We start from the raw sequence: 57,671 nt of genomic DNA on the forward strand, positions 1-57,671 counted from the left end.
AAAGCCTTGGCTATGCAATATGATGCTCCTGCGTCAATTCAATAACCGTGTTGCACTCAGCTCCTGCAACCGCCATGCTTGTAACGTTTCTGATGCCTGATCTTCGGGTTATACATTTTGTCTAGATGTGTATTGAGCGTGACGACATCAGGCAGGTCTAGGCCGATTATTTCTGGCGCCTGACGTGTCATTGACTACGCTGCACTGGATCGAAAGTGCAGGCGCGCTCCGTATCGAAGCTCTTCATTTCGTTACGGTTGGTTTATCAAAGATGTTCAGGAGGCCCCCCGGGTTTGTCCAATTTCAAAGCAGTCATTGTGTTCTTCCTACTGTTGCTCTCGGGCAACGGCATGCTTGAAGCGGCACCCACCCTGGCCTCTGTTATCAAAGCTGAAGAGACCGACGGCAAGCCTCCGGTGTTGGTCGATGGTGGGCTGCTGGGTGCTTTGGGTGCCGGCATGGATGAGGTACAGGGCAAACTGGGCTTGAGCGTGGACCTGCTGGATACCTGGAGTGTACGCAGCCAGAAAGCGGCTGATGAGGCCGGGGCGTTGGTCGAGCAGGCATTTAGGCAGCCGTCCTGGAGCAGCATGGGTGACTTCGTACTGTTGTCGGCGATCGGGCTGGGTGTTTTTTTCGGGTTGATGCTGGCAGGTCGATTACTGGCCCGCTACATCGATAACCATCGACTGATCGAAACCCGGCCGCGTATACAGGCGCTTGTGAGTTATGCCGTGCCGTACCTGTTTCCAGCGCTACTGACCTTGATGCTGACGCTGTATGCCAGTCGTTTTGTGCAAGACACCCTGGGTCGTTCGCTTGGCCTGATCCTGGCGTATGCCGGCAGTGGTGGGGTGTTTTGTGCGGCGCTGGTGCTGTCACTCAGCACCTTGTTTGACGTTGGGCACAAGCGGCGTGCCGTCCAGATTATTCGCCAATATTCGGCACGCTCGCTGTTTCTGATCGGTTTTTTTGCAGCGCTGAGTGACGCAATGAGCAGTCCGCTGATGGCGCAGCAGATCGGTCGCGACCTGGCGAGCTGTCTCTCGGTGCTTACCGGGTTGCTGGCCTGTGGTTTTTTTGCCTACCTTGCAATCAAACTGAGGCGGCCCGTGGCCCACCTGATTCGCAACCGTGCGCTGGCGCAGCGTCTCGGGCAACCCGCTTTGCAGGAGTCCTTACGGATTTTTTCGGTTTTGTGGTATTGGCCGATTTTGCTGATGCTGTTGGTCAGTGCGCTCAATTTGCTGGGGGTCGGCGAAGGCAGTGAGCGTGCGCTGCGCAATGCCTTGCTGACCTCGGGTCTGCTGATCGGTACGGTGTTTATGAGTACGATTCTGCACCACTGGTTTCGTACCCGGGCGCAGCGTTCGGGCGCCTATAAAGAGCGTTTTGTGAGTGTGATCTACGCCTTGTTGCGGGTGGCGCTGGCGGTGACCTTTATCGAGTTGCTGGCGCAAATATGGGGTTTTTCCTTGCTGGCTTTTGCTTCAGACAGCAGTACCGGGAAAGTCATCAGCGATTCACTCGGGCATATCCTGCTGATTCTGTTGGTGACCTGGTTGGCCTGGGTGGTGCTTGATACGGCCATCCAGCAAGCACTGGAGCCTGCGAACCCGCGACGCGGCTCTCATGCGCCCAGCACGCGGATCAAAACCATCCTGCCGTTGATGCGTAACGCGATCAAAGTGATTCTGGTGGTGGTCTGCACCATCACCACCATGGCCAATCTGGGTGTCAATGTGGCGCCTTTTCTGGCCGGTGCCGGCGTCATCGGCTTAGCCATAGGCTTCGGTTCACAGCAACTGGTGCAGGACGTGATTACGGGTCTTTTCATTATTATTGAAGACACCATCTCGGTCGGTGACTGGGTGGTGGTCGATTCCAGCCATGCTGGCACGGTGGAAGGGCTGACCATTCGGACCCTGCGTCTGCGCGACTCTCGGGGGTTTGTTCATTCAGTACCCTTTGGACAGATCAAGGCCGTCATTAACCATTCCCGGCAATTTGCATACGCTTATTTTTCCGTACAGTTTACCTATGACACCGACATGGATAAGGCCACAGAGCTGATCCGCGAAGCAGGACAGCAGATCAGCAATGACCCTTTATTAAGCCTCAGTTTGCAAGGCACGCTGACCATCTTCGGGGTCGACAGCATGACCCTCGACGGCGTGACCATTACGGCGCAATTTCGAACCGTGTCCGGCGCGCAAAACAGCGTGAGCCGTGCATTCAATGACCGAGTCAAAAAGCTTGTGGATAAATCGAGTGAAGTGCATTTTGCGCAACATTATCCACAGGGCTTTTTGCTTCCTGTTCGCGAGGCGGGGGAGGGCACGGCACCCGTGGCTCAACAAGCGCGGTCTACAGTGCTACTGACAGACATGCCCGGCAGCCGGAGCGAGGGTCAATGAGCCAATGCGCAGTTTGTCAGTGACGACAGGCGGATAAACCCGCAAAATGCGCAATTGTTGATCACGGCCAACGGTTTTCAAGGTTGGTTTCTGGTATATATCACCGTTTGAATAGACTGAGCCTGCACACTCTATGCGAATGCGCCTTATGTTACTGGGCGGCGGAAATGCTCTCGGGCAGGCGCTGATCCGTCAGGGTGCCGAGGAAGACATTAATTTCCTCGCCCCGCGTCCGCCGCAAGACGGCTGGGACGCTGCAAGCCTCACCCAACTGCTTGATGACACCCGTCCAGATGCGGTAATTAACCTCGCTTACTACTTCGACTGGTTCCAGGCGCAGACCGTGGACGAGACTCGTCTCGCGGCTCAAGAGCGCTCTGTCGAGCGGTTGGCTGAGTTGTGCCAGCATCACAACATCATTTTGTTGCAACCCTCCAGCTATCGCGTGTTCGATGGTTCGCGGGCAACGGCCTATAGCGAAAAGGACGAACCTGTTCCGCTCGGGTTGCGCGGTCAGGCCTTGTGGCGTATTGAGCAAAGCGTAAGGGCCATTTGCCCGCAACACGTTTTGCTGCGTTTTGGCTGGCTGCTGGATGACAGTCCCGATGGCACGCTGGGGCGCTTTCTTGCCCAGGCTGAAAAGCCGGGCGAAGTGTTTCTGGCCGATGATCGGCGCGGTAATCCTACGCCAGTAGATGACGCTGCCAGGGTGATTATCTCTGTGCTCAAACAGCTCGATTGTGCGGCGCCGCTTTGGGGCACCTATCACTACGCCGGGCATGAGGCGACAACCCCGCTGGCGTTGGGGCAAGCGATCTTGACCGAAGCACGCAATTTGCATCCACTGGCCATCGAAAGCCCAACGCCGCAGGCTCACGCAGCGTGCCCGGACGCGGCTCAAGAGCCGCAACATGCCGTGCTGGCCTGCAAAAAAATTCTACACACCTTCGGAATCAAGCCCCGCGCCTGGCGTGCGGCGCTTCCGACTTTACTTGACAGGTTTTATCGTCATGGTTAATGCACCCGTTTTAGTCACTGGCGGCGCCGGATTTATTGGTTCCAATCTGGTTGATGCATTGTTGGCCAAAGGCTACGCCGTTCGAATTCTCGATGATTTATCCACAGGCAAACGAAGCAACCTGCCGCTGGATAATCCCAAGGTCGAGCTGATCGAAGGTGACGTGGCGGACGCAGCATTGGTCCACAAGGCCATGAACGGTTGCAGCGCAGTGGTTCATCTGGCGGCAGTCGCTTCGGTACAAGCCTCGGTAGACGACCCTGTGCGTACCCATCAAAGTAATTTCATTGGCACCTTGAATGTCTGCGAAGCCATGCGCCAGACCGGGGTCAAACGGGTTGTTTTTGCCTCCAGTGCGGCGGTTTATGGCAATAACGGTGAGGGTGAGTCGATCGCTGAAGACACGCCCAAAGCCCCGCTGACACCTTACGCATCGGACAAACTGGCCAGTGAGTACTACTTGAATTTCTACCGTCGTCAGCACGGTCTGGAACCGGTGATTTTTCGCCTGTTCAACATCTTCGGCCCGCGTCAGGATCCGTCATCGCCTTACTCGGGCGTGATCAGTATTTTCAGTGAGCGCGCGGTGAAGGGCTTGCCCATCACCATTTTTGGCGACGGCGAGCAAACGCGTGACTTCTTGTACGTGGGTGACCTGGTCAACATTCTGATGCAAGCCATCGAGGCCACAGACGTTGAGGAAGGTGCGGTGAACGTGGGTTTGAACAAAGCCACTACGCTCAACCAAATGCTTAAAGCGTTGGGCGAGGTGGTGGGAGCGTTGCCACCGATCAGCTATGGCCCGGCCCGTTCGGGTGACATCCGGCATTCCCGGGCTGACAACAGCCGTCTGTTGCAGCGTTTTACACTGGGTGAAACGACGCCCATGAGTGAAGGGCTGGCCCGATTGCTTGGTCGATAAACCACCCGCCCATTAAAAAAGCGCCTGTCACCGGCGCTTTTTTTTACGGCTAATTTAGAACTTGTAACCGATGCCTACCATGTACACGAACGGGTCCACGTCTACGTTGACCTTGGCACGGGTGCCTGGGGCAACGGCGTTGTTTTCTACCGTCGCGCGGGTATCGATATCGATATAACGCGCCTGGGCGTTGATCATGATGTTATCGGTCAGCATATAGTCCGCACCGATCTGCCAGGCCAGGCCCCACGAGTTTTTCGCCTTGAAGTTGTCAAAGCCTGCTGCGCTGGCGCTGCTGCCGACGTGTTCGTCGTAGATCCAGGTGTAGTTGATGCCGGCGCCGACGTAAGGCTGGAAGACGGATTTAGGGTCCAGCGGGTAATACACAACGCTCAGTGTTGGAGGCAAGTGCTTGAGGCTGCCCAGCTTGCCGTTGGCCGCCGCGAGGCCTGTACCTTTGAGTTTGACGTCGTGTTCAAACGGGGTAGCTGCCAGCAATTCAATACCCACATGGTCAGTGATCATGTAAGCAAAGTTGAGACCCAATTGGGTGTCGCTGCTCATGGTCGCCTTACCGCCCAAATCGGCACCCGCCAACGGGCCTTGATCAACCTTGACGCTGGAGCTGTCGGCTTTCGGGTTAACCGTGATAGCACCGGCACGCAAGATGATGTCGCCTTCCGTGTGTGCTTGAGCCAGAGGCGCGACAACAGCGAGCGCTAGGGCAGCGACGCTGAGCAAGGACTTGTGCATTGGAGCTCCATTGGGATATTTAAAATTTATATAACCAATGGTAATGAGCGAAAGGTGCACTTAAGTTGACTTGGCTCATGAAAAGGTAAAGTTGTGAAAAATTCGTTAAAAGTTAAATGCCAGGGAGAGGGGACTAAAGTCAAAAGCAGATTAGCGCCACACCTTCGATCTAGCCCCCTCTCCCTCTGGGAGAGGGTTGGGGTGAGGGTTATTCAGGCAACTCATACACAACGATTTTCTGTGCATCCATCTGATACCCCGCGTCTGCCAGCTCGCTGCTGCTGGCCTTGACCTGCAAAGCCCCGACAATCCAGTACGGTTGATACAGCTCATCCACCTGAACCCCGGCCTTGCTGGTCACATGTACGATCTGATTGGAGGGCGGCGGTGGCACGTGAATGCAGGCGCCAAAGTATGGCACCAGCAAAAACTCGGTCGTACGGCCCGCCTCATTGACTTCCAACGGCACGATATAGCCCGGCAACCGAATCAGTTGGCCGTCCAGCGACGTGACCACCGGCGCATTGGGCAAGTCCTGTTTGGCCGCCGGAGCGGACTCCATATCGCCCATCTGTGACAGGTCATGCATCGGCGCCATGTCTGGCACTTCGGGCGCTGCGTCCGGCGGGATCATTTCCGACCAGGTCAGCTCCTTCGGCTCAGCCGCCCACACAGGCGTGGCGATCAACAGCAGCAGGGCAAGCAGCGCGCGGGACAGGGCGGGCATCTTCATAAATCCAGGCTCATAAACGAATGGACAGACCATCGGCCAGCGATTGTCGGTAGGCGCGCCATGCGGGCACGCAGCCCATCAACAGGGCGGCCGCCAGAATACCGCCGAGCAGGGTCCATTCATATTCAGTTGGCCAGGACAGCGGCAAATATATCCCGTAGTTCGATTGCACATAGCCTTGTGCCACCGCGATGCACAGGTAGAGCAAGCCAACACCTGCCACGACTCCAGCCAACGCCAAGGCCAAGGCTTCGAACACTAATAAAGTGGCGATATGCCAAGGCCGGGCGCCGACGGAGCGCAAAATGGCCATCTCCCGGCGACGCTCGTTGAGGCTGGTCAAAATCGCGGTGAGCATGCCAATCAAGCCGGTCAACACCACAAACAGTGACACCACGAACAACGCCTTTTCAGCGGTGCTCATCAGGCTCCACAGCTCTTGCAGGGCTACACCGGGCAAAATGGCCATCATCGGCTCGCCGCGGAAGTCGTTGATTTCACGCTGCAAGGCAAAGGTCGAAATCTTGCTGTTCAAACCCAGCATAAACGCGGTGATGGCTTGTGGCGTCAGGTCCATGTTGCGTGCCTGATCCGCCGTGACACGTCCCGCGCCGCGGGCTGGCACGCCGTTGTGCCAGTCGATATGAATCGCTTCCATACCGCCCAGACTGATATGCAGCGTGCGGTCGACCGGCGTGCCGGTACGTTTGAGAATCCCGACCACGGTGAACGGCTTGTCATCATGTTTGACCAGGCTGATGGCCGCCACGCCGTGGGCCAGTACCAGCTTGTCGCCCAGTTTGTAATGCAGGGCCTCAGCTACTTCGGCCCCCAACACCACCTCAAAGGGGTCAGTGGCAAAGGGCCGTCCCGTGGCCAGTTCGAGGTTTTGCCGATGGCCGTACTGATAGTGCTCGAAATAAGCCTCGCTGGTGCCCATCACCCGATAGCCACGGTGCGAATCGCCCAGTGACATGGGGATTGCCCATTTCACTTTCGGGTTATTGGCGAAGTGTTCAAAGCTATCCCAGCGAATGTTGTTGGTGGCATTGCCGATGCGGAACACCGAATACAGCAGCAAATTCACTGAGCCGGAACGCGCACCCACGATCAGGTCGGTGCCGCTGATGGTGCTGGCAAAGCTGGCGCGGGCTTCGGTTCGCACCCGCTCCACGGCCAGCAGCAGGCAGACCGACAGGGCAATGGCGAACGCGGTCAGCAGCGCGGTAAAACGTCGATTGGCCAGACTGGCCATCGCAAGACGAAACAAATACATCTCAGACCTCTGCCGGTGTGGCGGCGCGATTGAGTTCAGACAACGACAGGTTGCGGTCGAACAGCGGCGCCAGACTTTGATCGTGGCTGACAAACAGCAAGCTGGCGCCTGCGTCGCGGCACTCGGCAAACAGCAGCTGGATAAACGCTTCACGGGCGTCGGCGTCGAGGGCTGAGGTGGGTTCGTCAGCAATAACCAGTTCAGGTTGGCCAATCAACGCGCGGGCGGCGGCCACTCGTTGTTGCTGGCCGATAGACAGGGAATCGGCGCGACGCTCCAGCAGGTTTGGATCTTTAAGGCCCAAATGCGCCAACAGGGTTTGCGCAGCCTTATCCACACTGCCATGCCGTTGCTGGGCGCGGCTGGCGCGCAGTTTGGAAAAGTGGCAAGGCAGTTCGACGTTTTCGCGCACCGATAAAAACGGCAGCAAATTGAATTGCTGAAAGATATAGCCCGTGTGGTCGACCCGGAAACGATCACGAGCACCAGAGCCGAGTTCACTCAACTCCTGACCCAGTAAACGAATGGTTCCGCTGTTGGCTTTTTGCACGCCGCCCAGCAAACCCAGCAAGGTGGTCTTGCCGCTGCCGCTAGGGCCTTTGAGAAACAGGGTTTCACCCGGTTCCAGGCGAAAGGACGGAATATCCAGCAACACGGGGTGTCCCGGCCAGCTGAAACTCAAGTTGGCGAGTTCGATAAGCGCTTGGGTCATGGGTAAAGACTGTCGCCTGCAATGGGGTAAACATTAGGCCGTCGCAGCCTGTGGCCACGACGACACCTGCGCTTTTGCTTAAAACTTCAATGTCGGCGCTTTCGGTGTTGCTTCTACCGATTGCTGCCCGGTGCTGCCGATCAGTTGTACCTTGATTGTGTGAGTGCCGGGGAACGTCTTGAAGAATTGAGTCAGATCCAGCGTCTTTAAAGCGTCCGGCTGGCTGCAGGTGAAGGCGTAATGCGCTTCGATATCGCTGTGGTGGTGTTCGCCTTTGGCCGCGCCTTCTTCAGGTGCAGGATCAAAAAGCGGGCTCTTCAATTCTTGAGCATCGGCTGTGCAGCCAGCGGCTTTTGGAAGGCTGAACAGCACAAGTGGATTTTCCAGTTGCTGGCGCGCTGAAGCAACTTTGGCTTTATCCGCATCAGTGGTCGCGACGTGCTCGAATCCCACCAGATTCATCGAAGGGCCGTCGAGGTCCAGTTCCAGGGTTTGACCGTCCAGAGCGACGTTCAGACTACCGACGCCATGTTCATGAGGTGGCAAGCTGCCGTGTTCGTGGTCGTGATCATGCGCGTCGGCGGCATGCGCCATGGCCAGTGGTAACAAGGCAAAAGGCAAGGCAAGAAGCAAACGGCGCATAGCAAGACTCCAGCGAAAGGATGAATAAATTGTTATGTGATCTTATAACAGCATTGGCGGGGAGTTTGCCTGCGTGCTTGGCGTTACGCAAGACGCGTGGGAGCATGGCTTCATGAAACTTTTGGAGTGGCAGTGATGGTGCGCATTCGCGGCATGATCGGCGATTGGCCGGTGGATTTGACGGTGGAGCTGGATGACAGCGATTGGGCGAAGTTGGGCTCGCAGTTGCAGGTCAGCGAAGCGCCGACCAGCCCGGCGCCCGCCAAGCCGGTGAGTCAGGACGATGCGGTCTGGGAAACTACCAAGGACTTGCTGCGTAAAGCCGGGCAACTGAGCGGGCCAGAATTGCTTGGGCAGCTTGAAGCCCTGACCGGCAGCACCGGCGCCGGCAAGCGCTTGTTGGTGCGCTTGCGCCACTGCGCCGAGGTGAAGGTGGTCAGTGGTGCCGATTCACCGATTTATAGCTGGATTGACCGGCAACCCTAATCTTTGTAGCCGCTGAGGAGCGTAGCGAGGCTGCGTTCGAGCGCGAAGCGGTCGTAAACCCGGATTGCTTGATTTACCAGACACGCAGCAGGTGTCTGGTTTTGCGACGGCTGCGCCGCCGGACGCAGCCTCGCTTCGCTCCTCAGCTGCTACGTGGCGGTGGGTTTAGTACAGCGCTGCGAACAACTTGCGGCGGTAAGTGGTGACCAGCGGGTGATCGTTGCCCAGCAGGTCAAACACTTGCAGCAAGGTCTTGTGGGGGATGCCTTCGTTGTAGCTACGGTTGCGGGTAAACAGTTTCAGCAAACCGTCCAGAGCGGCCTCATATTGCTGGCGCGCCAGTTGCTGAATCGCCAGTTGATACGCGGCTTCGTCATCCTGTGGGTTTTGCGCAATGCGGGCTTTCAAGTCAGCCACATCCGGCAAGTCGGCTGCCTGGCGCAGGAAGGTGACTTGCGCCTTGGCACCCGCCAGCTCAGCTTTGTGCTCGTCACTTTTAACCGCGTCCAGCACGGCTTGTGCTTCAGCCAGTTCGCCACGCTCGGCCAGGCAGCGACCATAAAAAATCAGCGCTTTGGCGTTGGTGTTGTCTTCAGTCAGGATGTTTTTAAGCACCGCCTCGGCGTCAGCAAACCGGCTTTCGGCAAATAACGCTTCAGCCTGCACCATCGGGTCTTCTGCGGCGGGTTCGGGCATCACGACATGGGGGGCGAGCATGGCGCGAATCGCGGATTCCGGCTGTGCTTCCTGAAACCCGTCGACCACCTTGCCGTCTTTAAACAGCACCACGGTCGGCAGGGTTTGAATCCCGATACGGCCGACAATGTCTTGCTCGACGTCGCAATTAACCTTGGCCAGCAGCAACTCGCCCTGATAGTCCTCGGCAATCTGTTCCAGAATCGGCAGCATCACCTTGCACGGTGCGCACCATTCAGCCCAGAAATCCACCAGAACCGGTTGGTCGAATGACGCCTGGACAACCTGTTTGTCAAAGTCTGCAGAAGTCACGTCGAAGCTGTAAGCAGGTGTTGGCTGATTCATGTTGTGTCTCGAAGCAGGTAAAAATTAAGGCAACTATAAACCCAAGGCCGGGTTGGTGTGTTCAGGGGGCTTTGACGAAGGCCAACGTGCCCATGGCCTGGGTCGAGGGCTGGCTGATAATCCGCGAAGGCAGGTGCAGGATCAATTGCCCTGACTGGCTGGCGCGCCCGCGCAGTTCAACCCGTGCTCCCGCCGGGAAGGCTTGAGGGTTGAAACGCAGTTTGAACGGCAGCGCCTGATTATTGCCGGTGATCTTGCTGCTGGCCATCAAGCCTTGTGGGCGCCCGCGATCATCAACGATCAGCATGGCCAGTTCGACCTCTGCACCGGCCGGTACGCCGGTCAGTACGCCGCTGATCTCACGCTGATAAGCCGGAAGCGGGCCCAGGTCTTTCGGCGCATCGGTTTCGGGTTCCGCCAGCACTTGAGGCTGCACGGGTTTTGGCGGTTCACTGCTACACGCGACCAGCAAACTGGCGAGGCACAGCAAAACAAGCGTTCGTAGCGGCATAGAAGGCTCCAGCGGCAAGTCAGTCGGCGTAACTGATGGGGTGAAACATAGTCGGCGGACTGTATACCGTAAAGCCTATGACTTGTCTTGCCAGTGGGATGCGCTAACATGGCGCTCCCCATTTTTGTTGGCTGCCACCATGCACTGTCCCTTCTGCGGTGCCAACGACACTAAAGTCATCGACTCGCGTCTGGTTGCCGAGGGCGATCAGGTGCGTCGCCGGCGTGAATGCCTGGCCTGTGGTGAGCGCTTCACCACCTTTGAAACAGCTGAGTTGGTATTACCCCGCCTGATCAAGCAAGACGGCAGCCGTCAGCCGTTCGATGAAGAAAAACTGCGCGCTGGCATGCAGCGTGCGCTGGAAAAGCGCCCGGTCAGTGTCGAGCGTCTTGAAGCCGCGCTGGCTCATATCAAAAGCAAGCTGCGCGCCACCGGTGAGCGTGAGGTCAAATCCCTTGTCGTCGGTGAGTTGGTCATGGCTGAGCTGCAAAAGCTCGACGAAGTGGCCTATATCCGTTTCGCCTCTGTGTATCGACGCTTCCAGGACCTTAACGAGTTCCGCGAAGAGATCGACCGCCTTGCCCGAGAGCCTTCCGCCAAATGACTGTATCCACTGAACAAGCCGTCCTGGACGGCCATTACATGGCCCGCGCAATCGAATTGGCGCGCAATGGCCTGTACACCACTCACCCTAACCCGCGTGTCGGGTGCGTGATTGTGCGCGACGGGCAGATTGTCGGCGAAGGCTGGCACGTGCGCACCGGCGAGCCCCATGCCGAGGTGCACGCCTTGCGGGCGGCGGGCGCGCTGGCCCGTGGGGCCACGGCTTATGTCACGCTTGAACCGTGCAGCCATCACGGTCATACACCGCCGTGTGCCGATGGATTGGTCAATGCGGGCGTGGCGCGGGTCGTTGCGGCGATGCAAGACCCCAACCCGGAAGTCGCCGGGCGTGGCCTGAAACGTCTGTCAGACGCGGGCATCGACGTGCGCTGCGGCGTATTGGAGAACGAAGCTCGGGCATTGAACCCTGGCTTCCTCAAGCGCATGGAACACGGACTGCCGTTTGTACGGGTCAAGATGGCGATGAGCCTTGATGGCCGTACAGCGATGGCCAATGGTGAAAGCCAATGGATCACCGGCCCGGCTGCGCGCTCGGCGGTTCAGCGTTTGCGCGCGCAAGCCAGCGTGGTGCTGACCGGTGCAGACACCGTGTTGGCCGATGGCGCCCGCTTGACGGTGCGCGGCCCCGAGCTGGGCTTGAGCCCGGAACTGACCGCCCTGGCCCTCAGCCGTCCGCCGTTGCGGGTGTTGATTGACGGGCGATTGCGGGTGCCGCTGGATGCTCCGTTCTTCAAGGCCGGGCCGGCGCTGGTCGCCACCTGCGTGCCGCCCGCCGAGCAGTACCGTACGGGGCCGGAATGCCTGGTGATTCACGGCGCCAACGGCCAGGTCGACCTGCGCAAGCTGTTGGAAGCGCTGGCCGCCCGGGGTGTCAACGAAGTGCTGGTCGAGGCTGGGCCAAGCCTGGCGGGAGCGTTTGCCGAGCAAGGTCTGGTGGATGAATACCAGATTTTTGTCGCGGCCAAGTTCCTGGGCTCTACCGCCCGACCATTGCTTGAGCTGCCGCTGAACCATATGAGTGAAGCACCGTTGCTTAAAATTACCGATATGCGCGCAGTAGGCGATGACTGGCGAGTCACTGCCATACCTGTGCCATCAGCGAGCGTATAATTCTCAGCCTCCGTTTAACGCAGGCTTGGTTCTCAAGGGGGAACGCCATGTTTACCGGCATCATCGAATCCATCGGCACCATCCGCGCATTGACCCCTAAAGGCGGTGATGTGCGTGTTTCTGTAGACACAGGCAAGCTCGACCTGAGCGACGTCAAACTCGGTGACAGCATCGCGATCAACGGCGTGTGCCTGACGGCCGTTGAACTGCCGGGTAACGGTTTTGCCGCAGATGTCAGTCGCGAAACCCTCGATTGCACCGCGTTCAACGACCTCAAAAGCGGCAGCCGGGTCAACCTGGAAAAAGCCCTGACCCCGACCACGCGTCTGGGCGGTCATCTGGTGAGCGGTCATGTGGATGGTGTCGGCGAAGTGATCTCCCGTGAAGAGAACGCCCGTGCCATTGAGTTCGTGATTCGTGCGCCGAAAGAACTGGCCAAATACATTGCCCACAAAGGCTCGATCACTGTCGACGGCACCAGCCTGACGGTGAACTCGGTCAATGGCGCCGAGTTCTCGCTGACCATCATTCCGCACACCCTGAGCGAAACCATCATGGACGATTACCGTCCGGGCCGCCGGGTAAACCTTGAAGTTGATTTGCTGGCGCGTTACCTCGAACGCCTGCTGCTGGGCGACAAAGCCGCCGAGCCGACCTCGGGTGGCATCAGCGAAAGTTTTCTGGCCGCCAACGGCTACCTCAAATCCTGATTAAGGGGGTGCCGCGTGGCGCTCAACAGCATCGAAGAACTGGTTGAAGACATCCGCCAAGGCAAGATGGTCATCCTGATGGATGACGAAGACCGTGAGAACGAAGGCGACCTGATCATGGCGGCCGAGTGCTGTCAGGCCGAGCACATCAACTTCATGGCGCGTTTTGCCCGTGGTTTGATCTGCATGCCGATGAGCCGTGAGCGCTGCGAGCTGCTGAAGCTGCCGCTGATGGCCCCGCGCAATGGCTCTGGCTTTGGCACCAAGTTCACGGTTTCCATCGAAGCGGCAACGGGGGTGACCACCGGCATTTCGGCGGCAGACCGTGCGCGCACCGTACAGGCGGCAGCGGCCAAAGACGCCAAAGCAGAAGACATCGTCAGCCCGGGTCATATCTTCCCGTTGATGGCTCAAGCCGGTGGCACCCTTGCCCGTGCTGGCCACACCGAGGCGGCTTGCGACCTGGCACGCATGGCCGGTTTTGAGCCAAGCGGCGTCATCTGTGAAGTGATGAACGACGACGGCACCATGGCCCGTCGTCCTGAGCTGGAGCTGTTTGCCGCCGAACACGGCATCAAGATCGGCACCATTGCCGACCTGATCCACTACCGCATGATTCACGAACGTACCGTTCAGCGGATTGCCGAGCAGCCACTGGACAGCGAACTGGGCCAATTCAACCTGGTGACCTATCGTGATTCAGTCGAAGGCGATGTGCACATGGCACTGACCCTGGGCAAGATCAGCGCCGATGAACCGACCTTGGTGCGTGTGCACAACATGGACCCTTTGCGTGACCTGTTGATGGTCAAGCAGCCGGGCCGCTGGAGCCTGCGCGCCGCCATGAGCGCGGTGGCAGAGGCGGGCAGCGGTGTGGTGCTGCTGCTTGGGCACCCGCTGGATGGCGACGTGTTGCTGGCTCATATTCGTGAAACCGCAGATGCAGTGCCGGCCAAAAAACCGACCACCTACAGCATCGTCGGTGCTGGTTCACAGATTCTGCGTGACCTGGGTGTGCGAAAAATGCGCCTGATGAGTTCACCAATGAAGTTCAATGCCATATCCGGTTTCGATCTGGAAGTTGTAGAATACGTGCCCTCCGAATAAAGACCGGTCGTGTCCAGTCCGAATTCGTGGCCCAATATCCTTAAAGAGCGCACGCAAGTGCGCTCTGGCTCTTTAATACGAGACATACCGAATGACCCTGAAGACCATCGAAGGTACCTTCATCGCCCCCAAAGGTCGCTACGCGTTAGTAGTCGGCCGTTTCAACAGCTTCGTCGTCGAAAGCCTGGTGAGTGGTGCCGTTGATGCCCTGGTTCGCCACGGTGTGAACGAAAACGACATCACCATCATCCGCGCACCTGGCGCGTTTGAAATCCCGCTGGTTGCGCAAAAAGTTGCCCAGCGCAACGAATTCGCCGCCATCATCGCCCTGGGCGCTGTGATTCGTGGCGGTACTCCGCACTTCGAATACGTGGCTGGCGAGTGCACCAAGGGCTTGTCCCAAGTGTCCATGCAGTTCGGCGTACCGGTTGCTTTCGGCGTGCTGACCGTTGACTCGATTGAACAAGCCATCGAGCGCTCCGGCACCAAAGCCGGCAACAAAGGCGCAGAAGCTGCCTTGTCCGCCCTTGAAATGGTTAGCCTGTTGGCACAGTTGGAGGCCAAGTGATTTCCGACGAAAGCGATCGTTTCAACCCCCGCGACCCGAAACCTGCGGACGCTGGCAAACCTTCCAAGAGCGCCAAGCGCCGTGAAGCCCGCCAGCTCGCGACTCAAGCCCTGTACCAGTGGCACATGGCCAAGCAGTCGCTGAACGAAATCGAAGCGCAGTTCCGCGTCGATAACGACTTCTCCGACGTTGACGCTGCTTACTTCCGTGAAATCCTGCACGGCGTGCCTGCGCACAAAGGCGAGATCGATGCGGCACTGGCTCCTTGCCTGGACATCACCATCGAAGAACTCGACCCGGTTGAGTTGTCGGTACTGCGCCTGTCCACGTGGGAACTGATCAAGCGTGTCGACGTGCCTTACCGCGTTGTGATCAACGAAGGCATCGAGCTGGCTAAAGTGTTCGGCTCCACTGACGGCCACAAGTTCGTCAACGGTGTGCTCGACAAACTGGCGCCACGTCTGCGTGAAGCTGAAGTCAAGGCGTTCAAGCGCTAATCAGCGCTGTCTGCCATGGGCGAGTTTGAGCTGATCCGCAATTTTTTCGCTGCCGCGCCCTGTGCGCAAGGCGGCGAAGGGGTTGCTCTGGGCATCGGCGACGACTGCGCCCTGCTGGATGTTCCCCACGGGGAACAACTGGCTATTTCCACCGACACCCTGGTAGCCGGGGTGCACTTCGCAGATCCATGCGACCCTTTCTTGCTCGGTCAGCGTTCGCTGGCAGTGGCGGCCAGTGATTTGGCGGCCATGGGCGCAACACCTCTGGCGTTTACCCTTGCTCTGACACTCCCAACGGTTCAGGCCGACTGGTTGCAAGCGTTCGCCCGTGGTTTAAACGTAATGGCTCAACACTGCGGCTTACAGCTGATCGGGGGCGACACGACCCGTGGCCCGCTGTGCCTGACGCTGACAGTTTTTGGCCGCGTGCCCACAGGTCAGGCCTTGAAGCGCAGCGGCGCTCGACCGGGCGACTTACTGTGCGTGGGTGGCGAGTTGGGCAATGCAGCAGGCGCTTTGCCGCTGGTTTTGAGCCAGCGAACTGCCGGACCGTTGATCAGCGAGCCATTGCTGGCGCATTACTGGTCGCCTCAACCGCAGCTGGCACTCGGGCAGGCGCTGCGTGGCAAAGCCACCTCGGCGCTGGATATTTCCGATGGCCTGCTTGCAGACTGCGGCCATATCGCGGCAGCGTCGCAGGTGGGGTTAGTGGTTGAGCTGGACCGTGTGCCGATCTCGCTGGCGCTGGAAGAGTTTTTGGGCGACAGCGCCGCGCAACAGGCGGCGTTGAGCGGCGGTGACGATTACGTGTTGGCGTTTACCTTGCCCGCGCTGGAACTGCCGACCCTGTTGGCGGATGGCTGGCCGATTCATGTGATCGGCCGCGTGGTTGAAGGGCAGGGCGTACAGCTGGTGGATGACATAGGTCAGGACATCACTGCGCCAGTACGCGGATACCAGCACTTCGGCGTTTGACCAGCCCACGTAGCAGCTGCCGCAGGCTGCGTCCGGCGGCGTAGCCGTCGTAAAGTCAGCTGACGCGGGCTATTTATTAAACCGAGTACTCTGGTCTACGATCGCTTCGCAATGGGACGCAGCCTGCGGCAGCTGCTACGGAATCGAGTGCAACAAGCCATCAAACTTTTTGATATTTATCCTCCACAATTCAGCCTAAGCGTCTGTAGGAACGTCCTGTTACAATGCCGCCTCTGCGAATATCCAGTCCTCAAATTGATCAGGAGCACACGGTGCCCGTCGCTTTTGTTGCCGCTTGCAAACTTCCTACCCCTTTTGCCGAATTCACCATGAATGGCTTCCTAGAGAAGGCCACAGGTCGTGAACACGTTGTGCTCAGTTTGGGCGACGTGGCAGATGGCGCGCCCGTTTTGGGCCGCATCCACTCCGAATGCCTGACGGGTGATGCCTTGTTCAGCCAGCGCTGCGACTGCGGCTCACAGCTCGAAGCCGCACTGCAAGCCATCGCGCGCGAAGGTCGTGGGGTGTTGCTGTACCTGCGTCAGGAAGGCCGCGGTATTGGTTTGCTGAATAAAATCCGCGCCTACGAGCTGCAGGATGGTGGTGCAGATACCGTAGAAGCCAACGAACGTCTGGGCTTCGCTGCCGATCAGCGCGACTACGGCATCTGCCTGCCGATGCTGGAACATCTGGGTGTGAAGTCGCTGCGTTTGATGACCAACAACCCGCGCAAGGTCAAAGCCTTGACCGACATGGGCATCACCGTGGCCGAGCGTGTTCCGCTGCACACGGGCCACAACCCGCACAACAAACTGTACTTGGCGACCAAAGCCAGCAAACTCGGACACATGATGGGCAATCAGCATCAAAGCGAAGCCGATCCCGCGTGACCCGGGGTCAGATTCGCCGACGTTTGAGCTTCAGTTGGTGGCAGCAGCTTGTACTTACGTTGCTGCCCCTATTGTTGGCGAACTTTCTTTTTGGCGAATCGGCTCCCTTGCTGCCCTTTCTGAAAATGCCGCTTTTCATCGCCGGCGTTGCCTCCATGTTTGTCACGCTGCGCTTCTTCAACCCGTACAAACACGCGTTGATCGCCCTGCAAAAATCCCTCGATACCCCGCAAGAACCTGCAGCCTGGGCGACGCTCGCCCGCGTGCGCTATCCGGCGTTGCTGGTGGCGGGTCTGCCGACCTGGATCGCCACGCTGGCCGTGTTTGTCGGCCTTGAAGGCGTGCCATTGCTGCTGCTGGTGCTGTCCACGCTGCTGCTGTTTTACCTCTACCGCATCCCGCGTCAGGTCGGCTGATGCGAGTCTGGCTGGCGGTGATGCTGCTGGCGCTAGGCATCCCGGCCATGGCGGCCTCGCGCGTGGTGAGCTTGGCGCCGTCCTTGACGGAAATGATGCTCGAACTGGGGGCTGCCGACTTGCTGGTGGGGCGTCTGGATGCCGGTGAGTCATCACCGGCGCTGGCGGATGTGCCTTCGGTGGGTCGCTATGGTCAGTTGAACATGGAGCGTTTGCTCAGCCTGCAACCCGATCTCATCCTGCTTTGGCCCGGCAGCGTAGGGGCTGCTCAGCGTGAGCAACTGCACCGGCTGAACTTGCCCACTTACGTCGCCCAGCCCAGCAACCTTGATCAATTGGCCGACCAGATTGAAGCGTTGGCACTCGTCTTGAACCGGCCAGAACGCGGGCAAGCGGTGGCAGCACAGCTGCGCGAGCGTCTCGCTCAACTGCGAGCCGAGTACCGGCGCGACAAACCGTTGCGGGTGTTTTACCAAGTCTGGGATCAGCCGCTCTACACCGTAGGAGCAGGCCAGATTATCAGCGACGCCTTAGCGGTGTGCGGCGCGAGCAATGTCTTTGCCGACCTCAAGCTCCCGGCGCCGCAAGTCAGTATCGAATCGGTGTTGCAGCGTAATCCCGAGGTGATCATTGCGGGCAGTCAGGCGCAACTGGACGCCTGGAAGGTCTGGCCGCAACTGGATGCGGTGAAGAACGGACGTCTGCTGTTGTTGAAGGACAAAGGCCTTGAGCGGCCAAGTGCGCAAATGATTGAAGCGACCGCCAAACTTTGTGAACAACTTAACCCGTAGCAGTTGCCGAAGGCGACGTCCGATTGCGCAGCGATCGTAAAGCCAGAGATCCGGAACTCACTGACACACCTCGTCTTACGCTTTACGACGGCTACGCCGCCGGACGCCGCCTCGTGCCTCGACAGCTGCTACGGTTAGAGGTCACAACGCCGGGGTCCAGGTCACGGCCAATTGCACGTTGCGCCGCTCTTCGCGATAACCGTAGTAGTTGCCGTCATAGCTGTAGAGTGCGCGAGTAAAGGATTTGTCCAACAGGTTGTCGACTTTCAGATCCAGCCGAACCTCCGGGCTGGCGATCCAGTTGCCGCGTAACCCCAGTAAGCCATAGCCGCCAATCGGCTGTTTATTGTCATCGTCATTGAAGCTGCTGCTCACCGCCTGCCAGCTGGCTCCGACGCCGATTCGGTCAAACTGGCGGTCGACATCCAGACTCAACGTACGCCGGGCGCGGCGGCTTAGGGTGTGGCCGGTATCGCGATCACGTGGGTCGATCATGGCCACCCCCAGACTGCTCTGCCAGCCAAACCACTCCTGATGCAAAGCACTTTCAAACCCGGTGATCCGTGCGGCTCCGATATTCTGCTGAATGAAATTGGCGTCCGCCACGATCGCATCACGAATGTCGGTGCGATAGATCGAGGTCTCCAGTCGACTGCTGTCAGTCAACTGGCTGCGCCATTGCAGCTCGTAACTTTTCGAATATTCAGGTTTGAGCGCCGGATTACCGAATTGCGGGTAGTACAAATCGTTAAAGGTCGGCGCCCTGAACCCTTCGCTGTAAGACAGCAGTAGCTCGTTGTCCACATTGAGCGGCACGCTCAGGCTGGCGCTCCAGGTGTTGTGACGGCCGAACTGCTGGTTCTGATCGTGGCGCACGCCCAGCTCGGTGGAAAAGTAATCACCGTGAAAGCGATGTTGCACAAATGCCGCGCGGTTCCAGCGGCTGTCTTCGTCGAAAACGGTGCTGCTGCGCACGCGGTCTTCGTAGCTGTCGGCGCCCACAATCAGACTGTGCTGGTCATTGAGTGTCAGGTTGTTTTGCCAGTTCAGCGAATCGCGATAGGTATTGAAGGCGTAATGATCCGGGCTCAGTTTGTCCCGGGTTTTCTCGCGATTTTCGCTGTGACCCCACTCGACACGTGAGTTCCAGCGGTCGTTGATTTGTGCGTCGACAAAGCCGCCAACACTGCTGATATCAAAGTCGCTGTAACCCTTTTGTCCGAACATGGCGTCCAGCTCGGTTTTGCCGGTGTTTTTAAGGGCACTGACGCCCACTTCAAGGGTGTCGGTGAAGGTATGGCTGAGGTTCAAACTCACTGATTTATTGCGATATGCGTCGTGGTCGTTATCCACCGGGTACGACACGGTGGTGCGATTAATACCCGCTGTGTTTTCGAGGCTGCCGCTCAGGTTATAGCGGCTTTGCGTATCGCCGCCGGAGATGCCGAGGCTGTTCAGCGTACTGCCATAACTGCCCACGGCACTGTGCAGACGCAGTTGCGGGGCCTGATCAGCGCCTCGCCGGGTGAAAATCTGAATCACACCGCCAATGGCATCGCTGCCATAGATCACCGAGCGCGAGCCGCGCAGGACTTCCACGCGCTCGATCTGGTCGATGTTCAGGTATTGCAGGTTGCTGTCCGCAGACGTGGCATTGGCCATGCGTTGGCCGTCTACCAGCACCAGGCTTTGCGCCGATTTGGTGCCGCGAATATAGATCCCCGGTAAACCCCCGCGCCCGCCACTGCGTGCGACTTGCACACCCGGAACCCGGCTTAACAGGTCCGTCAGGCTGGTGGGTTGCAGGCGGTCAATGTCGTCACGGGTGAACACGCTGTTAGCGCTGGCACTGTCCGAGCGCGCTTCAACCTGTCGGTTGCCCGTAATCAGTGTTTGCGGGAGCTTGAGCGCATTTTCGCGCTCAAGGGTCTCGGCGAGTAAAGGACTGGCGGGGATCAGTCCGAGTAACAGTGCGAGGCGTTTCATGGTGTCTCAATAGAGTTTGCAGCTGACACTGAACCTGTAGCAGCCTGCGGCAGCTGCTACGAGAGAGGTTGTTACAACCCCAGCAACTGCATCCGCTCGCGCACCGAGGCTTCAATGCCCGCCGCATCCAGACCGCACTGCGCCAGCATCTGGCTCGGTTTGGCATGTTCGACGTACACATCCGGCAAGCCAAGGTGCAGCACAGGCTTGAGCAGGTTTTCACGGGCCAGGAACTCACTGGCAGCCGAGCCCGCACCGCCCATGATGGCGTTCTCTTCAACGGTGACCAGCAGCTCATGGCTGTTAGCCATTTCGCGAACCAGCGCTTCATCCATAGGTTTTACGAAACGCATGTCGACCACGGTCGCGTCGATTTTTTCCGCGACTTGCAGGGCTTCAGCCAGTTGCACGCCGAATACCAGCAGCGCCACCTTATTGCCCTGGCGACGAATGACGCCTTTGCCGATTTCCAAAGGCTCAAGGGTTTTTTCGATGGGCGCATTTGGGCCGGTGCCGCGTGGGTAGCGAACGGCCGCCGGGCCGTTGTACAGATGCCCGGTGGTGAGCATTTTGCGCAATTCGTTTTCGTCGCTCGGGGTCATGATGACCATGCCCGGGATGCAGCGCAGGTAGGAGAGGTCGAAGCTGCCTGCGTGAGTCGGGCCGTCTTCACCCACCAACCCGGCACGGTCGATGGCAAACAGGACGTCCAGATTTTGCACGGCTACGTCATGCACCAACTGGTCATAGCCGCGCTGCAGGAAGGTCGAATAAATCGCCACCACCGGCTTGGCGCCTTCGCATGCCATACCGGCGGCAAAGGTGACTGCATGCTGCTCGGCAATCGCCACGTCGAAATAACGCAGCGGGAAGCGCTCGCTGAACGCGATCAGGTCCGAACCTTCTTTCATCGCCGGAGTAATGCCGACAAGACGCGGGTCGGCTGCGGCCATGTCGCACAGCCACTCGCCGAACACCGCCGAATACTTGGGTCCGCTGGCGGCTTTGGGGGCCGCTTTTGGCGCGTCCAGAGGTTCAAGTTTGGTGATGGCGTGATAACCGATCGGGTCGGCTTCGGCCGGGGCGAAGCCCTTGCCCTTTTTGGTCACGATGTGCAGAAACTGCGGACCTTTAAGGTCGCGCATATTGCGCAGCGTCGCGATCAGGGTCGGCAGGTCGTGACCATCAATCGGGCCGATGTAGTTCCAGCCCAACTCTTCAAAGAGCGTGCCGGGGACGAGCATGCCCTTGGCGTACTCTTCGGTACGGCGGGCAATCTCCCAGGCGCCCGGCAGGCGTGACAGCACTTTCTTGCTGCCTTCGCGCATGCTGGCGTAGGTGCGGCTCGACAGAATCTTGGCCAGGTAATTGGACAAGCCACCGACATTGCGCGAGATCGACATGTCGTTGTCATTGAGAATAACCAGCATGTTGGCGTCGACTTCAGGCGCATGGTTCAGCGCTTCAAACGCCATGCCGGCCGTCAGCGCACCGTCACCAATCACCGCAATCGCCTTGCGCTCGCTGTTTTGCAGGCGGGCGGCAATGGCCATGCCCAGCGCTGCGCTGATAGACGTACTGGAATGGCCCACGCCAAAGGTGTCGTACTCACTCTCGGTACGACGCGGGAAGGCGGCAATGCCGTCCTTCTGACGCAGGCTGTGCATCAGCTCGCGACGGCCGGTGAGGATTTTGTGCGGATACGCCTGATGGCCCACATCCCACACCAGCCGGTCATCCGGGGTGTCGAACACGTAGTGCAGGGCAATCGTCAGTTCAATAACGCCCAGGCCGGCACCAAAATGCCCACCCGTCTGACCGACGGTGTAGAGCAGTTCCAGGCGCAGCTCATCGGCCAGCGTTTCCAGCTCGGCTTCGGCCAGTCGGCGCAGGCCCGCAGGCGTGCCCGCCCGGTCGAGCAGAGGAGTGGTTGGGCGCGTGCGGGGAATCTCTTGAAACGTCGTTGGCATCAGGCGAATCGTTATAGATATAAAAGAGGCCGCAGTTTACCTCATGGAACGTAACCTGCCCACGCAGTCTGGCATTCGTTAGTCAGACCTTGGCAGTAGAAGCTGTCGGAAATAACTGGATTTACAGCCTGTCAGTGGCGGCGATCCACGATATAGCGGGCCAATGCGCGTAATGGGTCTGCAGCTGTGTCAAAAGTTTGCAGCGCGTTCAAGGCTTGATCGCGTAACTCCAGTGCATAGGCTTTTGCGCCTTCCATCCCCATCAGCGCGGGGTAGGTGGGCTTGTCTCTGGCAATATCGGCGCCTTGGCGTTTGCCCAGGGTAGCGGTATCGCTTTCAACGTCGAGAATGTCGTCCTGCACCTGAAACGCCAGACCAATCGCCCTCGCATAGAGGTTGAGCGCAACCAGATCGGTAGCTGTAGAGCGACCACTGGCCAATGCACCCAGTTGTACGCTGGCTTCGATCAGGGCGCCGGTTTTGTGGCGATGCATAAACTCCAGTGCGGTGCGGTCGAGCTTGATACCCACCGACCCCAGGTCAATCGCCTGACCGCCCACCATGCCGGCCGGGCCTGCGGCCAACGCCAATGCCGAGACCATGCGCAAGCGCGTTTCGGCGTCCAGTGTATTGAGGTGCGGGTCGAGCAGAGTGCTGAACGCCAGGCTTTGCAAGCCGTCACCCGCGAGGATGGCACAGGCTTCGTCAAAGGCTTTATGGGTGGTCGGTTGACCACGGCGTAAATCGTCATCGTCCATCGCGGGCAGATCGTCATGCACCAGCGAGTAGGCGTGGATGAGCTCTACCGCACAGGCCGCGGCATTCGCGTGTTCGGGGGCGACACCCAGTGCTTCACAGGCTGCATAGGCCAACAGCGGCCTCACCCGTTTGCCACCATTCATCACGCTGTAGCGCATGGCCTCGTAAAGCCTTGCCAGCTCAGGAGCCGGCGCCACAAACAAGTGCTCAAGCGCCGCATTGACACGTGCCTGGCTGCTGGTCTGGTAAGCATCAATCATTCGGGCTGTTCCGCATCAAAGGGCTCTTGCGCCAGCTCACCATCACGCTCAAGCAGGATCTGCACTTTCTGTTCGGCTTGCGCCAGTGCGCCTTGGCAATCTCGCGTCAGACGGATGCCTTGTTCGAAGGCGGTCAGGGAGTCTTCCAGTGACAATTCGCCATTTTCCAGACGCTCAACCAGCGTTTGCAGGTCAGCCAATGATTGTTCGAAGTCAAGGGGCGTTTTTTTGCGGGCCATAGCGGCGGTCTCGGTAGGCTTTTTAACCGGCCGACACTAGCAGACACCGGGGTTTGGGGCAAATCGGAAGGCTGCTCACGAAGGCTGGGTGTGGGATGTCTCTCTTTAAATCCAGCCTTTTTGGTCTTCGGTGAGAAGGTTGCGTGTCGCTATTAAACGCTTTGTCTGTGTTTTCCTCGGAAATTGTAGGAACTAAGTCAGGACTTTGTGCGATTGGGCCTTACAAACCGCGGGGATCGCTTTTTTTTCGGATTGAGGAATATTCCTTCGAAATTGCAGAAAGTTCCGACATTTTTCTTTTGAGCAATCGCCTAAGGTCCCGCCACACGAATGGACTCGGTCTTGAGCAGTGAACAACCCTTTTAGCCTTTGCATGCTTTTCAACATGCGCCCGAGTTCGGGCCGCGTGAAGCGATGACTTACTCCAGCAAGCTATTTGCCCGCCACATTGATTTGGCAAAAACGCCCGTGTTCAAAGATAACTTCGCGGGTGACGACGTGCGCTACTCGAATGAGTTCGAGTCGTTGGAGCGTGAGTTGAACAAATCGCAGTCCATGCATGAACACAACCAGGTCGACTGGTTTGTCGTGATGGAGCAAAGCGAGGCGTTGTTGCGTGACCACTCCAAAGACTTGCGTGCCGGCGTCTGGCTGACTTGGGCGTTGTATCAGCGAGAATCCTATCAGGGCTTATTGGCCGGTTTGGGTCTGCTGCATTACCTGTGCAAGCACCATTGGTCACACCTGCACCCTCTGAAGGTACGCACCCGTGGCGCAACCATCAGTTGGTTGTCGTCTCGTATGGATCTGGTGATCAACGAAAGCATCCCGATCAAAGAGCAACTCCCGCTTTTCAAGCACATGGTTGAGTTGTTGTTGGAGCTTGAAAGCCTATTGGCTCAGCACATGGGCGACGACGTGCCCTTGCTGTTACCGATTTGCCGACGTCTGAGCCGCATGGTTCAGCGCGCAGCAGAAAGCCTGCCCGAGTCAGGCTCAATGGCGGCGGCGGTGGCGCAGGTCAAGCAGGTCGCCACACAGTTACTGGAGCCCAATGCTCCGATCAATAACGAAAAAGACGCGCACAAAGCGTTGCGGGGCTTGCAGGAAATTGCCCGCCCACTGTGTGTGTGGTGGCTCAAACAGCAGGCCAGCGATGCGCGCGCGTTGCGCCTGAATCGAACCCTGACTTGGCTGACCATTGACGTCACCCCTGAGCGCAATCTGGAGCACATCACCCCGTTGCGCGGACTGCCGGCAGACAAACTTAAAAGTTACCGGGAACGCTTGGTTAAGGGGCAATTTGCCGATGTGTTGGTCGAGCTTGAGACCAGCCTCACCAAGTCACCGTTCTGGCTCGACGGTCAGCGCATGGTCTGGGAGTGCCTCAGCGCGTTGAAAGCCGAGGGTGCAATGCGTGAAGTCGAGCTCCATTTGGCCCTGTTGCTCCAGCGCCTGCCGGGGCTTCTGGAGCTGCGTTTCCACGACGGTGCACCGTTTGCAGACCTGCAAACCCGCAGTTGGATTGCTGACCAGGTGATGCCCCATCTCCAGGCCCCGAGCGAGTCCAAGGCGGTGGCAGTCGTCGCCCAAATGCCTGCATGGGAAATCGCCCTTGAGGAGGCCATGACGGTGTTTCGCGACAGTGGTTTCAAACCCGCCGTGCAGTTGCTCAAGCGCGCCCAGACCGGTGTTCAGGGTGAGCGAGTGCGTTTTTTTTGGCAGATGTCGCTCGCCCGCCTGTGCTTTCAGGCCAAGAAATATGAACTGGCCAAGACCCAGCTCGAAATGCTTGACCAGCAACTCCATCGCAACGGCTTACAGGTATGGGAACCCGATTTGGTTCTAGAGGTTTTGCGTCTTCTGCATCGCTGCTGCGAGCTATTGCCGCAGAACCACGAAGTGCGAGAACGCAAGGATGAGATGTATCGCAGGTTGTGCCACCTCGATCTGGAAGTGGTACTCGAATAGGCCTCAGGGCCGCTCACACGCAAGGAAAAAACGTCATGGCCAAAGAAAGCTCGGTAGCCCCCAAGGAACGCATCAACATTACGTTCAAACCCGCGACTGGAGGGGCTCAGGAAGAAATCGAACTGCCGCTCAAATTGCTCGTGGTGGGCGACTATATCCACCGTTTTGATGATCGAAAGCTTGAAGATCGCAAGCCTATTTCCATCGACAAAATGACCTTTGACGAGGTGCTTTCCAAGCAAGGGCTGGAGTTAAACATGAGCGTGCCCAATCGACTTCAGGAAGAGGGCGACGCGGATGAACTGGCGATCGTGCTGAATATCCGGGCGATGAAGGACTTCACCCCGGCCAGCCTGGTGAATCAAGTGCCGGAGCTTAAAAAGCTGATGGAACTGCGTGACGCACTGGTGGCCCTGAAAGGCCCGCTGGGTAATGCGCCGAGCTTTCGCAAGGCGATTGAAGGCGTATTGGCTGATGACGAATCCCGCGCTCGGGTACTGAGCGAACTCGACCTGGTCGTCACGCCAGCCTCTGACGTTTGAGCCCTCTATCAGCAAAGGAAGTCACTTTATGAGCACTCGCGCCACCCAGCAAAACGATACTCAAAGCACGTCCCACAGTGTCCTTGACGGCATCATCGCGCAAACCCGACTCACTCCGCAGGACGATGCCTATGACATTGCCAAGCGCGGCGTGGCTGCGTTTATCGAGGAATTGCTCAAGCCCCATAACAAGAACGAGCCGGTCAAGAAGGCCATGGTTGACCGCATGATCGCAGAGATCGATGCAAAGCTTAGCCAGCAGATGGACGAAATTCTCCACCACCCGGCGTTCCAGTCGCTGGAGTCGGCCTGGCGTGGCTTGCAGTTGTTGGTCGATCGCACCGACTTCCGTGAAAACATCAAGATTGAAATTCTCAACGTCTCCAAAGAAGACCTGCTGGACGATTTCGAAGACTCCCCCGAAGTCATGCAGTCCGGCCTCTACAAGCATATCTACACCGCCGAATATGGCCAGTTCGGTGGCGAGCCGGTGGGCGCGATTATCGCCAATTACTACATGACCCCCAGCTCACCCGACGTGAAGCTGATGCAGTACGTGTCCAGCGTCGCGTGCATGTCTCATGCACCGTTCATAGCCGCGGCCGGCCCGAAATTTTTTGGCATTGAAAGCTTCACCGGCATGCCCAACCTCAAAGACTTGAAAGACCATTTTGCCGGGCCGCATTTTGCCAAATGGCAGAGCTTTCGTGAGTCCGAAGATGCTCGCTACATGGCCCTGACGGTTCCGCGCTTTCTGTTGCGCAACCCTTACGATCCGGAAGAAAACCCGGTCAAGACCTTCGTCTACAAAGAAAACGTAGCCAACAGCCATGAGCATTACTTGTGGGGCAACACCGCGTACACCTTCGCGTCCAGGTTGACCGACAGCTTCGCCAAGTTCCGCTGGTGCCCGAACATCATCGGCCCGCAAAGCGGAGGAGCGGTCGAAGACCTGCCGTTGCACCACTTCGAAAGCATGGGCGAAATCGAAACCAAAATACCCACCGAAGTGCTGGTGTCCGACCGCCGTGAATACGAGTTGGCCGAGGAAGGTTTTATTTCCCTGACCATGCGCAAAGGCAGTGACAACGCAGCGTTCTTCTCGGCCAGCTCGGTGCAAAAGCCCAAGAAATTCGGCATCAGTGAAGAAGGCAAAAAAGCCGAGTTGAACTACAAACTCGGCACGCAACTGCCCTACATGATGATCATCAACCGTTTGGCGCATTACTTGAAAGTCTTGCAGCGCGAGCAGTTGGGTTCGTGGAAGGAACGTTCCGATCTTGAGATGGAACTGAGCAAATGGATCCGTCAGTACGTCGCCGACCAAGAGAATCCGGGCGCTGAAGTGCGCGGTCGTCGTCCGTTGCGTGCTGCACAGATCACCGTCAGCGACGTCGAAGGCGAGCCTGGCTGGTACCGCGTGAGCCTCAACGTGCGCCCACATTTCAAGTACATGGGCGCTGACTTCACCTTGTCGCTGGTTGGCAAGCTGGACAAAGAGTAAGAGGAGCCGCTGATGACTGGATACGGCAGCCTTTTTGAGCGCCTGGGCGACGACGCGCATACCCGCAGCACCCTGCGTCGGGAGGACAGCGTCCTGGCGTCCGTGGCTGCCCATCTGGCCAAGATGTTGAGCACTCGGGCGGGCAGCGTGCAAACGCTGCCCGACTACGGGTTGCCCGACCTTAACGACATGCGCCTGAACCTGCATGACTCGCTGGCTCAGGCGCGTCAGGCGATCGAATCATTCATAGCGTGCTACGAACCGCGCCTCAGTCAGGTGCAGGTCAAACCTCTAGCTAGAGGCGACAGCGAACTCACGCTGTCCTTCAGCATTGAAGGGTGGCTGCAAGTCGAAGGGTTCAAGCGCCAAGTCGGGTTCACCGCAGCGCTCAATGGCAGTGGTGAGGTCAAGGTCACGTGACGCGCCGTGAAGGTTTTTCAATGTCTGTAGCCGCCGACTATTAACAGGTAACGCCGTGTCCTTTAACCATTACTACCAAAGCGAACTGACTGCACTGCGTCAGTTGGGAAGCCTTTTTGCCGAGCGCAGCCCGGCGCTGGCGCCGTTTTTGGGGCAGGCGGGGCGTGACCCGGATGTCGAGCGGTTGCTCGAAGGTTTTGCATTTTTGACCGGGCGTCTGCGTCAAAAGCTGGATGACGAGTTGCCTGAACTGAGCCATTCGCTGATGCAGTTGCTATGGCCCAATTACATGCGCCCGCTGCCGGCCTTCAGCATGTTGCAATTTCAACCCCTCAAACGCCCCGGTCCCGCCTTGCGCGTCGAGCGCGAAACCCAGGTGGAAAGTAATGAAGTTGAGGGGGTGAGCTGTCAATTCAGAACTTGTTACCCGACCGAACTATTGCCCTTGCAACTGGTTGAGCTCAAACACTCGATCAAAGGTGAAGGCTCGATGTTGAGCCTGCGTCTGGACATGACCTGTGACGGTCACTTGGGCGAACTGAAGCTTAGCCGCTTGCGCCTGCATCTGGCTGGCGAGCGTTACATCAGCCAAATGCTCTACCTCGGATTATTACGCCACCTGCACGACATTGTGTTGGTGCCCCTCGATGCCCAAGGGGAGGGGCTGACTGACGCGAACAATGCCCCGCTGATCTTCACGCTCGGCCCTGAGTGTGTTCAGCCAGTGGGGTTTGCCGAAGAAGAAGCACTGATCCCTTACCCCATGAATACCTTTCGCGGTTATCGCTATCTGCAGGAGTACTTCGCCTTTCAGGACAAGTTTTTGTTTGTCGACGTGAACGGTCTGGATCGGCTGGCGACCCTGTCTGAAGACGTCCTGCAAAAAGTGCGCGGGCTGGAACTGCGTTTCGATATTCGCAAAAGCAGCACCCAACGCCTGCAACCCACCCTGGAAAACGTAAAGCTGTACTGCACGCCCATCGTCAACCTGTTCACCCACGACGCGATGCCGACCCGTCTGGATGGCAAACAGGACGAATACCTGCTGATGCCCTCACGCTTGGCGCTGAAGCATTGCGGTGTGTTCTCGGTCGACAAGGTGACCGGCTGGAAAGTCGCTGGCCGAGGTTTGCAGGACTATGTGCCGTTCGAATCCTTTGAGCACGACCCGAGTTTCGACGTGCGCAAAAAACAAGCTCATTACAGCGTACGCCAGCGCAAGGCATTACTGCATGAGGGGCTCGACACCTACCTGAGTTTTGGCGCACGCCAGCCTGAAGAAAGCGAAACCCTTTCAGTGGAGCTGACCTGCACTAACCAGAACCTGCCCAGAAGCTTGGGCTCGGGCGACATCTGCCGTCGCGGCGAGGGTACGCCCGAATACCTGGAGTTCAGGAATATTACAGCGGTCACGGCCAGCTATGCGCCGCCACTGACCCGTGATTTCCTCTGGAAGCTGATCAGCAACATGTCACTCAACTACTTGTCGCTGGCCAACGTGGATGCCTTGAAGGTGATTCTCGAAACCTACGACTTGCCGCGTTACTACGACGAGCAGGCTGAACGGGTCAGTAAACGCCTGCTCGGCGGCCTCCAGTCGATTCGTCACGAACACGTTGACCGGTTGCACCGTGGCTTGCCCCTGCGCGGCCTGCGTACCGAGCTGATCATCGACCCGCAAGGCTACATCGGTGAAGGCGATCTGTTTGTTTTTGCATCGGTGCTTAACGAGTTTTTTGCGCTCTACGCCAGCCTCAATTCGTACCACGAACTGCGGGTCAAGAGCACTCAGGGAGAAACGTACCAATGGACACCCCGCATGGGCCTGCAGCCCCTGCTCTAAGCGGGCTGACCCAGAGCATACGCGAGTACTCGCTGTTTCAAGCCGTGCTGCTGGTCATTGACCGGCTGCGCGCTGGCGACTCCGATATCTCTGAAGACGAGCTCTACGAGCGCGTGGAATTTAGCGCAAACCCCAGCCTGGGGTTTGCCGGCAGTGACGTTGATCGGGTCGAGTTTTTTACCGAACACGGGCAAACCCGCGCGCGACTGCGCTTTAACTTGATGGGGCTGGTGGGCGCAGGCTCGCCCTTGCCGGTGTTCTATTGCGAACAGGCGCTGGGTGACAGTGATGACGACAACCCCACGCGCATGTTTATGGACCTGTTTAACCATCGCTTACAGCGGCTCATGCTGCCGATATGGCGCAAATACCGCTATCGGGCCCGCTTTCAAAAGGGCGCGATCGACCCCTTTTCAAGTCATCTGTTTGCCCTCATTGGCCTGGGGGGCGAGACCATCCGTGATGCCGAGGAACTGAACTGGCGGCGCTTGCTGCCGTACCTGGGTTTGCTGAGTTTACGTGCGCACTCCGCAGCGCTGATCGAGTCGGTGCTGCGTTACTACTTCAAACACGCCGAGTTGAACATCGAGCAATGCATTGAGCGGCGCGTTGACATTCTGCAAGAGCAACGCAACCGCTTGGGCATTGCCAACCATCAGTTCAGCGAGAGCCTGGTGTTGGGTGAGCGGGTGCGCGATTGCAGTGGCAAGTTCCGCATTCATATTCGCCAGCTGTCGTGGGAACGCTTTCACGAATTGCTGCCGATTGGCACGGGCTATCAACCGCTGTGCGCGCTGGTGCGATTCACCCTGCGTGATCCGCTGGATTACGACATCCGGCTGGTACTGCGACACGAAGAAATTCGCGAATTGCGCATTGCCGAACTCAACCCCTGCCGCCTTGGCTGGACCAGTTGGTTGGGCCGTGAAAAGGCCGACGGCGTCGTCACCCTTGGCAGCAAAATTCATTAAGGAACAATGGCCATGATCACTGTAGACCTGCAACAACTGATACAGGCACTGGACACGCCAACCCGGCGCGACCTGGAAGGCTGTGCCGAGCGTTGTGTTGCCCGCGGTGCCAATAAAATTCTGGTGGAAGACCTGCTGCTGGAGTTGCTCGAACGCCCGCAAGGGCTGCTGGCGAGGGCATTACTGGATGCCGATATTGATGCCGGTCAGTTGAGCGCTGCGTTGCAGTCGGGCGCAGAGAGCAATCCTTCACGCAATCCGGTGTTCGCTCCAGAGTTGGTGCAGTGGTTACAGGACGCGTTGCTGGTGGCCAGTCTTGAACTGGGCCAACGTCACGTTGATCAGGCCGTGCTGATTTTGGCCCTGTTACGCAACCCTGTGCGGTATGCCGGCAGTCGTTATCAAGCCGTGTTGGCCAAACTGGACACAGAGCGTTTGAAAGGCTTCGCCCTGTCACAACAGGAACAACCCGCCGTTGGCTCATCGCTTGCTAAGGGTGATTCGTTGTTGTCCCGTTTTACCCACAACCTCACCGAACAAGCTCGGGCGGGCCAGCTGGACCCGGTGCTGTGCCGTGACGATGCGATTCGCCAGATGATCGACATACTGGCCCGTCGGCGTAAAAACAATCCGATTGTGGTGGGTGAGGCGGGCGTCGGTAAAACCGCGATTGTCGAAGGCCTGGCTTCTCGTATTGCCGCGGGTGAAGTGCCCGCCGTGCTGCAAGGTGTTGAATTGCTCTCGCTGGACATGGGCTTGCTGCAAGCCGGGGCCAGCATCAAAGGCGAGTTTGAACGTCGTCTCAAAGGGGTAATAGACGAGGTCAAGGCTTCGCCCACTCCCATCATTCTGTTTATCGACGAAGCCCACACCCTGATCGGTGCCGGGGGTAACGTGGGCGGCTCGGATGCCGCCAATCTGCTCAAACCGGCGCTGGCGCGCGGCGAGTTGCGCACGATCGCGGCCACGACCTGGGGCGAGTACAAAAAATACTTTGAAAAAGACCCAGCACTGGCCCGGCGCTTCCAGCCGGTTCAATTGCATGAGCCCACCGTGGGCGAAGCGGTCACCATCCTGCGCGGTTTGGCACACGTCTACGAAAAGAGCCACGGCATTTATCTGCGCGACGACGCCGTGGTGGCCGCAGCCGAGTTGTCGGCGCGCTACCTGACGGGTCGTCAATTACCTGACAAGGCGGTCGACGTGCTCGATACAGCCTGCGCCCGTGTGCGGATCAGTCTGGCCGCCGCGCCCGACCGGCTGGAGCATTTGCGCAGTGAGCTGGCCGAAGGCGGGCGTCAGCGTCAGGCCATGCGCCGCGATGCTGAGGCGGGCCTGCTGGTTGATCAGGGAGCATTGACGGCGCTGGAAGAACGCTTGGTTGACGCCGAAAACGAGCGCGTGGCGCTTGAAATTCGCTGGGCCGAGCAACGCACGCTGGCCGAGCAATTACTGGCCTTGCGTCAGCAGTTGGCGCAGGCCCGTGAGGCGTCTCAAGGGCATCCCTGCGACAGTCTTGAAGGGCTCGAAACCGAACTTAATCGCACTCATCGCGCGCTGAGCGAGCTTCACAGCGTCGAGCGGCTGGTCAGTTTTGAAGTGTGCCCGCGTCTGGTCGCCGAGGTCATCAGCGCATGGACCGGTGTGCCACTCAGCCAGTTGGCGCGCGAACACAGTACTCAGGTTGCTCGCTTCGGTGCTGATTTGCGCGACCGTATCCGTGGGCAGGAGCAGGCTGTGCAGGCGCTGGACCGTGCAATGCGCGCCACGGCTGCGGGCCTCAATAAACCGGATGCACCGGTCGGGGTTTTCCTGCTGGTCGGCCCCAGCGGGGTCGGCAAGACCGAAACCGCACTGGCGCTGGCCGACCTGCTGTACGGAGGCGAGCGGTTTATCACCACCATCAACATGTCCGAGTTTCAGGAAAAACACACCGTGTCACGGCTGATCGGCGCGCCGCCCGGATACGTTGGGTATGGCGAGGGCGGGATGCTGACCGAGGCCGTGCGCCAGAAGCCTTACTCGGTGGTGTTGCTCGATGAGGTCGAAAAAGCTGATCCCGATGTACTCAACCTGTTCTATCAAATCTTCGACAAAGGCGTGGCCAATGATGGCGAGGGCCGTGAAATTGATTTTCGCAACACGCTGATCCTGATGACGTCCAATCTGGCCAGTGAACGCATCAACTCGCTGTGTGAAAACGGCGCACGACCGAGCACTGAGACCCTGGAACAGAGCATCCGTCCTGTGCTCAACAACCATTTCAAACCGGCGTTGCTGGCCCGTATGCGGGTGGTGCCTTACTACCCGGTCAGCGGGCCGGTGTTGCGTGAGCTGGTTGAAATCAAACTCCAGCGTCTGGGCGAGCGCCTGCAGCGGCGGCACTTGCAGTTCAGTCATTGTCAGAGGCTGGTTGACCATCTGGCCGAACGCTGTACTCAAAGTGACAGCGGTGCGCGTCTTATCGATTACCTGCTCGACGCGCATCTCCTGCCGTTGATTGCCGATCGCTTGCTGGACGCAATGGCCAACGCGCAAACCTTGACCCGCGTGCACGCCACGCTGGACGCCAACGCTTCTGTGCAGTGCGAGTTTGCATAAGGTGGCGCAAATGTTCGCGCACGTCTCGCAGCCGCTGGCTTATGCCGAGCTGCTGTTGGAGCAGTTTTCCTGCGTGGCCCGGGCCGGGGACGCGGCGACAGCGGGCTCGGCGTGCGTTCGCGCCTTAGTGGCCCTCGCCGGATGTGAGCTGGGCCAACTGTACCTGCTCGATGCCTCTCATAAACGACTGGAGCGACTGGCCGAATGCTGTCAGGGCCAAGGCACCGCTCAACCGCAACACGTCACGGGTGTACCGGTTGATTACACCGGGGAGCAACTGCTGCAATTTGCCCTGTGTCAAAACAGGGTGGTGTGTATCAGCGATCTGAGTGCGGGCGTTTACGACCTTGGTTTTTTACCCCAACACAGCCAGCCCTGGCGCTCCCTGCTGTGTGTACCGCTGGTGAACGCGCATAACGCGGTTGAAGGCCTGTTGTTGGCAGCCAGTCACGAGGCGGTCGACCTTCAGGGGTATGCGCCATCGCTGGGCGCGCTGGGGGGGTTTACCCTGATGCAGCACCGTGTGTTGCAACAGGGTGTTAAGGCCCTCTCACCGCCTGAACGGAGCATCACACCCACCGGGCTGATGGGCAAAAGTGCCGTGATGCGCCACACCTATGGCCTGATCAACAAGGTTATTCATAGCCCTTACACCGTGTTGCTATTGGGCGAAACCGGCACCGGCAAAGAAGTGATTGCGCGCATGATTCACGACGCCAGCCCACGTCACAATCGCCCTTTTATTGTGCAGAACTGTGCAGCGTTCCCTGAAAACCTGCTCGAAAGTGAGCTGTTTGGCTATCGCAAGGGCGCGTTTACCGGCGCCGACCGTGACCGCGTCGGGCTGTTTGACGCCGCCTGCGGTGGCACCTTGCTGCTGGACGAAATCGGTGACATGCCGTTGTCGCTGCAAGCCAAGCTGCTGCGGGTGCTGCAAGAGGGCGAGATTCGGCCCTTGGGCTGCAACGACTCCCACAAAATCGATGTGCGCATCATCGCCGCAACTCACCGCAACCTGACAGAACGGGTCAGCCAAGGGCAGTTTCGCGAAGACCTCTATTACCGTCTGGCGCAGTTCCCGATTGAGCTTGCGCCCTTGCGTGAGCGTGAAGGCGACCTCCTTGAGCTGGCCCGGCACTTCGCTGACAAGGCCTGTCAGTTTCTGCAACGCAAGCCCGTGCGCTGGAGTGATGAGGCGCTGGCTCTGCTGACGGGCTACGCCTTCCCCGGCAACGTTCGCGAGCTCAAAGGGCTGGTTGAACGGGCCGTTCTGTTGAGTGACGGCAGCGAACTGCAGGCACAGCATTTTTCATTACGCAGTGACGTCAGCCCTGGCCCCGTCCACTTGAACCTGCGAGCGCGCATGGAGCACGTGGAGCGCGGGCTGTTACTCGACTGTTTACGCAAGCACGCCGGTAACCAGACGCGCGCCGCTCACGAACTGGGCGTGGCGCGACGCACGCTGCTGTATCGACTGGAGCGCCTGAACATCGTGGCGGATGACCTCAAGGCGATGGCTTCGTGATGCCCTCTGACTGCTTTATGCCTTTGCCCGCGCGGCCCTCAACGGATCAAGCCGCGGCCCTGATCACCCCTCTGGAGACTTCCCCTATGACTGCTCGTCACTGGTACGCCGTCCTGTTGACCCTCGCCGTGCTGTGCGGTGCGAGCGGCTGTGGCGGTAATTACAAATTCAACGACAACAGCTATCGCCCACTGGGTGATCCGCAGGCGGTCAATCGCGGTAAATGACCGCAAGGAGTCTGAACATGGAATTGATTTTTGAGCTGCTGAGCCATCCGTCACTGACCCCAGCGCAGGTGATGCGTAAAACCTTTGACGAGAAGGGCGGGGTGATAGGGCGCAATGCCGATTGCACATGGCAGGTGGTCGATAGCGAACAAAAAGTTTCCAAATACCACGTCAACATCAGCTACCTGGACGGTGCGTTCTATATCACCGACACCAGCACCAACGGTGTCCAGGTCAATGGCACGGGGACCTATTTGATCCGTGACAAGCCCGAGCGAATTGGGCACGGCACCCGTTACTCTCTGCACCGGTTCGAGATCCGTGCAGAGCTGCCCCATGAGTTGCAACGTCTATTACTGCTCGCCAAGGAGCCTCTGCCTGGGGGCATAAAGATTCCGGACGATGCGTTTATGGGCCGCGATTCCCTTGACCCGCTGGAACCTGAGGCCCCGAATTATTCAGTTTTCGATGTCACGGGCGAAAACGGTTCGGCCTCGATGGACCTTCAGCTCACTGATCGTGCGCCTCTGAATTATGAGCATCTGAGCGTGCCGCAACTGATGGAAGCTGCGCAGGCACCCGTCCCGCAGCCTCAAAGTGATACGCAGGCGCCCGACATGGACGGCTTCTGGAGCGATTTCGGAGCCGCATTGGGCGTTGATGTGTTGGCCTTGGAGCCTGCCGGGCGTGAGGCGCTGGCCATCAAGGCCGCCAGCCTGCTCAAACAAACGGTCGCGGGTGTGCAGCAAAGTCTTTGGACCCGCAGCGAGCTGAAAAACCAGCTTCGGTTGGCCCGTACGGTTATTCCCGGCACCCGACACAATCCGCTCACGTCCACCCATGACGCTGGCGAAGCCTTGGGCCTGCTGCTGGCGCCGCACAAGGCTCATCAACTCTCGGCTGAACAAGCGGTGTGGCGCGCCTTTCGTGATTTGCAGGCGCATCAGGTCGCACTACTCAGTGCCAGCCGCGCAACGGTGCGCGCCACCCTTGAACATTTCTCGCCGCAACAACTGACCTTGCGTCAGGAACGCGACGGCCATCGGCCCTGGTTCGCCACGGCTGGCAGCCGCTGGCGTGCATTCAATCGTTATCACCAGGCACTGCAACAGGACGATGACTGGTGTGAACGCATGTTGGCGCGCGATTTTGCCCAAGCCTACGAAGAACAGGTACGGCTTGTTTCGACCCTTAACAACGACCCTCAAGGATGATGCGCATGCCATGCCCACCTCTATATCTCAAGGCCATGCTGGCTTTTGCCGTGCTGCTGCTCACGGGCTGCACGACGCTGTCGCCGTACTCCAGTGTGACCAAACTCAACCTCAATTTAAGCGCTAGCGATCAGGTCAATCCTGACCTCCATGGGCGCCCGTCCCCGGTGGTGGTTCGCTTGTTCGAGCTCAAACATCCGGTCGCCTTCGAAAATGCCGACTTCTTCAGCCTTTATGAGCGCGGCAAAGAGTCATTGGCCCCTGACCTCGTGACCAGTGAAGAGCTGGAGCTACGCCCGGGGCAAACGGTGCAGCTCAAACTCAGTGTCGAACCCGGCAGTCGCTATGTCGGTGTATTGGCTGCCTACCGTGACCTGCCTCAAAGCCAATGGCGCTACGTCGTACCGCTCACTGCTATGGCCTTGACTGAATCGAATCTGGTGCTTGATCAGACCGGAATTCGCAGTGCCGATATCGCCCATGAACAGGGAGGTCACTGAGTATGACCACCCATAAAGTCCTGTGGCTGGAAGGCATGTTGTTGCGCCCGCAGCACTTTCAGCACAGCGATCGTTATTACGACCAACAACTGAAAACCCGGACCCGATTATTGGGGCGTTACACCTGGGGGTTCTTGAGTCTGGAGGTCGATGTGCAGTACCTCACTATGGGTAAGCTGGTCGTCAGCCAGGCGTCAGGCGTGCTGCCCGATGGCAGCTTGTTCGACTTGGTCGGCGGCGAATTGCTGGCTCTGGATGTACCGGCCAATATCGGGAAAACCGACGTGTATCTGGCACTGCCACTGGTCACCGGTAATCACATCGAGGCACGACGCAAGGATCAGGTGGACGTACTGGCGCGTTATGTCGCCTATGAAACCGAAGTCGGTGACTCCAACGCCGGCGAAAACGCCAGCAGTCAGGTCAGTTGTGCCCGCCCTGACTTTCGCTTGCTGCTGGGTGAACAGCCAAGCAATCAGGCCTGCGTCAAGTTGCAACTGTGCCGAATCTCAGGCACCAACAGCGACGGCGCCATCAGCCTTGACGCGCAATTCATACCGACCTTTATCCTCAGCCATGCGTCGAGTTACGTCCTGTCGTGTTTGAAAGAAGTCATCGGCATGCTGGGCCTGCGGGGCGACACGCTGGCGGCGCGGATTCGCTCCAATGGCAAGGTTGGCGGGGCAGAAGTCGGTGACTTCATGATGCTGCAACTGATCAACCGAACAGAATTGGTGCTTCAGCATTATCTGGCTCTGGAACAGCTGCACCCCGAAGAGTTGTATTGCACCTTGCTGGCGATGCTGGGTGAGTTGGCCACCTATGCCAGTGACAGCAAGCGACCGCAACTTGAGAGCACCTATCAGCACAGTAATCAGGGTGAAAGCTTTCGCGAGCTGATGGAAGCCATTCGCGAGGTGCTGTCGATGGTGCTGGAGGAACATGCCAACGAGCTGAAACTGGAAGCCCGTCAGTACGGCATTCTCGTCTCGCAAATGAGTGATCACAACGCCCTCGCGCTCACCACCTATGTGCTGGTGGCAAAAGCCAATTGCGACAGCGAAGAGCTGCGCCATCGCTTGCCGGCGCATCTCAAGGTCGGGCCGGTCGAAGGCATACGTCAGTTGGTCAACCTGCACCTGCCGGGCTTCAAGATAAAACCCCTGGCGGTGGCCCCCCGGCAAATCCCGTTCAATCCCGCCAAAACCTATTTCAGCCTTGAACTCAGCGCCGATGACGTGACGCAGATGGAGCGCTCCGGTGGCTTTGCGTTCCATGTGTCGGGCGAGTTTTCAGAGCTCGAACTGCAATTCTGGTCCATCAGGAATTAATCGCCATGAGCAAAGACACCCCCATGGAAGATGACAAAACCACGCTTGCGGCCAAAGAACTTCCGGGTGCGGGCCCGCAGGCCAAGCATCCGGGCATGATCGACGGTCTCGTTCTGACCGATCAATCGCCGCCACCGGCGGTTGAAAAACTCGAAGACCGAATGATCTTTTCCGCCCGCTTGCAGGCTGCGGGCACGTTCAATGTGAGCCTCAATCCGCTCGTGGCAGCAGCCAGCGGCCTGTTGTCTTGCGTGGTCGACCTCAAGCACACCCAAGTGGCCCCCGGCATCCCGGAGCTGCGTAAGCAGCTCATTAATGACATCAATGCATTTTCACAAGAAGCCCTCTACAACGGGGTGGACTACGACCTGGCCATGAAAGCCCGGTACGTGATGTGCACGGTGCTCGATGAAGCGGTCGTGACCACCCCGTGGGGGTACGAAAGCGCATGGTCGCAGCACACCCTGCTCAGCAGCCTGCACAACGAAACCTTTGGCGGTGAAAAGGTCTTTCACGTGCTCAATCAACTGTGCCGTAACCCGGTGGTCAACCTCTCGCTGCTGGAGCTGATCTACCTGTGCCTGTCCTTGGGGTTTCAGGGCAAATACCGGGTGGTCAATCACGGCACCTCCGAGCTCGACGCCATTCGCGATGCCCTGTACCGGCAAATCCGTCACTTGCGCGGCGATGTGCCCCGTGAGCTTTCGCCCCATTGGCAAGGGCTCACCGATCGACGTCACCGGTTTATCCGCAGTGTGCCCGGCTGGGTGCTGGGCACCCTCACGGCGGGATGCCTGTTGGTGATGTTCTCAGGCTTTGCCTGGGTGCTGGGTGAGCAACGCGAAGCGGTATTGCAACCGTATCAGCCGCTCGACGCTTCGGTTGTTCAGCCGCAGTCGTAATAGGGATATGTGATGAAAAACACTTTAAAAAAAAACTGGCGGCCTTTATGCGCCAAACCTGGGTCTGGACGCTGGCGCTGCTGCTGACCATTGCGCTGCTGGTGTGGTGGGTCGGCCCGCTATTGGCGGTCAACGACTATAAATTCTGGGCCGACTCCAGTGCCCGGCTGCTGAGTATCAGTGCGCTGTGCTTGCTATGGGGCCTGATGATGGTCTTTGTCAGCTGGCGCGCCGGGGTACGCAAAAAAGAGCATGAAGGCAGTGAGGTGGGTAAAGCCCGCGAGCTTAAAGACGCGCAGCTGGAGACTTCGCAGCAAGAACTGCGCAAGCGCTTCAAAGAGGCTTTGCGCACGCTCACAACCTCCAGCGTGTACCGCGGGCGCAGTGAGCGCTGGCGAGATGAGTTGCCCTGGTACCTGGTGATCGGCCCCACGGGCAGCGGTAAAACCAGCTTGCTGGACTTTTCGGGTCTGGATTTTCCGCTGAACAAGATCGACCGCAAACTCACCCGCGACATGAACGGTACCGCGCATTGTGATTGGTACTTTGGCGAGCATGGCGTGCTGATAGACACTGCCGGGCGCTATCTGGAACAAAGCGATCCCGACATTGACCCCAGCAACTGGCGCACCTTGCTGGAGTTACTGCGTAGCCGCCGACGTGCGCGACCCTTGAACGGTGTATTGGTCACGGTGCCGGTCGAGTGCTTGTTTGCGGTCAATGAAACCATCATGTCAGGTCTGGGCGATGTGGTGCGCCAGCGCCTTCAGGAGATTCATCAAATCCTGCATGTGGATGTGCCGGTGTATCTGGTATTGAGCAAGGCCGACAGCCTGATCGGCTTCAGCGAATTTTTTGACCAGATGACCCGTGAAGAGAGTGATCAGGTCTTCGGTGCCAGTTTTGGCAAAGACCAGACCGGCTCCGATGTATCCATCTTGCGCACCGAGTTTGACGCGCTGTTGGGCCGTCTTACGGGTCAGGTCATCTCACGGATGCATCAGGAGCGCGACACTCAACGCCGAGCGCGCATTCTCGATTTCCCTCATCAACTGGGGGCCATTGGCGAGCGCCTGTGTGTCTTTGTCGACACTGCTTTTACCGGCAATCGTTATCAACGTGCCAGCCCGTTGCGCGGCTTTTATCTCACCAGCGCCCCCCATGTAAAACGCGAGGCGCAAGCCGAAACCAAGGCGTTGGGCGATTCTTTGGACATCAAGACACAAGCCTTGCCGGTGCTGCACAGCGGTCGCTCGCATTTTATTCACCACCTGCTGAGCCGAGTGATTTTCCCGGAAGCCCAATTAGCCAGTCTGGACAAACGCGAGCGCCGCCGTATTCATTGGCGCCAGCATGCACTGTACGCCGGTGCCTTGTCAGTGCTGGGAGTGATGGGGCTGGTGTGGGCGCAGAGCTTTGCGGCCAACCATGAACGTCTGAATAAACTGCGCGAGCTGGCTCAGCAACTTGAAAAACAGCATGCCCTGCTGAACCCGCGTGATGACAGTGGCGCGGTATTGAGCACGCTCGACACCCAATACGCGGCCTCACAGGTATTCCCCTCAACTCGGGATGTCGGGGTGTTCGAACACACCGGCTTGTATCAGGGCAGCGCCAGCAACCCGCTGCTTGAACAGGCCTACCAGCATGCCGTGCAAACCCAGCTGTTACCACGGGTCGCGCAACAACTGGAAAGCCAGATCCGCGCCAATCTGGGGGATCGAGCACGGTTGCTGAACAGCTTGCGCGCCTACTTGATGTTGGGTGAGTCTGACCGTCGCGACAACGCCTGGCTCAAGACCTGGGTGGCCACCGACTGGTCAGCCCGCTACCCCGGTAACACGTCTGTGCAAAACGGTTTGGGCCAGCACTTTGATCGTCTGCTGGCGCTGCCATTCAATTACCCGCTTAACCAGCCACTGATTGCCAGGGCCCGTCAGGTACTGCGCAACGAATCACTGGCCTCGGTCGTTTACCGAATGTTGCGTGAACAGGCACACGGGCTGGCGCCTTACAGTTTTGCCCAACACCTTGGCCCGCAAGGCCAGGTATTCAGTGGCGCCGACTACGTGATACCGGGCTTCTATACCCAGCAAGGTTATCAACAGTATTTCTCGATTCAGGGTGCCACGCTGGTCAGTGACATCCTGCGGGACAACTGGGTGCTGGGCGAGGGCAATACCCTCAGCGCCATGGACATGCGCAAGCTGATGGTCGAGCTGGAGCAACTGTATTTCCGCGACTACGCCACCCAGTGGAGCGAAGCCATCGGGCAACTGACCTTGCAGCCCTTTACGGCCGCCGGTGAAGGCGCCGAACAGCTTGCAGCATTGACCTCTGCCAATTCGGCCGTCGTGCAATTACTGCTCGAAGTGCGTGAAAATACTCGCTTCCCAAGCTTTATCGATGAGCTGCCTATACCCGCAAAGAGCGACGAAACCCTCGCAACCAAAAAACTCGGCGCACTGGCCGGCAAGACAACCGCGGCCGTGGCCAAAGCGGCAGATACTTTGGCGGCCAAGCTGCCTGATAACGCCAAGCAAGCCCTGCAACGACGGTTCGAACCGCTGCACCGTTTGCTCGACGATAACAACGCACCGACAGCCACCCTCACGGCAGCGCTGCAAGGCCTCAACGATGTGCAGCAGCAACTGGCCAGTCTGGCCCGCGCCAGCGCACCCGACCAGGCGGCCTTCGACATGGCCAAATTACGCATGGGCGGTCAGCGCGATGCGCTCAGCCATTTGCGTCAGACCGCGCAACGCTTGCCGATTCCCCTCAATGGCTGGTTCGAGGGTGTCGCGCAAGACACCTGGAGCCTGGAACTGGCCAACGCCTACCACTTCATCAACCAGCGTTATCAACGCGAGCTGTACAGTTTTTACGACCGTGCAATCAAGCAGCGCTATCCCTTCAGTGCTCACAGCGACAGCGATGTGGCCCTGAATGACTTCCGCGAGTTTTTCCGTGGCCAAGGGCTCAGCGAGCGTTTTTTTGAGACTTACCTGCGCCCCTTCGTCAGCGGTGAGGCGGGCAACTACCGGCTGCGCAGCATGGACGGGCAGACGTTGCCGATGTCCAGAGCCTACTTTGAGCAAATGGCCGCCGCGCAAGTCATACGTCAGGGCTTCTTCGCCCAGAACCCGGCAGAACCCCTCGTTCAATTTACCCTAGAGCCTTACAGCCTTGACCCCGGCGTCAGCCGTGCGCAGCTGCGCTTTGGCAGCCAGTCGCTGGACTATCGCCACGGGCCGATAGTCCCCGTCACCTTGCAATGGCCCACGGAAGCCGAGAACGGTCGCAGCAGCCTGGTACTGGAAAAAATCTCCGGTCGCCCGGTCGGCATCGAAAAAAGCACCGGGCCGTGGTCGTTGTTTCGCTTGCTGGACTTGATGAGCGTTGAGTACCTCAGCGGTCGCGATGTCATGGTGCTCAAAGCGGACGTGGGCGGTATGCGGGCCAACTACCTGTTGATGAGTCAACGCACGCCTAACCCGTTTGACCTGAGCGTGTTGCGCAGCTTCCGCTTGCCTGAGCAACTGTAATGGGCGAACTCCCGCTATGGCGCAGCGCGGCAGGCACCGACCCGGGCAAGGTGCGCACCCGCAATGAAGATGCCACCCTCGATTGTCCACATCTGGGGTTGTGGGCGGTGGCGGATGGCATGGGTGGTCATCGGGCGGGCGACATTGCCAGCCAGATGATCGTCCACAGCCTGGCCGAACTGAACCAGCCGCAGACCTTTGATCAACGGCTACTGGCCGTGCGCAAATGCCTGCACTGGCTGAACCGCCGCTTCAGTCAGGAGCTGACCGTCAGCGATCAGTCCAGCGACACCATCATGGGCAGCACCGTGGTCGCCTTGTTGCTTGAAGGCAACCGCGCCGCCTGTGTCTGGGCAGGTGACAGCCGCTGCTACCTGTGGCGTCGGCAACAGCTGTACACCCTGTCACGCGACCATTCAGTGCAGCAGCAATGGATGGACGAACAGCACATGACCCCGGAACAGGCGCTGGCCCAGCCGGGTTCCCGGGCACTGACTCGGGCCATCGGCGCATGCGAGTCTCTGCGCTTGGGCGTGCTGGAACTGGAAGTGCAGCCGAACGATGTGTTCTTGCTGTGCAGTGATGGTCTCTACCAAGAGTTAAGCCACCGCGAAATGGGCAACGCGCTCAGCCTCATCTCACCCCGTGCGGCGCTGGCGCGCTTGCTCGACAGCGCATTGAGCGGTGCGGCACGTGACAACGTGAGTGCCGTGGTGATACGTCAATGACCGCGCCATTGCCCGAGGTATTGAGCGGGCGTTATCGGATTGAACGGTTATTGGGCGCGGGGGGCATGAGCACGGTCTACCGTGCCCGTGACCTGCTGCATGAACAGTTTGCTGACCCACAACCCTGCGTGGCGCTGAAAATCCTCAGTGACGACCTCAGTCACTCCCCGGACGCCAGTGCAGTGCTGTTCAACGAATTCGCGTTGATCCGCCACTTGCGTCACCCCAATATCCTGCGCATGTACAGCTTCAATGCAGACACCGCCCACCAGCGCGTCTTCATCGTCATGGAGCTGTTACAGGGCCCCACCCTGGACCGTTTACTGTGCGAGCGACCTCTGGGGTTAGCGTGGCAGGAACTGCGTGAAATCGCCTTGCCCCTGCTTGACGCACTGGCGCATAGCCACGCGTCGGGCATCCTGCATGGCGACATAAAGCCCAGCAATATCCTGCTCAGCGAAGAGGGCGTGCGCCTGTTCGACTTCGGCCTTGGGCAGGCTGAAGCGGGGCGGCTGGACGGTTTGGCGGCCATCAGTCGACAGCGCATGAATGCCTGGACACCCGGCTACGCTGCACCGGAAATCCTCGAAGGCGCGGCCCCGACCCGTGCAGCTGACGTGTACGCAATGGGCTGCCTCCTCTACGAACTGGCCAGTGGCAAACACCCATTCAACCGCCTCCTATCGACCCAGGCCCGCGATCAACGTCCCGCGCTGCCCCTCAAAAAGCCCAGGCATCTGCCTGCCCACGTGTGGCGCGCAGTGCGCAACGCCCTCAGTTTTGACCCCGCCCAACGCACCGTCACTGTTGCCCAACTGCGCGCGGCCTTGGCCGCCCGACGAACGTGCTGGCCGTGGCCTGAATAGACCAAAGGCAATGCCTTGCATCAATGGGCATTGTGCGCAGTGGTCTATGGTTAAGGCCGCTGGACGCAGACCCCCATCGTTGAAAGGAGCCAACACATGAAGCTTTCAGGAAAAATCGCACTCGTCACAGGCGCGGCACAGGGCATTGGTCGTGGTATTGCGTTGCGCCTTGCCAAAGATGGCGCCGATATAGCGCTGGTCGACCTCAACCTTGAAAAACTTGGCCAGGTTGCCAGTGAGATCAAAGCATTAGGACGCAACACCAGCGTATTCGCGGCTGATGTAGGTGATCGCGATCAAGTCTTTGCGGCGGTTGACTACGCCCACAATCAGCTCGGCGGGCTGGACATCATGGTCAACAACGCGGGCATCTGTCAGGTCAAACCCCTGATGGACGTCACCCAACAGGACTTCGAACATATCTACCGCATCAACGTCCAAGGCACCTTGTGGGGCATACAGGCTGCGGCAGAAAAATTTCAGGCGCTCAAACGCAAAGGCAAAATCATCAACGCCTGCTCCATTGCTGGCCATGAAGGCTATGCCCTGCTGGGGGTTTACTCCTCCACCAAATTTGCCGTACGCGCCTTGACCCAGGCGGCGGCCAAGGAACTGGCGGTGCACGGCATCACCGTCAACGCCTACTGTCCGGGCGTCGTGGGTACCGACATGTGGGTTGAAATTGACAAACGCATGGCCGAAGTGACGGGCGCCCCGATTGGCGCGACCTACGAAAAATTCGTCAGTGGCATTCTGCTGGGACGAGCAGAAACACCGGAAGACGTTGCGGCATTTGTGGCCTACCTGGCCAGCCCGGACGCCGACTACATGACCGGTCAGGCCCCCTTGATTGATGGCGGGATGGTATTCCGCTAAGGGATAAGTCATGTAACGCGCCTGCTTGCACTCAGGCGCGTGCTGCTTAGTGCATCGCCAAACCGTCCAGCGACTTGTCGACATACGCCTTGGCCAGCTCCACCAGGTGCGCAACCGACAACACCAGATCGCGCGGCAACCCGCTCAAACCATTCCCCGCCTCACACGCCGAAGCGCCCGCACAGCGCAACAAGTCTGACGCTTGGGCCAAAGCCGCTTCTAAATTGACACTGTCCGGGATGGCATACATCACCGTGCTCAAAGGTCGTGGAGGTCTGTGGTCGAGCAAGTAGTAATCGAGGGCGCGATTGGCGGCGGCACGGTCCAGCGACTGTGAATCGCACTGAGCAGCAACTTGCAGGGGGAAGAAGGGTGGATCTGGGGTGATTCTTTTCATGACAACTCCTGGCTTCTAAGTAAGGAGCTGGCACCTGTCGCGACTAAACGAAGGGTGGCAGCCGTACGCAGGTTAGTCGACCGGAGAAACCAGGAACCCGGCGCGCCCAAAGGCGCCCTACGCACGGCCACCATAACGCGGGGCCGAAAAAAAGCGCCTCACTTAAGGTGGCGCCTTGCGCCTGGCTTAACATCGGGCGACTAAACCCGATCGCTGATTGTGCAGCGATGGGCCGAGACTATGCCCCGATATGAGAGAGCGCAAGCGAACGGGATTTTCTCGGATGTTTCACCTGATTGAAAGGGAAACGTCGTACGAAACGGCTGAATTTAAAGGCGTGAAACACCCCCCTCCGTAGCAGCGGACGAGTAACACGAGGCCGCGTCCGGCCGTGTAGCGGCCGCAAAACCATTCAACGCGCAGTGCGAGTCGGCTACTCTAATTGTCGACCCAGCGTGGCACGTACACTGCGTGCAACTGCCGGATCAACCTTGGCATTGTCGAGAATAAAACTGCACCGACCCACAATCGCGTACTCACGAAACATATTGGTTTCAAACCCGCAAAAGTTGAAGTTCAACACCACGCACGACACCTCATCGGTTAAGTAGCCTTTGAGCTGAGTCATCTTGTCTTCGATCGTATCGGCGATATCAGCCTCTATTCGCGCATACAGCTGCTCCACGACCTCATCTTCATCAGGCGGGGGCTTGAGATACGGCGGCACCCCGGTCTGATCGTGAATATAGACCGTATGCTTAACGTCCAGTAATTCAGTGACATCGATATACACCACCCCATTGGCGGCCTCACCGGCTTCATGTTTTTTCAACTGTTTGATGGCGTCTTTCAACCGCCGCACCAGTAACTCTGGCGACTGAATGCGCTTGCACTCAATGGCCAGCGCCAAGTCGTTAACGATGATGTCGGTACGCTTCGACACGTCGATACAGTGGGTCTGCGCGGCATAGCTGGAAGCAATGCCCAGCTCGAACATATAGTTGCGATCCTGATCCTTGCCCGGCGTGTCATTTTCATGGCTGAAGTTAATGCCATACATGGCCGCATGTAATGTCTTATTGAATTCCGCTGAGGCCTGCTGTTCTTTAAGTTGTTCACTGCACTTCACCACGTGATGCATTTCCGACACCGCGTGCAAGAACTCAAACATCTTCGGCCCGTACGAACCGCGGATAGTGTCATAACGTTTGATAACGTCCTGATAGTACGGAATGCGGCCTTTGACTTTTAAGCCACGGTTTTCCAGCCATTCACAACTCTCTTGCGCACGCGCCACAAAAAGCGGAAGGCAATCGGGACTGCTGTAAGGCGCCACATTAACGAAGAAGGTTTCAATGAACATCTTATCCATGAGCATGCAGATCTCTCGTAGCGGATAGTTTTATGACAGGCATTAAAAAGCCGGCTTGTGGGCGGCGTTATTGTTGATTTATACCCATGTTTTATTGGTGTTTGTAGCCGATTCTATTTTTGTCCCCCCATTTATCCCCCCACTTCGGGATTTCGTCCTGACTGAGGGGCTGGGTTTTAGCAAAATTGTAACCTAAGCGACATCTGTGATGCCTTGGACCTTAGCTGTCCGCTGCGCAGGCTTACCACCGAAAGCTTGGCGACACAGCATTAGACAGGAAATCCTGATAAGGCGCTTTAACCTTATTAAAACCGATAAAAACGGCTAATATCAGCACGTTTTTTTATCGGCAGATTTAGCTATGACTGATCGTTGGCACAGTGTTGATGAAATTGCCGAACACCTCGGCGTCAGCAAGGACACCGTTTATGCATGGATCGCGAAACGCAATATGCCAGCACACAAGGTCGGCCGGTTGTGGAAGTTCCAGAAGGTTGAGGTGGATACCTGGGTCAAGGCTGGCGGAGCCAGTGACGAAACGCAGCAGGCGCGAAGTGATGGCTGAGCCCTATCGTCTTTCTTTCACCACGGGTGGCCTGTTTTTGCAGGAAGCACCGCTGGTTGTGGAGCGCTATCTAACGCTGCGTGATTGGAAGCAAACACGGGCGCAGGTGCGTGCTGAGAACCTATTGCAAGTTCGTACATCAGCTGCTGCGACACGTATCAGTAAGGAGTTGATCGCGCGTCTGGAGCTGTTGGATCCAGAGGAGCTGGAGTTCATGGTGGACGGAAGCCTGCGCGAGCAAGGCTACCTCCTGTGGGCTGCAACTTGCCGGCGCTATGCTTTCATCCGAGACTTTGCGCGCGAAGTTCTGCGCGAGCATTACCTGCTCATGCGCCGCCAACTCACGACAAGCGATTACGATGCCTTCTTCAATGCCAAAGCTTTGTGGCATGTCGAGCTGGATGAACTGGCTGCGTCCACGCAAAGCAAGTTGCGGCAAAATCTGTTCCGCATGTTGCGAGATGCCGACTTGATCAACGCGCAGCGCCAGATTCAGCCTGTGTTGATAACTCCAGCGCTGGCCCATTTACTGGTCCACCACGGTAACGAGCAATTGCTGATATTCCCGGCAACTGACCATGATATTAAAAGGTGGTTGCAATGAGCCAAAAAATCAGTCAGCAGCCGCTGGCAGCTCGCTTTGAGCACCTAGTGAACGTCATGAGCGGTCAGCGCTTCCTAGAAATGAAGGGGCTGAATAATGATCTGCCGTTCTACATCTGCGAATTCAAGGCAGCTGAAGCCTTTGAGATACAACGCATGCAGCGGCAACTGGTCAACACGCTGGCTGGTTTGCGTATCGATTGCCTGCAGGGCCGTGGTGTAAAGGTGCTAGAGGTCAGCCTATATGACCTGACAATCGATTTGCTAAAGGCACGTGAAGGTAGTGACGAAGGCATCAACTTGTGGGAGCAGATCCGAGCGGTTGAGCCTGATGTGGAAAAAGAAGCTCTGCTGGAGCTTCTGCAGGGAGTACTCGACATCAAGGAGCACCTGATCCCGGCCATTGGCGAGCGTATTGCTCAAGCTGATTACGACGTGCTGTTTCTTTCCGGTATCGGTGAAGTGTTCCCCTATATCCGCTCGCACAACGTACTCAACAATTTGCAAAGCACTGCCAAGGACAAGCCCACAGTTATGTTCTTCCCCGGTGAGTATCGGCATTCGCTGGAGCAGGGTGCGTCACTAGAGCTGTTCGGCCTGCTACACGACGACAAGTATTACCGCGCATTCAATATTTTCGAGTCTCAGGCGTAAGGAAGCAGTCAATGGAACTCAACGGCATTTTCGAAAACTCCGTCGGCCGCCCGATTGAAGGCGTCATCAAAGCCGACGACGAGACCAGTCTGTACAACGAGCTGAGCGAGTACGTCCTCACTGACGAGATCGCTAAGCGTCTGGAGCACTTCCTCGATGCCTATTCCGACTACCACCACGCCAATGGCGTCTGGGTCTCCGGATTCTTCGGCTCGGGTAAGTCGCACCTGCTGAAAATGCTCGCCCTGCTGCTGGAAAATCGCCAGGTCGACGGCAGTACGGCGCTGGATATTTTCCTTCCCAAAATCAAGGAAGATGATGAGCTGCTGCGTGCCCAGCTCAAGAAAGCCGTAGCCATTCCCTCGAAAAGCATCCTGTTTAACATCGACCAGAAGGCCGACATCATCAGCAAGACCCAGATCGACGCCTTACTCTCGGTGTTCGTCAAAGTCTTTAACGAGATGTGCGGTTACTACGGAAAACAGGGCTATATCGCCCAGTTTGAGCGCGATCTGGACAGCCGCGAACTGTTCCAGCCGTTCAAGGAAGCCTACCAGAGCATCGCCAACAAGCCCTGGGAGCGCGGTCGCGAACAGGCATTGCTGGAGTCCGGCAACATTGCCAAGACCTACGCCCAGATCACGGGTGAAGACCTGGCACTGGCCAAGGGTATCCTCGACAAATACCGCGCCCAGCACAGCGTCTCCATTGAAGACTTCGGCAACCAGGTCAAGGAATGGCTGGATAAAAAACCGGCCAACTTCCGCCTTAACTTCTTTGTCGATGAGGTGGGTCAGTACATTGCCGACAACACCAAACTCATGACCAACCTACAGACCGTGGCTGAAAGCCTGGCCACCAAGTGCCAGGGCAGGGCCTGGATCATCGTCACCGCACAGGAGGATATGGACTCCGTGATGGGTGACATGAGCAAGCAGCAAAGCAACGACTTCACCAAGATCCAGGCGCGCTTTGCCAACCGCCTCAAGCTCACCAGTGCCGACGTGGCCGAGGTGATCCAGAAGCGCCTGCTGACCAAAAACGATACCGGTGTCGACCTGCTGAAAACCGTCTACGGCCAGCAGTTCAACAATTTCAAAACCCTGTTCGACTTTACGGAGGGTGGTCAGCACTACCAGAACTTCCGTGATCTGGAGCACTTCACCTATTGCTACCCCTTCGTGCCGTATCAGTTCCCGCTGTTCCAGTCGGCCATTCGGGGCATATCCATGCACAACGGGTTTGAGGGCAAGGCCAACTCGGTGGGCGAGCGCTCCATGCTCGGTGTATTTCGCGAGGTGGCCATGGCCATCGACAACGAGCCAGTCGGACAGCTGGCGACTTTCGACCGCATGTTTGAAGGAATTCGAGGCGCACTGAAAAGCGGTATCCAAAGCGCCATCAACAATGCCGAGCGGCACCTTGGCGATGCATACGCGGTGCGCGTACTCAAGGCCCTGTTCCTGGTCAAGTACGTCAAGGAGTTCAAGGCCACTCTGCGCAACCTCAATGTGCTGATGCTGGAGCGTTTTGGTGAAGACATGCCCGCGCAGCGCAAAAAGCTGGAAGCGGCGCTCAATCTGCTTGAGCAGCAAACCTATATCCAGCGCAATGGCGAACTCTACGAGTACCTGACCGACGAAGAAAAGGACATCGAGGAAGAGATCAAGAATACCGAGATTGAATCTGCCTATGTCATCAAGGAGCTGGAGACCCTGCTGTTCGACGGCGTGATCAAGCAGCGCAAGATTCGCTATGAAAACGGCCAGGACTACGCCTACACCCGCAAGATGGATGACCGCTCGCTCAGCCGTGAGTCTGAATTGGCCATCCACATCGTTACACCATTGAGCGACAACTTCGACAACCTCACCGTGCAGCGAATGCAGAGCATGGGGCGTGATGAATTGCGTGTAGTGCTGCCTGCCGATGCCCGCTTTATGCAGGATCTCACCCTGCACAAACGCACCGAGATATACATCCGCCAGAACAGTAGTACCCAGCAGGAAGCGGTTAAACGTATCATCGATGCCAAGGGCTTCCAGAACACCGAGCGTCTGGCCGATTTGCAGGATCGTTCCAAGGAGCTGCTTGGTAAAGCACACTTGATAATTAACGCCGCCGACGTGGAGGCTACCAGCTCAGACGGCCAGGCTCGCATTCTCAAGGGTTTCTATCTGCTGATCGAAACGACCTACCCGAACCTGCGCATGCTGCGCGATGTCCCGTACAGTGAAAACGACATCGGGAAACACCTGCGCCAGGCCCAGGATGGCTTGCTGGGTAACGATGTCACCAGCCTGACCGAACCGGAACAGGAGCTATTGGCTTATATCCAGAGCAACGCCCGCAGCGGTGTGCGCACCACGGTCAAAACGTTGCTGGAGCGCTTTGAACGTAAAAACTACGGTTGGTATTACGCCGCTATTCTTTGCAACCTCGCCTTGCTTTGCGCCCGAAGCAAGGTAGAAGTGCGGCAAGACAGTAACCCGCTAGAAGGCGACAACCTGGAGCGCAGCCTGCGCAACACCAATGCCCACAGCAGTCTGGTATTGGAGCCGCAAATCGAGTTCAGCGCTTCCCAGGTTCGCCATCTCAAAGAGTTCTTTGCCGACTTTTTTGACCGGCCAGCAAGCAGCAACGAAGCCCGTTCCCTGGCACTTGAAACTATCGACGCAATTAAAGAGCTAGAGATCGATCTGGCTGACCTGCACGGACAAAAAGCCCTTTATGGGTTTCTTAGTGTGCTGGATGGCGTGATGGCTACCCTCAAAGAAGTCGCCAGCAAAAACGTTAGCTGGTTTCTCACCGATTTGTCCCGAGCCTCCGATGCCATGCTTGACAGCAAGGAGCAGATCATTGAACCACTGCGCCGCTTTATGGGTAGCCCGCAAAAAGCTATTTACGACCAGATTCGCCAGCTGGTGCAGGAACAGGAAGACAATTTCGCCTATGTAGACATAGGTGAGGTCGAAGCCATCAAGACGTTACTCACCGAAAGTAAGCCCTGGCAGGGCAACCGCCTACAACAGGCCAAGCCGCAGCTGGAGGGCCTGCAACAAGCGATCGCTAATCAGCTATCTAGCGAAAAAGCCACTGCAGTCAGTCGGCTCGCCGAACTGGAGCTGCGGCTGCAAGGTAGTGACGAGTACAGCAGCCTTAAGCCCGAGCAGCAGGTTCAGCTTGCAGCACCTTTTGTTGAAGCTCAGCAATCAATACATGGGCAGAAACGCATTGCCATGATCCGTGATCAATTACGTGCTTTTGAGGAAAATCAATACGCACAGTTGCTACTCAGATTGGAGCGAATGGCGCGTCCGCAACCAATGCCGGCTCCCGTGCCGCCAGTGCAGGCACCGGGTAAATCGAGTATCGGCAGCCCACCAGCTCCAGTCGAGCATCCACCCAAAATTGCTGAACCGCGTCTGGTGCCAGCACGTACTATCAAAGTGGGCTACAGCAAACCTTGGCTGGCCAGTGAGGCCGAGCTGGATGACTATCTGCAGCAGCAGCGCGAAGCCTGGCTGAAAGAAATTCAGGCCGGCAACCGCGTGCAGATCTAAAACGGACAAGCGCCTCGATCATTTGCGTGGTGTTACGCAAATGATCGAACGGGCCCATAGAAAGAGAAAAATGATGGATACCAGCAAGCTCAAGAAATTTGCCCAATACGCCCGTCGAACTTTGCTGGAGCAGGTGAAAGGCAAATTAAATGTGGTACTAGCGCTGCACAGTGCCGCACGACGTGAGCGCCCCCAGGTTGTGGCTGAACTGGAAAAGCTGATCAACAGCTCCGGTCGAGAGCATGTGGAAGAGCGTGTTGCCTACATCTGGTTCAACCGTTTCTGCGCATTGCGCCTTATGGACGTGAACCGTTATACCCGGATCGGCGTGGTGTCACCGGCTGAGGGCCAGTTCCAGCCCGAGATCCTGGCCGAATCCAAGATGGGACACATCGACGAAGAGATGGTGTCGGCTCAGGTTCGTCAGAAGGTCCTAGATCTACTAGCAGGTCGCGCACCAAGCAATGACTCGCAAGGCGAAGCCTACCGCCTGCTGCTGGTTGCAGTGTGTAATGGCTGGCACGAGTCCATGCCCTTTCTGTTTGAGCGCATCGACGATTACACCGAGCTACTGATGCCGGATGATTTGCTCTCGGGGAATTCCATCCTTGCCTACACGCGTGAGGCCATGACACCAGACGCCTGCAAGGATGTCGAGGTGATCGGCTGGCTTTACCAGTTCTACATCTCCGAGAAGAAAGACGCGGTGTTTGAGGGGTTGAAGAATAATCAGAAGATCACCCCAGAAAACATCCCGGCTGCGACTCAGCTGTTTACCCCGCACTGGATCGTGCGCTACCTAGTAGATAACTCTCTTGGCCGCCTCTGGCTACTCAACCGTCCCGGCTCTCAGCTGGCAGAGCAGATGGAGTACTACATACCGCCTGAGAAGCCAGAAACTGACTTCCTCAAGATTAACGGCCCCGAGGAGATCAAGGTGTGTGACCCGGCGTGCGGCTCCGGCCACATGCTTACCTACGCCTTCGATCTGCTCTATGCCATGTACGAAGAAGAGGGTTATGACCCGGCTGAGATTCCGGAAAAGATCCTCACCCACAATCTTTTTGGCATCGAATTGGATGAGCGCGCAGGAGAGCTTGCTGCTTTTGCGCTCACCATGAAGGCCCGCTCTCGCCAGCGTCGTTTCTTTAATAAGCGCGTCAAACCCAACATCTGCGTGCTGGACAAGGTGAGTCTTAGTCCTGAAGAGCTGGACGAATACATGACCGCAGTGGGCCGTGACCTGTTTACCCACGGGCTTCATGAAACGCTGCAGCAGTTCAGCGAGGCCGATAACTTTGGCTCGCTGATCGTGCCCAAGGTAGCCAACGTGGTCGATGTGCTGGCTACGCTGGAGAGCAAGGACATGAGCAGTAACCTGTTCCTTGCCGAGACGCATAAAAAAGTACTGAGTGTCCTGCGCATGGCTGAAGTCTTGAGTCCTCGCTACGCTGTGGTTGTGGCCAACCCGCCTTACATGGGTGGTAAGGGCATGAATCTGCGCTTGAGCACTTGGGCCAAAGAGAATTTCCCCAGTAGCAAATCCGACCTGTTTGCGATGTTCATCGAGCGCAATCTAAATCTGGCGGTGAAGGGCGGGGCTGTTGCCATGATCACAATGCAAAGCTGGATGTTCCTTTCCTCATTCGAAGCTTTGCGTAGCCGCATCCTCAATCAGCGCACCATTCTGTCTATGGCGCATCTGGGGGCGCGAGCTTTCGATAGCATCGGCGGTGAGGTAGTTTCGACCACCGCATTTGTGCTGGAAAACGCTCACAGGCCGGATTACCGCGGGGCCTACATGCGGCTGGTCGGCGGTAGCTCAGAGGCTGAAAAGATGGAGATGCTGGCCGAGGCTATCGCACAGGGCAAGGCAGTATGATCAGTAGCCTCCAGCTTAAGAATTTCGTTGCTTTCACTGATCTGGCTATTGAGTTCTCACCGGGCATCAACATCATCATTGGTGAAAACGGTACGGGCAAAACTCAGCTGCTCAAGGCCATCCTTGCCCTATGTGGGCCAGAGGTTCGTGCAGAACAGCCGGGGGAGCAGCTAGCCAGCAAACTCTGCCGTCTTTACCAGCCGCTTAGTGGGAGGGTTGGGGAGTTGCGCCGCAATGGCTCTCGTGGAGAAGCAGTGTTGCGTGCAGAGTTTGCACAGGGGCAGCAGCTCACAGTGCGTTTCAACGGTAGTGCCTCTGCCGTAAAAATTCCCAAGGTGCTAGGCCCTGCTATCGCACCGGCTACATTCCTTCCCACCAAGGAGGTGCTTTCCCTCGTGCGCGGTCTCACCGCCGAACAACCTGACTTCGCCACCATCGAACGGATCTTCGATGATGGCTATTTAGACCTGGCAAATCAGCTAACGAGAGAAGGCACAGAAGACCTCGGCAGCAAGGTACGGCTCAACCCGCGCTTTGCCAGCATTGTCCCGCGATTAGCCAATTTGATCGGGGGACAATACCTCTTAGTCAAGGGGCGCTTTGTCTTTCAGCCAGGACAATATCAAGAAAACAAGGCACCTACGCGCACCAGTGAAGCCAACAATGCTCTGATGTATCAAGACAGTACCGAATGGAGGTTCATTCCTGCTAGCAAGAAGTGCCTGTCCAGCACTATGACTGCCGAAGGTTTCCGTAAGATCGGCGTGCTGCAGCGCTTGCTCAGCAACGGCTGCCTCAACCCCGGTGCGTCCGGCCCGCTGTTGTGGGACGAGCCCGAATCCAACCTCAACCCCAAGCTGATGAAGGATCTCGTACTCGCCCTGCTGGAGCTCGCTCGCAACGGCCAGCAAGTCATCCTCGCCACTCACGACTATGTGCTACTCAAGTGGTTCGATCTGCTGCTGGATAAGAAGGGCAAGGGCGATCAGGTGCGTTTCCATGTGCTGTCGCGTGAGGCGGAAACGGGGCAGGTACTCCTAGACACCATGGACGACTACCGAGCCATTGAACCGAATGCAATCGCTGAAACATTCAACGAACTGACGAAAGAGCAAGTGGCCCGCAAGATGGGGGGCTTGGGCAAATGAAGTTGCGCGAACGCGATCTGGAGATCGACTTCACAGATGCGATTGATGCAATCGTCTTCGATCAGATGAACAGAAAAAAACCGGGCTATCACGGCATCGGAGAAATGCATCGCGTCGATTTTGTTGTGGAGCTAGAAGAGGCGGTTCTCTTCGTTGAGGTTAAAGACCCCGGTAACCCTAAGGCGCAGGCTGAGGGGCTAGAAAAATTTTATGGGGAGCTTGCGGACGGAACGCTGGGCGACACCTTTGCCGCGAAGTTCATCGATACCTTCCTGTATCGATGGGCTGAGGAACTTTTGCACAAGCCCGTGCATTACATCAGCTTAGTCACATTCGAAGATAGCGAGCTACTGCCCAACTTCTCTGACGAGATCGCAAGAAAGTTACCCCCAATGGGGAAAGTCATGCCTCGCTGGAAACGGCAGTTGGTGGAGAACTGCCAGGTTTTCAACATTGACCTGTGGAATGACAGCTTCCCGAAATGGCCCGCGACTCGTATCGCGCCACCGGAAAAAGCCTAGCGCAAAGGGAAAGGTGAGTAGCTATGACGATCAACACGCTCAAGACTCGGGATGACTATGTACCGCTGCAGTTCAAAGCAGACGGCGAAACATTCAGGCTGCAGACAGGTTCAGAGGCCTCTTGGTTGAGCGGCGAAGTCTTCGGCCACAAGGAGCTCCGCAGCCGCATTGAGCCTTGGCTGACGTCATTGTTCCAGTCGGAGCACCTTTCGTTGCTGGCCGGCTCAGGCCTAACCCATGCTGTGCATTATTTGGCCGCCGGAAAAGGTGCTGCCGGTATGGGCGTTTTGACGCTGAGTAACCACCAGGCCGAAATTAGTCAAGCCGCAGCGAAAGCCGCGGAAGCGGCAGGGCGCAAGAAAGGCAACCTGGAAGATCAGCTACGCGTAGCCAACGAATTGCTACGTGGCTTGGATATTCTGCAGATGAGCAGTGAGGCCGAAGCCCTCCGTAACGAGCTTCAAACCGGCATGCAGGGTTTTGCTCAGTCAATTCTGAGCAGTGAAGCGGGTATTGCAACCGCAGATGAGGGCAAGCGCGAGCAGGCCTTCAACACCCTGGTCACTTTCCTGATGAGCTTTGCCAGTCGCACCGGGGTACGTGACCGGCTGAACATCTTCACCACCAACTATGACCGGCTGATCGAGGCTGGGGCGGAGCTGGCTGGGCTGCATCTGCTAGATAGGTTCCTGGGTAACCTCATGCCGATCTTCCGCTCCTCACGGCTGGATCTGGACATGCACTACAACCCTCCTGGTATACGTGGCGAGCCGCGCTATCTGGAAGGAGTGGCGCGTTACACCAAGCTGCACGGCTCGGTGGACTGGGTGCAAACGAGCAAGGACATCCGTCGCATCGGTCTGCCGTTTGGGGCGGAGAGTGTAGAGCCTTATTTGCAGGCACCGGGCCTCGGCGGAGCCACCGCCCATCAGCTGATGATCTATCCCAACGCGGCCAAGGACAGAGAGACCGCTGACTACCCTTACGTGGAGCTGTTCCGTGATCTGGCGGCTGCTGTGTGTCGTCCCAACAGCACGCTGGTGACCTACGGCTACAGCTTTGGCGACGAACATATCAACCGCGTGATCCGAGACATGCTCACCATCCCCTCGACGCATCTGGTCGTGATCTCATATGACGATTCACTTGGTCGCATCATGCAGACCTATGAGGAGCTGGGCCGGCCATCGCAGATCAGCCTGCTGATCGGGCCCGTACTGGCTGACCTGACCACATTGACCGAGAACTACCTGCCCAAAGCCGCCATCGACAAGTCCACCTTCCGCATGAGCGAACTGCTCAAGCAGCGTTGGGGCGCTCAGCAGTCTGATGGGTATAAAGAGCAGACTGCGCAGTTCACTGGGGAGCAGCCGGAATGAGTCTGTCGCCCCTGGCGTATGCCGACTCCCTGCGTATCGGCACCATCGACTTCGTCTCTCCCGACGAAATCAAGGTGTTGATCGACATCGAGGCCCCCGACGGCGTGGCGCTCAATACGGGTACGCCGCGTCCTTTCCCACGCATTAACGGTTATGTGCTGATTCCTAGCGATGAGGGGCATCTGGTTGCTCAAGTCGAGTGGATTACCATCGAGCGCTCGCAATACCCAAAGCGCAAGGGCATGCAGGACTTTGGCCTGGTGGACTTACCCTATCCCCTGCGCAAGATGAGTCTTAACCCATTGGGCTGCTTGATGTATGAAGGCTGTGGGACAGACGGCAAAGAGATCTACCGTTTCCGGCGTGGTGTCGAGAGCTATCCCACCGTTGGCGATGCGGTGCTGCTGCCTACGCAAAGCCAGTTGCGCGCGATTGTCGAATCCGGCGACAACCGCCGCGTGAGGATTGGAGTCAGCCCGCTTGCCGCCAATGCTGAAGTAAAGATCGACCCCGACCGCCTGTTCGGGCGACATCTGGCGGTGTTGGGTAATACGGGTAGCGGTAAATCTTGTTCGGTCGCAGGGCTGATTCGCTGGTCCATGGACGAG

The 57,671-nt window shown here is 57.9% G+C and carries 53 protein-coding genes (1 of these 53 running past the window's edge); 40 read left to right on the top strand and 13 right to left on the bottom strand.

The features are described 5' to 3' along the window. Window positions 1-293 precede the first annotated feature (293 nt). From GHN86_RS14740 to GHN86_RS14750, 3 genes are all read left to right on the top strand, one after another. The gene (locus GHN86_RS14740; protein WP_153379946.1) at window positions 294-2,417 is read left to right on the top strand and encodes a mechanosensitive ion channel family protein; all 2,124 of its coding nucleotides are present in this window, start codon (window positions 294-296) and stop codon (window positions 2,415-2,417) included. A gap of 133 nt (window positions 2,418-2,550) precedes the next feature. After that, on the top strand, window positions 2,551-3,435 hold the full coding sequence (locus tag GHN86_RS14745; RefSeq protein WP_153379944.1) for a sugar nucleotide-binding protein: 885 nt from the start codon (window positions 2,551-2,553) through the stop codon (window positions 3,433-3,435). Then, entirely contained in the window at window positions 3,428-4,357 is a 930-nt protein-coding gene (locus GHN86_RS14750) for an NAD-dependent epimerase/dehydratase family protein (protein WP_153379942.1), read from the top strand. The genes GHN86_RS14745 and GHN86_RS14750 overlap by 8 nt, the downstream gene beginning before the upstream one ends. Before the next feature lie 54 nt (window positions 4,358-4,411). Here the strand turns inward: GHN86_RS14750 and GHN86_RS14755 are convergent, their stop codons facing one another. The 5 genes from GHN86_RS14755 to GHN86_RS14775 form a co-directional block, all read right to left on the bottom strand. Next, a complete protein-coding gene (locus tag GHN86_RS14755) occupies window positions 4,412-5,110 on the bottom strand; it encodes an OmpW/AlkL family protein (protein WP_153379940.1) in 699 nt (232 codons plus the stop codon). Between the two features lie 208 nt (window positions 5,111-5,318). Next, window positions 5,319-5,828: a DUF3299 domain-containing protein gene (locus tag GHN86_RS14760; RefSeq protein ID WP_153379997.1), complete on the bottom strand. Its 510-nt coding sequence runs from the start codon at window positions 5,826-5,828 to the stop codon at window positions 5,319-5,321. A gap of 25 nt (window positions 5,829-5,853) precedes the next feature. Continuing rightward, window positions 5,854-7,119, bottom strand: coding sequence for an ABC transporter permease (locus GHN86_RS14765; protein WP_153379938.1), 1,266 nt, complete (start codon window positions 7,117-7,119; stop codon window positions 5,854-5,856). Window position 7,120: 1 nt separating this feature from the next. After that, complete coding sequence (locus GHN86_RS14770; protein WP_153379936.1) at window positions 7,121-7,831, bottom strand: ABC transporter ATP-binding protein; 711 nt, start codon at window positions 7,829-7,831, stop codon at window positions 7,121-7,123. A gap of 78 nt (window positions 7,832-7,909) precedes the next feature. Continuing rightward, entirely contained in the window at window positions 7,910-8,473 is a 564-nt protein-coding gene (locus tag GHN86_RS14775) for a DUF2796 domain-containing protein (protein WP_153379934.1), read from the bottom strand. A gap of 135 nt (window positions 8,474-8,608) precedes the next feature. Between GHN86_RS14775 and GHN86_RS14780 the strand changes: the two genes are divergently transcribed. Next, a complete protein-coding gene (locus GHN86_RS14780; RefSeq protein WP_153379932.1) occupies window positions 8,609-8,959 on the top strand; it encodes a hypothetical protein in 351 nt (116 codons plus the stop codon). A gap of 165 nt (window positions 8,960-9,124) precedes the next feature. Here GHN86_RS14780 and trxA read toward each other — a convergent pair whose 3' ends face one another. Together trxA and GHN86_RS14790 are read right to left on the bottom strand one after the other, a co-directional pair. After that, window positions 9,125-10,000, bottom strand: coding sequence for a thioredoxin (trxA, locus tag GHN86_RS14785; RefSeq protein ID WP_153379931.1), 876 nt, complete (start codon window positions 9,998-10,000; stop codon window positions 9,125-9,127). Window positions 10,001-10,061: 61 nt separating this feature from the next. After that, complete coding sequence (locus GHN86_RS14790) at window positions 10,062-10,511, bottom strand: YbaY family lipoprotein (protein ID WP_153379929.1); 450 nt, start codon at window positions 10,509-10,511, stop codon at window positions 10,062-10,064. Between the two features lie 139 nt (window positions 10,512-10,650). On the opposite strand from GHN86_RS14790, the gene nrdR reads away from it, so the two are divergent. The 10 genes from nrdR (at window position 10,651) to GHN86_RS14840 (ending at window position 18,199) form a co-directional block, all read left to right on the top strand. Further along, the gene (gene nrdR / locus GHN86_RS14795; RefSeq protein ID WP_194286240.1) at window positions 10,651-11,115 is read left to right on the top strand and encodes a transcriptional regulator NrdR; all 465 of its coding nucleotides are present in this window, start codon (window positions 10,651-10,653) and stop codon (window positions 11,113-11,115) included. Continuing rightward, on the top strand, window positions 11,112-12,245 hold the full coding sequence (ribD, locus tag GHN86_RS14800) for a bifunctional diaminohydroxyphosphoribosylaminopyrimidine deaminase/5-amino-6-(5-phosphoribosylamino)uracil reductase RibD (RefSeq protein WP_194286554.1): 1,134 nt from the start codon (window positions 11,112-11,114) through the stop codon (window positions 12,243-12,245). Before nrdR ends, ribD begins: the two co-directional genes overlap by 4 nt. A 47-nt stretch (window positions 12,246-12,292) precedes the next feature. After that, entirely contained in the window at window positions 12,293-12,955 is a 663-nt protein-coding gene (locus tag GHN86_RS14805) for a riboflavin synthase (RefSeq protein ID WP_153386801.1), read from the top strand. Between the two features lie 15 nt (window positions 12,956-12,970). Then, window positions 12,971-14,062: a bifunctional 3,4-dihydroxy-2-butanone-4-phosphate synthase/GTP cyclohydrolase II gene (gene ribBA, locus GHN86_RS14810; protein WP_323369307.1), complete on the top strand. Its 1,092-nt coding sequence runs from the start codon at window positions 12,971-12,973 to the stop codon at window positions 14,060-14,062. Window positions 14,063-14,153: 91 nt separating this feature from the next. Next, window positions 14,154-14,630, top strand: a complete 477-nt coding sequence (gene ribE / locus GHN86_RS14815) for a 6,7-dimethyl-8-ribityllumazine synthase (protein ID WP_138738705.1) — start codon at window positions 14,154-14,156, stop codon at window positions 14,628-14,630. Further along, entirely contained in the window at window positions 14,627-15,127 is a 501-nt protein-coding gene (gene nusB, locus GHN86_RS14820; RefSeq protein ID WP_323369308.1) for a transcription antitermination factor NusB, read from the top strand. Before ribE ends, nusB begins: the two co-directional genes overlap by 4 nt. 15 nt (window positions 15,128-15,142) lie before the next feature. Beyond that, window positions 15,143-16,102: a thiamine-phosphate kinase gene (gene thiL, locus GHN86_RS14825; RefSeq protein ID WP_153378898.1), complete on the top strand. Its 960-nt coding sequence runs from the start codon at window positions 15,143-15,145 to the stop codon at window positions 16,100-16,102. Window positions 16,103-16,374: 272 nt separating this feature from the next. After that, window positions 16,375-16,992, top strand: a complete 618-nt coding sequence (gene ribA, locus GHN86_RS14830) for a GTP cyclohydrolase II (protein WP_323369309.1) — start codon at window positions 16,375-16,377, stop codon at window positions 16,990-16,992. After that, the gene (locus tag GHN86_RS14835) at window positions 16,989-17,408 is read left to right on the top strand and encodes an MFS transporter (protein ID WP_323369310.1); all 420 of its coding nucleotides are present in this window, start codon (window positions 16,989-16,991) and stop codon (window positions 17,406-17,408) included. Before ribA ends, GHN86_RS14835 begins: the two co-directional genes overlap by 4 nt. Further along, entirely contained in the window at window positions 17,408-18,199 is a 792-nt protein-coding gene (locus GHN86_RS14840) for a cobalamin-binding protein (protein WP_153378900.1), read from the top strand. The genes GHN86_RS14835 and GHN86_RS14840 overlap by 1 nt, the downstream gene beginning before the upstream one ends. A 141-nt stretch (window positions 18,200-18,340) precedes the next feature. Here GHN86_RS14840 and GHN86_RS14845 read toward each other — a convergent pair whose 3' ends face one another. The 4 genes from GHN86_RS14845 to GHN86_RS14860 form a co-directional block, all read right to left on the bottom strand. Beyond that, window positions 18,341-20,185 (bottom strand): TonB-dependent receptor domain-containing protein, encoded by a 1,845-nt coding sequence (locus GHN86_RS14845; protein WP_153378901.1) that lies wholly within the window; start codon window positions 20,183-20,185, stop codon window positions 18,341-18,343. Window positions 20,186-20,256: 71 nt separating this feature from the next. Next, entirely contained in the window at window positions 20,257-22,155 is a 1,899-nt protein-coding gene (dxs, locus tag GHN86_RS14850) for a 1-deoxy-D-xylulose-5-phosphate synthase (protein WP_153378902.1), read from the bottom strand. A gap of 131 nt (window positions 22,156-22,286) precedes the next feature. Further along, window positions 22,287-23,174 (bottom strand): (2E,6E)-farnesyl diphosphate synthase, encoded by an 888-nt coding sequence (gene ispA, locus GHN86_RS14855; protein ID WP_153378903.1) that lies wholly within the window; start codon window positions 23,172-23,174, stop codon window positions 22,287-22,289. Next, window positions 23,171-23,413: an exodeoxyribonuclease VII small subunit gene (locus GHN86_RS14860; RefSeq protein ID WP_122782043.1), complete on the bottom strand. Its 243-nt coding sequence runs from the start codon at window positions 23,411-23,413 to the stop codon at window positions 23,171-23,173. Before GHN86_RS14860 ends, ispA begins: the two co-directional genes overlap by 4 nt. Before the next feature lie 414 nt (window positions 23,414-23,827). On the opposite strand from GHN86_RS14860, the gene tssA reads away from it, so the two are divergent. The 17 genes from tssA to GHN86_RS14945 all read left to right on the top strand — a co-directional run bounded on the left by tssA (window position 23,828) and on the right by GHN86_RS14945 (window position 44,979). Continuing rightward, window positions 23,828-25,384: a type VI secretion system protein TssA gene (gene tssA / locus GHN86_RS14865; RefSeq protein ID WP_153378904.1), complete on the top strand. Its 1,557-nt coding sequence runs from the start codon at window positions 23,828-23,830 to the stop codon at window positions 25,382-25,384. 35 nt (window positions 25,385-25,419) lie between these two features. Further along, entirely contained in the window at window positions 25,420-25,926 is a 507-nt protein-coding gene (gene tssB / locus GHN86_RS14870; RefSeq protein ID WP_153378905.1) for a type VI secretion system contractile sheath small subunit, read from the top strand. A 28-nt stretch (window positions 25,927-25,954) separates the two neighbouring features. Continuing rightward, window positions 25,955-27,430 (top strand): type VI secretion system contractile sheath large subunit, encoded by a 1,476-nt coding sequence (gene tssC / locus GHN86_RS14875; RefSeq protein ID WP_153386803.1) that lies wholly within the window; start codon window positions 25,955-25,957, stop codon window positions 27,428-27,430. A 12-nt stretch (window positions 27,431-27,442) separates the two neighbouring features. Continuing rightward, window positions 27,443-27,850 carry a type VI secretion system baseplate subunit TssE gene (gene tssE, locus GHN86_RS14880; RefSeq protein WP_153378907.1) on the top strand — a complete coding sequence of 136 codons (408 nt, stop codon included), beginning with the start codon at window positions 27,443-27,445 and terminating at the stop codon, window positions 27,848-27,850. A 55-nt stretch (window positions 27,851-27,905) separates the two neighbouring features. Beyond that, on the top strand, window positions 27,906-29,693 hold the full coding sequence (tssF, locus tag GHN86_RS14885; protein ID WP_323369312.1) for a type VI secretion system baseplate subunit TssF: 1,788 nt from the start codon (window positions 27,906-27,908) through the stop codon (window positions 29,691-29,693). Further along, complete coding sequence (gene tssG, locus GHN86_RS14890; RefSeq protein WP_153378908.1) at window positions 29,657-30,664, top strand: type VI secretion system baseplate subunit TssG; 1,008 nt, start codon at window positions 29,657-29,659, stop codon at window positions 30,662-30,664. The genes tssF and tssG overlap by 37 nt, the downstream gene beginning before the upstream one ends. 6 nt (window positions 30,665-30,670) lie before the next feature. Beyond that, the gene (tssH, locus tag GHN86_RS14895) at window positions 30,671-33,265 is read left to right on the top strand and encodes a type VI secretion system ATPase TssH (protein WP_194286216.1); all 2,595 of its coding nucleotides are present in this window, start codon (window positions 30,671-30,673) and stop codon (window positions 33,263-33,265) included. A 10-nt stretch (window positions 33,266-33,275) separates the two neighbouring features. Next, the gene (locus GHN86_RS14900; protein WP_153386805.1) at window positions 33,276-34,790 is read left to right on the top strand and encodes a sigma-54 interaction domain-containing protein; all 1,515 of its coding nucleotides are present in this window, start codon (window positions 33,276-33,278) and stop codon (window positions 34,788-34,790) included. An 86-nt stretch (window positions 34,791-34,876) separates the two neighbouring features. Next, window positions 34,877-35,017 carry a type VI secretion protein gene (locus GHN86_RS14905; protein WP_122782034.1) on the top strand — a complete coding sequence of 47 codons (141 nt, stop codon included), beginning with the start codon at window positions 34,877-34,879 and terminating at the stop codon, window positions 35,015-35,017. 17 nt (window positions 35,018-35,034) lie between these two features. Then, window positions 35,035-36,231, top strand: coding sequence for a type VI secretion system-associated FHA domain protein TagH (gene tagH / locus GHN86_RS14910; RefSeq protein WP_153386807.1), 1,197 nt, complete (start codon window positions 35,035-35,037; stop codon window positions 36,229-36,231). Beyond that, the gene (gene tssJ / locus GHN86_RS14915) at window positions 36,228-36,731 is read left to right on the top strand and encodes a type VI secretion system lipoprotein TssJ (RefSeq protein ID WP_194286217.1); all 504 of its coding nucleotides are present in this window, start codon (window positions 36,228-36,230) and stop codon (window positions 36,729-36,731) included. The genes tagH and tssJ overlap by 4 nt, the downstream gene beginning before the upstream one ends. Before the next feature lie 2 nt (window positions 36,732-36,733). Beyond that, the gene (tssK, locus tag GHN86_RS14920; protein WP_153386809.1) at window positions 36,734-38,062 is read left to right on the top strand and encodes a type VI secretion system baseplate subunit TssK; all 1,329 of its coding nucleotides are present in this window, start codon (window positions 36,734-36,736) and stop codon (window positions 38,060-38,062) included. Between the two features lie 5 nt (window positions 38,063-38,067). Continuing rightward, the gene (icmH, locus tag GHN86_RS14925; protein WP_153378913.1) at window positions 38,068-38,964 is read left to right on the top strand and encodes a type IVB secretion system protein IcmH/DotU; all 897 of its coding nucleotides are present in this window, start codon (window positions 38,068-38,070) and stop codon (window positions 38,962-38,964) included. A gap of 47 nt (window positions 38,965-39,011) precedes the next feature. Continuing rightward, window positions 39,012-42,509 (top strand): type VI secretion system membrane subunit TssM, encoded by a 3,498-nt coding sequence (tssM, locus tag GHN86_RS14930; RefSeq protein ID WP_153386811.1) that lies wholly within the window; start codon window positions 39,012-39,014, stop codon window positions 42,507-42,509. Further along, complete coding sequence (locus tag GHN86_RS14935) at window positions 42,509-43,237, top strand: PP2C family protein-serine/threonine phosphatase (protein ID WP_153378915.1); 729 nt, start codon at window positions 42,509-42,511, stop codon at window positions 43,235-43,237. The genes tssM and GHN86_RS14935 overlap by 1 nt, the downstream gene beginning before the upstream one ends. Further along, a complete protein-coding gene (locus GHN86_RS14940) occupies window positions 43,234-44,103 on the top strand; it encodes a serine/threonine-protein kinase (protein WP_153378916.1) in 870 nt (289 codons plus the stop codon). The genes GHN86_RS14935 and GHN86_RS14940 overlap by 4 nt, the downstream gene beginning before the upstream one ends. 96 nt (window positions 44,104-44,199) lie before the next feature. Beyond that, on the top strand, window positions 44,200-44,979 hold the full coding sequence (locus GHN86_RS14945) for an acetoin reductase (RefSeq protein ID WP_153378917.1): 780 nt from the start codon (window positions 44,200-44,202) through the stop codon (window positions 44,977-44,979). Between the two features lie 46 nt (window positions 44,980-45,025). Here the strand turns inward: GHN86_RS14945 and GHN86_RS14950 are convergent, their stop codons facing one another. After that, window positions 45,026-45,376, bottom strand: a complete 351-nt coding sequence (locus GHN86_RS14950) for a DUF6124 family protein (protein ID WP_153378918.1) — start codon at window positions 45,374-45,376, stop codon at window positions 45,026-45,028. A 433-nt stretch (window positions 45,377-45,809) separates the two neighbouring features. Then, window positions 45,810-46,754 carry a hypothetical protein gene (locus GHN86_RS14955; protein WP_153378919.1) on the bottom strand — a complete coding sequence of 315 codons (945 nt, stop codon included), beginning with the start codon at window positions 46,752-46,754 and terminating at the stop codon, window positions 45,810-45,812. Window positions 46,755-47,109: 355 nt separating this feature from the next. Here GHN86_RS14955 and GHN86_RS14960 point away from each other — a divergent pair, with 355 nt between their 5' ends. From GHN86_RS14960 to GHN86_RS15000, 9 genes are all read left to right on the top strand, one after another. After that, window positions 47,110-47,313, top strand: a complete 204-nt coding sequence (locus tag GHN86_RS14960; protein WP_153386814.1) for a helix-turn-helix domain-containing protein — start codon at window positions 47,110-47,112, stop codon at window positions 47,311-47,313. Then, on the top strand, window positions 47,306-47,917 hold the full coding sequence (locus GHN86_RS14965) for a DUF1819 family protein (RefSeq protein ID WP_153386816.1): 612 nt from the start codon (window positions 47,306-47,308) through the stop codon (window positions 47,915-47,917). Before GHN86_RS14960 ends, GHN86_RS14965 begins: the two co-directional genes overlap by 8 nt. Then, window positions 47,914-48,570: a DUF1788 domain-containing protein gene (locus tag GHN86_RS14970; protein ID WP_153386818.1), complete on the top strand. Its 657-nt coding sequence runs from the start codon at window positions 47,914-47,916 to the stop codon at window positions 48,568-48,570. The genes GHN86_RS14965 and GHN86_RS14970 overlap by 4 nt, the downstream gene beginning before the upstream one ends. Before the next feature lie 11 nt (window positions 48,571-48,581). Then, on the top strand, window positions 48,582-52,133 hold the full coding sequence (gene brxC, locus GHN86_RS14975) for a BREX system P-loop protein BrxC (RefSeq protein WP_153386820.1): 3,552 nt from the start codon (window positions 48,582-48,584) through the stop codon (window positions 52,131-52,133). Window positions 52,134-52,206: 73 nt separating this feature from the next. Next, window positions 52,207-54,015: a BREX-1 system adenine-specific DNA-methyltransferase PglX gene (gene pglX / locus GHN86_RS14980; RefSeq protein ID WP_153386822.1), complete on the top strand. Its 1,809-nt coding sequence runs from the start codon at window positions 52,207-52,209 to the stop codon at window positions 54,013-54,015. After that, window positions 54,012-55,163, top strand: coding sequence for an AAA family ATPase (locus GHN86_RS14985; RefSeq protein WP_153386824.1), 1,152 nt, complete (start codon window positions 54,012-54,014; stop codon window positions 55,161-55,163). Before pglX ends, GHN86_RS14985 begins: the two co-directional genes overlap by 4 nt. Further along, window positions 55,160-55,684 (top strand): hypothetical protein, encoded by a 525-nt coding sequence (locus GHN86_RS14990; RefSeq protein ID WP_153386826.1) that lies wholly within the window; start codon window positions 55,160-55,162, stop codon window positions 55,682-55,684. The genes GHN86_RS14985 and GHN86_RS14990 overlap by 4 nt, the downstream gene beginning before the upstream one ends. Before the next feature lie 23 nt (window positions 55,685-55,707). Beyond that, entirely contained in the window at window positions 55,708-57,063 is a 1,356-nt protein-coding gene (locus GHN86_RS14995) for an SIR2 family protein (RefSeq protein ID WP_153386828.1), read from the top strand. Next, window positions 57,060-57,671, top strand: partial view of an ATP-binding protein gene (locus GHN86_RS15000; protein ID WP_153386830.1) — the start only. The gene runs 1,497 nt beyond the window's last position; the window shows 612 of its 2,109 coding nt (coding positions 1-612); its start codon is at window positions 57,060-57,062; its stop codon lies beyond the right edge, outside the window. Before GHN86_RS14995 ends, GHN86_RS15000 begins: the two co-directional genes overlap by 4 nt.

Origin of the sequence: Pseudomonas helleri (assembly GCF_009600315.1) — a bacterium.
GTDB classification, from domain to species: Bacteria; Pseudomonadota; Gammaproteobacteria; order Pseudomonadales; family Pseudomonadaceae; genus Aquipseudomonas; species Aquipseudomonas helleri_A.

Bases quoted from the DNA above. Each gene is read 5' to 3' on its own strand.
- GHN86_RS14745 (WP_153379944.1), top strand. From the start codon at position 2,551: ATGCGAATGCGCCTTATGTTACTGGGCGGCGGAAATGCTCTCGGGCAG.
- GHN86_RS14750 (WP_153379942.1), top strand. From the start codon at position 3,428: ATGGTTAATGCACCCGTTTTAGTCACTGGCGGCGCCGGATTTATTGGT.
- GHN86_RS14755 (WP_153379940.1), bottom strand. From the start codon at position 5,110: ATGCACAAGTCCTTGCTCAGCGTCGCTGCCCTAGCGCTCGCTGTTGTC.
- GHN86_RS14765 (WP_153379938.1), bottom strand. From the start codon at position 7,119: ATGTATTTGTTTCGTCTTGCGATGGCCAGTCTGGCCAATCGACGTTTT.
- GHN86_RS14770 (WP_153379936.1), bottom strand. From the start codon at position 7,831: ATGACCCAAGCGCTTATCGAACTCGCCAACTTGAGTTTCAGCTGGCCG.
- GHN86_RS14775 (WP_153379934.1), bottom strand. From the start codon at position 8,473: ATGCGCCGTTTGCTTCTTGCCTTGCCTTTTGCCTTGTTACCACTGGCC.
- GHN86_RS14780 (WP_153379932.1), top strand. From the start codon at position 8,609: ATGGTGCGCATTCGCGGCATGATCGGCGATTGGCCGGTGGATTTGACG.
- trxA (WP_153379931.1), bottom strand. From the start codon at position 10,000: ATGAATCAGCCAACACCTGCTTACAGCTTCGACGTGACTTCTGCAGAC.
- GHN86_RS14790 (WP_153379929.1), bottom strand. From the start codon at position 10,511: ATGCCGCTACGAACGCTTGTTTTGCTGTGCCTCGCCAGTTTGCTGGTC.
- nrdR (WP_194286240.1), top strand. From the start codon at position 10,651: ATGCACTGTCCCTTCTGCGGTGCCAACGACACTAAAGTCATCGACTCG.
- ribD (WP_194286554.1), top strand. From the start codon at position 11,112: ATGACTGTATCCACTGAACAAGCCGTCCTGGACGGCCATTACATGGCC.
- GHN86_RS14805 (WP_153386801.1), top strand. From the start codon at position 12,293: ATGTTTACCGGCATCATCGAATCCATCGGCACCATCCGCGCATTGACC.
- ribE (WP_138738705.1), top strand. From the start codon at position 14,154: ATGACCCTGAAGACCATCGAAGGTACCTTCATCGCCCCCAAAGGTCGC.
- thiL (WP_153378898.1), top strand. From the start codon at position 15,143: ATGGGCGAGTTTGAGCTGATCCGCAATTTTTTCGCTGCCGCGCCCTGT.
- GHN86_RS14840 (WP_153378900.1), top strand. From the start codon at position 17,408: ATGCGAGTCTGGCTGGCGGTGATGCTGCTGGCGCTAGGCATCCCGGCC.
- GHN86_RS14845 (WP_153378901.1), bottom strand. From the start codon at position 20,185: ATGAAACGCCTCGCACTGTTACTCGGACTGATCCCCGCCAGTCCTTTA.
- dxs (WP_153378902.1), bottom strand. From the start codon at position 22,155: ATGCCAACGACGTTTCAAGAGATTCCCCGCACGCGCCCAACCACTCCT.
- ispA (WP_153378903.1), bottom strand. From the start codon at position 23,174: ATGATTGATGCTTACCAGACCAGCAGCCAGGCACGTGTCAATGCGGCG.
- GHN86_RS14860 (WP_122782043.1), bottom strand. From the start codon at position 23,413: ATGGCCCGCAAAAAAACGCCCCTTGACTTCGAACAATCATTGGCTGAC.
- tssA (WP_153378904.1), top strand. From the start codon at position 23,828: ATGACTTACTCCAGCAAGCTATTTGCCCGCCACATTGATTTGGCAAAA.
- tssB (WP_153378905.1), top strand. From the start codon at position 25,420: ATGGCCAAAGAAAGCTCGGTAGCCCCCAAGGAACGCATCAACATTACG.
- tssC (WP_153386803.1), top strand. From the start codon at position 25,955: ATGAGCACTCGCGCCACCCAGCAAAACGATACTCAAAGCACGTCCCAC.
- tssE (WP_153378907.1), top strand. From the start codon at position 27,443: ATGACTGGATACGGCAGCCTTTTTGAGCGCCTGGGCGACGACGCGCAT.
- tssG (WP_153378908.1), top strand. From the start codon at position 29,657: ATGGACACCCCGCATGGGCCTGCAGCCCCTGCTCTAAGCGGGCTGACC.
- tssH (WP_194286216.1), top strand. From the start codon at position 30,671: ATGGCCATGATCACTGTAGACCTGCAACAACTGATACAGGCACTGGAC.
- GHN86_RS14900 (WP_153386805.1), top strand. From the start codon at position 33,276: ATGTTCGCGCACGTCTCGCAGCCGCTGGCTTATGCCGAGCTGCTGTTG.
- GHN86_RS14905 (WP_122782034.1), top strand. From the start codon at position 34,877: ATGACTGCTCGTCACTGGTACGCCGTCCTGTTGACCCTCGCCGTGCTG.
- tagH (WP_153386807.1), top strand. From the start codon at position 35,035: ATGGAATTGATTTTTGAGCTGCTGAGCCATCCGTCACTGACCCCAGCG.
- tssJ (WP_194286217.1), top strand. From the start codon at position 36,228: ATGATGCGCATGCCATGCCCACCTCTATATCTCAAGGCCATGCTGGCT.
- tssK (WP_153386809.1), top strand. From the start codon at position 36,734: ATGACCACCCATAAAGTCCTGTGGCTGGAAGGCATGTTGTTGCGCCCG.
- icmH (WP_153378913.1), top strand. From the start codon at position 38,068: ATGAGCAAAGACACCCCCATGGAAGATGACAAAACCACGCTTGCGGCC.
- tssM (WP_153386811.1), top strand. From the start codon at position 39,012: ATGCGCCAAACCTGGGTCTGGACGCTGGCGCTGCTGCTGACCATTGCG.
- GHN86_RS14935 (WP_153378915.1), top strand. From the start codon at position 42,509: ATGGGCGAACTCCCGCTATGGCGCAGCGCGGCAGGCACCGACCCGGGC.
- GHN86_RS14940 (WP_153378916.1), top strand. From the start codon at position 43,234: ATGACCGCGCCATTGCCCGAGGTATTGAGCGGGCGTTATCGGATTGAA.
- GHN86_RS14945 (WP_153378917.1), top strand. From the start codon at position 44,200: ATGAAGCTTTCAGGAAAAATCGCACTCGTCACAGGCGCGGCACAGGGC.
- GHN86_RS14950 (WP_153378918.1), bottom strand. From the start codon at position 45,376: ATGAAAAGAATCACCCCAGATCCACCCTTCTTCCCCCTGCAAGTTGCT.
- GHN86_RS14955 (WP_153378919.1), bottom strand. From the start codon at position 46,754: ATGCTCATGGATAAGATGTTCATTGAAACCTTCTTCGTTAATGTGGCG.
- GHN86_RS14960 (WP_153386814.1), top strand. From the start codon at position 47,110: ATGACTGATCGTTGGCACAGTGTTGATGAAATTGCCGAACACCTCGGC.
- GHN86_RS14965 (WP_153386816.1), top strand. From the start codon at position 47,306: ATGGCTGAGCCCTATCGTCTTTCTTTCACCACGGGTGGCCTGTTTTTG.
- GHN86_RS14970 (WP_153386818.1), top strand. From the start codon at position 47,914: ATGAGCCAAAAAATCAGTCAGCAGCCGCTGGCAGCTCGCTTTGAGCAC.
- brxC (WP_153386820.1), top strand. From the start codon at position 48,582: ATGGAACTCAACGGCATTTTCGAAAACTCCGTCGGCCGCCCGATTGAA.
- pglX (WP_153386822.1), top strand. From the start codon at position 52,207: ATGGATACCAGCAAGCTCAAGAAATTTGCCCAATACGCCCGTCGAACT.
- GHN86_RS14985 (WP_153386824.1), top strand. From the start codon at position 54,012: ATGATCAGTAGCCTCCAGCTTAAGAATTTCGTTGCTTTCACTGATCTG.
- GHN86_RS14990 (WP_153386826.1), top strand. From the start codon at position 55,160: ATGAAGTTGCGCGAACGCGATCTGGAGATCGACTTCACAGATGCGATT.
- GHN86_RS14995 (WP_153386828.1), top strand. From the start codon at position 55,708: ATGACGATCAACACGCTCAAGACTCGGGATGACTATGTACCGCTGCAG.